The 57,671-nt window shown below is 61.3% G+C and carries 45 protein-coding genes (2 of these 45 cut by a window edge); 28 read left to right on the forward strand and 17 right to left on the reverse strand.

Annotation, left to right across the window (positions count from 1 at the left end; all coding sequences use genetic code 11):
- The 5 genes from H7B90_RS08885 to H7B90_RS08905 all read left to right on the forward strand — a co-directional run.
- A protein-coding gene (locus H7B90_RS08885; RefSeq protein WP_185135506.1) for an alpha/beta hydrolase crosses the window boundary here: on the forward strand, positions 1–1,352 show its 3' portion. 949 nt of this gene lie to the left of the window's left edge; 1,352 of the gene's 2,301 nt are visible here — the last part of the coding sequence; the start codon falls outside the window, past its left edge; it ends in the stop codon at positions 1,350–1,352.
- A gap of 229 nt (positions 1,353–1,581) precedes the next feature.
- Positions 1,582–2,229, forward strand: a complete 648-nt coding sequence (locus H7B90_RS08890; RefSeq protein WP_185135507.1) for a nitroreductase family protein — start codon at positions 1,582–1,584, stop codon at positions 2,227–2,229.
- Between the two features lie 197 nt (positions 2,230–2,426).
- Complete coding sequence (locus H7B90_RS08895; protein ID WP_185135508.1) at positions 2,427–2,789, forward strand: response regulator; 363 nt, start codon at positions 2,427–2,429, stop codon at positions 2,787–2,789.
- A 223-nt stretch (positions 2,790–3,012) separates the two neighbouring features.
- Positions 3,013–6,030, forward strand: coding sequence for a hybrid sensor histidine kinase/response regulator (locus tag H7B90_RS08900; RefSeq protein ID WP_185135509.1), 3,018 nt, complete (start codon positions 3,013–3,015; stop codon positions 6,028–6,030).
- 15 nt (positions 6,031–6,045) lie between these two features.
- Positions 6,046–7,335, forward strand: coding sequence for a response regulator (locus tag H7B90_RS08905; RefSeq protein ID WP_185135510.1), 1,290 nt, complete (start codon positions 6,046–6,048; stop codon positions 7,333–7,335).
- A gap of 10 nt (positions 7,336–7,345) precedes the next feature.
- Here H7B90_RS08905 and H7B90_RS08910 read toward each other — a convergent pair whose 3' ends face one another.
- Positions 7,346–9,505, reverse strand: a complete 2,160-nt coding sequence (locus H7B90_RS08910) for a YhgE/Pip domain-containing protein (protein ID WP_185135511.1) — start codon at positions 9,503–9,505, stop codon at positions 7,346–7,348.
- A 126-nt stretch (positions 9,506–9,631) separates the two neighbouring features.
- Here H7B90_RS08910 and H7B90_RS08915 point away from each other — a divergent pair, with 126 nt between their 5' ends.
- The 3 genes from H7B90_RS08915 (at position 9,632) to H7B90_RS08925 (ending at position 13,842) form a co-directional block, all read left to right on the forward strand.
- Complete coding sequence (locus H7B90_RS08915) at positions 9,632–11,659, forward strand: elongation factor G (protein WP_185135512.1); 2,028 nt, start codon at positions 9,632–9,634, stop codon at positions 11,657–11,659.
- A 25-nt stretch (positions 11,660–11,684) separates the two neighbouring features.
- Positions 11,685–12,719 (forward strand): Gfo/Idh/MocA family protein, encoded by a 1,035-nt coding sequence (locus tag H7B90_RS08920; protein WP_185135513.1) that lies wholly within the window; start codon positions 11,685–11,687, stop codon positions 12,717–12,719.
- Between the two features lie 184 nt (positions 12,720–12,903).
- Positions 12,904–13,842, forward strand: a complete 939-nt coding sequence (locus H7B90_RS08925; RefSeq protein WP_246578581.1) for an alpha/beta hydrolase — start codon at positions 12,904–12,906, stop codon at positions 13,840–13,842.
- Here H7B90_RS08925 and H7B90_RS08930 read toward each other — a convergent pair.
- The 5 genes from H7B90_RS08930 to H7B90_RS08950 all read right to left on the reverse strand — a co-directional run bounded on the left by H7B90_RS08930 (position 13,820) and on the right by H7B90_RS08950 (position 20,681).
- Positions 13,820–15,409: an ArnT family glycosyltransferase gene (locus tag H7B90_RS08930; RefSeq protein WP_185135514.1), complete on the reverse strand. Its 1,590-nt coding sequence runs from the start codon at positions 15,407–15,409 to the stop codon at positions 13,820–13,822. The genes H7B90_RS08925 and H7B90_RS08930 overlap by 23 nt on opposite strands.
- A gap of 14 nt (positions 15,410–15,423) precedes the next feature.
- On the reverse strand, positions 15,424–16,563 hold the full coding sequence (locus H7B90_RS08935; protein ID WP_185135515.1) for a glycosyltransferase: 1,140 nt from the start codon (positions 16,561–16,563) through the stop codon (positions 15,424–15,426).
- 59 nt (positions 16,564–16,622) lie between these two features.
- On the reverse strand, positions 16,623–18,938 hold the full coding sequence (locus H7B90_RS08940) for a cyclic di-GMP-binding domain-containing protein, MshE-related (RefSeq protein WP_185135516.1): 2,316 nt from the start codon (positions 18,936–18,938) through the stop codon (positions 16,623–16,625).
- Positions 18,935–19,195 (reverse strand): hypothetical protein, encoded by a 261-nt coding sequence (locus tag H7B90_RS08945; RefSeq protein ID WP_185135517.1) that lies wholly within the window; start codon positions 19,193–19,195, stop codon positions 18,935–18,937. Before H7B90_RS08945 ends, H7B90_RS08940 begins: the two co-directional genes overlap by 4 nt.
- Before the next feature lie 448 nt (positions 19,196–19,643).
- Entirely contained in the window at positions 19,644–20,681 is a 1,038-nt protein-coding gene (locus H7B90_RS08950; protein WP_185135518.1) for a hypothetical protein, read from the reverse strand.
- Between the two features lie 123 nt (positions 20,682–20,804).
- On the opposite strand from H7B90_RS08950, the gene H7B90_RS08955 reads away from it, so the two are divergent.
- From H7B90_RS08955 to H7B90_RS08995, 9 genes are read left to right on the forward strand one after another with little or no spacing between them, the layout of a single operon-like run.
- Complete coding sequence (locus tag H7B90_RS08955) at positions 20,805–22,073, forward strand: NAD-dependent epimerase/dehydratase family protein (protein WP_185135519.1); 1,269 nt, start codon at positions 20,805–20,807, stop codon at positions 22,071–22,073.
- A 40-nt stretch (positions 22,074–22,113) separates the two neighbouring features.
- The gene (locus tag H7B90_RS08960) at positions 22,114–22,986 is read left to right on the forward strand and encodes a GAF domain-containing protein (RefSeq protein ID WP_185135520.1); all 873 of its coding nucleotides are present in this window, start codon (positions 22,114–22,116) and stop codon (positions 22,984–22,986) included.
- Positions 22,979–23,872: a hypothetical protein gene (locus H7B90_RS08965; RefSeq protein WP_185135521.1), complete on the forward strand. Its 894-nt coding sequence runs from the start codon at positions 22,979–22,981 to the stop codon at positions 23,870–23,872. The genes H7B90_RS08960 and H7B90_RS08965 overlap by 8 nt, the downstream gene beginning before the upstream one ends.
- A gap of 3 nt (positions 23,873–23,875) precedes the next feature.
- Positions 23,876–25,717, forward strand: coding sequence for a DUF2194 domain-containing protein (locus H7B90_RS08970; RefSeq protein WP_185135522.1), 1,842 nt, complete (start codon positions 23,876–23,878; stop codon positions 25,715–25,717).
- Positions 25,714–27,153, forward strand: coding sequence for a GT4 family glycosyltransferase PelF (gene pelF / locus H7B90_RS08975; protein WP_185135523.1), 1,440 nt, complete (start codon positions 25,714–25,716; stop codon positions 27,151–27,153). Before H7B90_RS08970 ends, pelF begins: the two co-directional genes overlap by 4 nt.
- The gene (pelG, locus tag H7B90_RS08980) at positions 27,141–28,526 is read left to right on the forward strand and encodes an exopolysaccharide Pel transporter PelG (protein WP_185135524.1); all 1,386 of its coding nucleotides are present in this window, start codon (positions 27,141–27,143) and stop codon (positions 28,524–28,526) included. Before pelF ends, pelG begins: the two co-directional genes overlap by 13 nt.
- A gap of 19 nt (positions 28,527–28,545) precedes the next feature.
- Positions 28,546–30,279, forward strand: a complete 1,734-nt coding sequence (locus H7B90_RS08985; protein ID WP_185135525.1) for a CotH kinase family protein — start codon at positions 28,546–28,548, stop codon at positions 30,277–30,279.
- A 15-nt stretch (positions 30,280–30,294) separates the two neighbouring features.
- Complete coding sequence (locus tag H7B90_RS08990) at positions 30,295–31,002, forward strand: polyphosphate polymerase domain-containing protein (RefSeq protein WP_185135526.1); 708 nt, start codon at positions 30,295–30,297, stop codon at positions 31,000–31,002.
- Between the two features lie 57 nt (positions 31,003–31,059).
- Positions 31,060–31,740 (forward strand): DUF4956 domain-containing protein, encoded by a 681-nt coding sequence (locus H7B90_RS08995; RefSeq protein WP_185135527.1) that lies wholly within the window; start codon positions 31,060–31,062, stop codon positions 31,738–31,740.
- Positions 31,741–31,822: 82 nt separating this feature from the next.
- Here the strand turns inward: H7B90_RS08995 and H7B90_RS09000 are convergent, their stop codons facing one another.
- Positions 31,823–31,981, reverse strand: a complete 159-nt coding sequence (locus H7B90_RS09000) for a hypothetical protein (protein WP_185135528.1) — start codon at positions 31,979–31,981, stop codon at positions 31,823–31,825.
- Between the two features lie 167 nt (positions 31,982–32,148).
- On the opposite strand from H7B90_RS09000, the gene H7B90_RS09005 reads away from it, so the two are divergent.
- Together H7B90_RS09005 and H7B90_RS09010 are read left to right on the forward strand one after the other, a co-directional pair.
- Positions 32,149–32,598, forward strand: coding sequence for a MarR family winged helix-turn-helix transcriptional regulator (locus H7B90_RS09005; protein WP_246578580.1), 450 nt, complete (start codon positions 32,149–32,151; stop codon positions 32,596–32,598).
- Between the two features lie 28 nt (positions 32,599–32,626).
- Positions 32,627–35,848 carry an MMPL family transporter gene (locus tag H7B90_RS09010; RefSeq protein ID WP_185135529.1) on the forward strand — a complete coding sequence of 1,074 codons (3,222 nt, stop codon included), beginning with the start codon at positions 32,627–32,629 and terminating at the stop codon, positions 35,846–35,848.
- A gap of 73 nt (positions 35,849–35,921) precedes the next feature.
- Here the strand turns inward: H7B90_RS09010 and H7B90_RS09015 are convergent, their stop codons facing one another.
- The 3 genes from H7B90_RS09015 to fumC all read right to left on the reverse strand — a co-directional run bounded on the left by H7B90_RS09015 (position 35,922) and on the right by fumC (position 39,645).
- On the reverse strand, positions 35,922–37,205 hold the full coding sequence (locus H7B90_RS09015) for a CynX/NimT family MFS transporter (protein WP_185135530.1): 1,284 nt from the start codon (positions 37,203–37,205) through the stop codon (positions 35,922–35,924).
- 34 nt (positions 37,206–37,239) lie between these two features.
- The gene (locus tag H7B90_RS09020; RefSeq protein ID WP_185135531.1) at positions 37,240–37,914 is read right to left on the reverse strand and encodes a FadR/GntR family transcriptional regulator; all 675 of its coding nucleotides are present in this window, start codon (positions 37,912–37,914) and stop codon (positions 37,240–37,242) included.
- A 345-nt stretch (positions 37,915–38,259) separates the two neighbouring features.
- Complete coding sequence (gene fumC / locus H7B90_RS09025) at positions 38,260–39,645, reverse strand: class II fumarate hydratase (RefSeq protein ID WP_185135532.1); 1,386 nt, start codon at positions 39,643–39,645, stop codon at positions 38,260–38,262.
- 216 nt (positions 39,646–39,861) lie between these two features.
- Here fumC and H7B90_RS09030 point away from each other — a divergent pair, with 216 nt between their 5' ends.
- Positions 39,862–41,163, forward strand: coding sequence for an outer membrane protein assembly factor BamB family protein (locus H7B90_RS09030; RefSeq protein WP_185135533.1), 1,302 nt, complete (start codon positions 39,862–39,864; stop codon positions 41,161–41,163).
- 227 nt (positions 41,164–41,390) lie between these two features.
- Here H7B90_RS09030 and H7B90_RS09035 read toward each other — a convergent pair whose 3' ends face one another.
- Genes H7B90_RS09035 through H7B90_RS09045 form a run of 3 tightly spaced genes read right to left on the reverse strand, consistent with a single transcriptional unit; the run spans position 41,391 to position 45,359 of the window.
- Positions 41,391–43,184, reverse strand: a complete 1,794-nt coding sequence (locus tag H7B90_RS09035; RefSeq protein WP_185135534.1) for an ABC transporter ATP-binding protein — start codon at positions 43,182–43,184, stop codon at positions 41,391–41,393.
- Positions 43,177–44,919 carry an ABC transporter ATP-binding protein gene (locus tag H7B90_RS09040; RefSeq protein ID WP_221481971.1) on the reverse strand — a complete coding sequence of 581 codons (1,743 nt, stop codon included), beginning with the start codon at positions 44,917–44,919 and terminating at the stop codon, positions 43,177–43,179. Before H7B90_RS09040 ends, H7B90_RS09035 begins: the two co-directional genes overlap by 8 nt.
- A gap of 35 nt (positions 44,920–44,954) precedes the next feature.
- Positions 44,955–45,359: a MarR family winged helix-turn-helix transcriptional regulator gene (locus H7B90_RS09045; RefSeq protein WP_185135579.1), complete on the reverse strand. Its 405-nt coding sequence runs from the start codon at positions 45,357–45,359 to the stop codon at positions 44,955–44,957.
- Positions 45,360–45,612: 253 nt separating this feature from the next.
- On the opposite strand from H7B90_RS09045, the gene H7B90_RS09050 reads away from it, so the two are divergent.
- Together H7B90_RS09050 and H7B90_RS09055 are read left to right on the forward strand one after the other, a co-directional pair.
- Complete coding sequence (locus tag H7B90_RS09050; RefSeq protein WP_185135535.1) at positions 45,613–46,614, forward strand: aldose 1-epimerase; 1,002 nt, start codon at positions 45,613–45,615, stop codon at positions 46,612–46,614.
- A 123-nt stretch (positions 46,615–46,737) separates the two neighbouring features.
- Positions 46,738–48,750, forward strand: coding sequence for a Na+/H+ antiporter (locus H7B90_RS09055; protein WP_185135536.1), 2,013 nt, complete (start codon positions 46,738–46,740; stop codon positions 48,748–48,750).
- Between the two features lie 141 nt (positions 48,751–48,891).
- Here H7B90_RS09055 and H7B90_RS09060 read toward each other — a convergent pair whose 3' ends face one another.
- Positions 48,892–49,584: a type 1 glutamine amidotransferase gene (locus H7B90_RS09060; RefSeq protein WP_185135537.1), complete on the reverse strand. Its 693-nt coding sequence runs from the start codon at positions 49,582–49,584 to the stop codon at positions 48,892–48,894.
- Positions 49,585–49,885: 301 nt separating this feature from the next.
- Positions 49,886–51,499 carry an MFS transporter gene (locus H7B90_RS09065; RefSeq protein ID WP_185135538.1) on the reverse strand — a complete coding sequence of 538 codons (1,614 nt, stop codon included), beginning with the start codon at positions 51,497–51,499 and terminating at the stop codon, positions 49,886–49,888.
- 158 nt (positions 51,500–51,657) lie between these two features.
- Here H7B90_RS09065 and H7B90_RS09070 point away from each other — a divergent pair, with 158 nt between their 5' ends.
- Entirely contained in the window at positions 51,658–52,545 is an 888-nt protein-coding gene (locus tag H7B90_RS09070) for a LysR family transcriptional regulator (RefSeq protein WP_185135539.1), read from the forward strand.
- Positions 52,546–52,688: 143 nt separating this feature from the next.
- Here H7B90_RS09070 and H7B90_RS09075 read toward each other — a convergent pair whose 3' ends face one another.
- Positions 52,689–52,844, reverse strand: coding sequence for a DUF1540 domain-containing protein (locus tag H7B90_RS09075; protein ID WP_185135580.1), 156 nt, complete (start codon positions 52,842–52,844; stop codon positions 52,689–52,691).
- 146 nt (positions 52,845–52,990) lie between these two features.
- On the opposite strand from H7B90_RS09075, the gene purT reads away from it, so the two are divergent.
- The 5 genes from purT (at position 52,991) to H7B90_RS09100 (ending at position 57,001) form a co-directional block, all read left to right on the forward strand.
- On the forward strand, positions 52,991–54,151 hold the full coding sequence (gene purT, locus H7B90_RS09080) for a phosphoribosylglycinamide formyltransferase 2 (RefSeq protein ID WP_185135540.1): 1,161 nt from the start codon (positions 52,991–52,993) through the stop codon (positions 54,149–54,151).
- A 79-nt stretch (positions 54,152–54,230) separates the two neighbouring features.
- On the forward strand, positions 54,231–54,650 hold the full coding sequence (locus H7B90_RS09085) for an Rrf2 family transcriptional regulator (RefSeq protein WP_185135541.1): 420 nt from the start codon (positions 54,231–54,233) through the stop codon (positions 54,648–54,650).
- A 1,156-nt stretch (positions 54,651–55,806) separates the two neighbouring features.
- The gene (locus tag H7B90_RS33360) at positions 55,807–56,112 is read left to right on the forward strand and encodes a DUF4183 domain-containing protein (RefSeq protein WP_221481972.1); all 306 of its coding nucleotides are present in this window, start codon (positions 55,807–55,809) and stop codon (positions 56,110–56,112) included.
- A 72-nt stretch (positions 56,113–56,184) separates the two neighbouring features.
- Positions 56,185–56,469 (forward strand): DUF4183 domain-containing protein, encoded by a 285-nt coding sequence (locus tag H7B90_RS09095; protein ID WP_185135543.1) that lies wholly within the window; start codon positions 56,185–56,187, stop codon positions 56,467–56,469.
- A gap of 151 nt (positions 56,470–56,620) precedes the next feature.
- Positions 56,621–57,001: a winged helix-turn-helix transcriptional regulator gene (locus H7B90_RS09100; RefSeq protein WP_185135544.1), complete on the forward strand. Its 381-nt coding sequence runs from the start codon at positions 56,621–56,623 to the stop codon at positions 56,999–57,001.
- A 48-nt stretch (positions 57,002–57,049) separates the two neighbouring features.
- Here the strand turns inward: H7B90_RS09100 and H7B90_RS09105 are convergent, their stop codons facing one another.
- A protein-coding gene (locus H7B90_RS09105; protein ID WP_185135545.1) for a response regulator crosses the window boundary here: on the reverse strand, positions 57,050–57,671 show its 3' portion. The gene runs 497 nt beyond the window's last position; only the last 622 of its 1,119 coding nucleotides appear in the window; its start codon lies off the right edge, out of view; the stop codon is at positions 57,050–57,052.

Consider the following 57,671-nt stretch of genomic DNA (forward strand, 5'->3'; position numbering starts at 1 on the left):
GGTATGCCGCCGTCTCCGTGGACGAGAACTTCCTCAACTATTCGGTCTGGTCGGGTATCCCGGACCAGGACATGAAGGTCCGGGCATGGATGCTGCTGAAGCATATCGGGCAGATTCGGGAGTATGCCGAGGACGCCTCGACCCCGTTCTACGGCCGGATCGACTTCGGCCGCGTCGCCTTGCTCGGCCATTCCAGAGGCGGGCAGGCGGTCGCCATGGCGGCGGACCCCGACGAGTGGTTCGCGGCGGACGAAGGGCTTCCGGACAGGAGCGCCTACAAGATTCGGGCGGTCATCGCGATCGCTCCGACCGATACCGCCGTCGACAACAAGAGGGCCTCGCTGCGGGACGTCTCCTACCTGACGCTTCAAGGAGCCAGCGACGCGGACGTCAGCACCTTCGACGGGGAGCGGCAGTACGCGCGGACGTCCTTCCCGTCTTCCGCGGCGGGCTTCAAGGCCTCGCTCTACATCGCCGAAGCCAACCACGGCCAGTTCAATACGGACTGGGGGGACCGGGACGAAGCGCTTCCGACGGGGCTGTTCCTGAAGAAGCCGGGGCTGAGCGGCGAGGAGCAGCGGCAGATCGCCAAAGCGTACGTGTCGGCGTTCCTCGAAGCGACTCTCCGCGACCGTCAGGCTTATAAGACGCTGTTCCGCGATTACCGGGCCGGGCTCGGCTTCTTGCCGGACGGACGGTATTACGGCCGGTTCGAGAGCGCGAGGTTCCTTCCGATTGCGAGGTACGAGGAAGGGACGGACGACCCGTCGATCGTCTCCCCCTCCATAACGGCCGAAGCCGCAGGGATGGCCGAATGGGCGAACGAAGAAGCGCTCGACCGGGAGCGGAGGGGCAAGGGCAACCGCGGCGTCGTCCTGCGGTGGGGGAAGGCGGGCGGCTCGTATTCGCTGCGGACTTCCGCGGCGTTCCCGGTGCCCCGAACGGAGTCGGACCCTGCCGGAAGCGAGGGGGTTCTGGCGTTCTCCATGGCGGACTTGAGCTGGGAGCTCGAGAGCCGGGAGGAAGACGAGGAAGCCGCGCCCCGGGTTGCCGTCGTCCTCGAGGATGCCGGCGGCCGAACGGCCCGCGTTCCTCTCAGCGAGGTGATGCCCGTCGTGCCCGCGCCTCGGACGACGTTCACTTGGCTCGGCTGGCTCGAAGAGACGCTGGAGGACGGGAAGTTCAAGGAAGAGATCGAACCGGCCTTCCAGACCTACGAAATTCCGCTGAGCCTCTTCCGGAAGGCGGAGCCCGGCTTGGAGCCCGGCCGGATCGTCCGGGCGACGTTCGAATTCGGCGGCGACGGGGAAGAAGGCAAGGTCATGCTGGACGACATCGGAATGACGGAATGAACGCCCCAAGCCGCGGGCAAGCTAAATTCGCCGCGGCTCCCCGTATGGGCGCCGCCCGATGTTGACAGCGACGATCTTCGGTTTTATACTGTGCTTATCATCGCACAGTTAGTTGCGAAACGATTCTGTGAGAATGATGCTGCGTGAATGATCATCCAGAGTTCTAGCTTATACTGTGCTATTTTAATCTACAGATTATGCAAGCCAAATTATTGGAGGGCGAGAAACCATGTCAACCGCATCGATTCAAACGAAGGAATACGGCACCGTCGTTCGCGAACGTCATTCCGTTCGTCATTACGATTCTTCCGTCAAGATCTCTAAGGAGGAGCTGACGGAGCTTCTGGCGGAAGCCTCGCTGGCTCCATCGAGCAGCAACACGCAGTCCTGGAGGTTCCTCGTCATTGACGACGAAGCGGCGAAGCAGAAGCTGCTTCCGATTGCGAACAACCAGAACCAAGTCGTCGAAGCCGCGGCCACGATCGTCGTTCTGGGAGATCTGGACGGGTACAAGGAGATCGGCCGCATTAACGACATCGCCGTCCAAGCCGGCTATATGCCGGAAGACTTCGCGAAGCAGTTCACGGAGAACAGCCTGCGGCTGTACTCCAGCTTGCCGCCCGAGAAGCTGAAGAGCATCGTTCAGATCGACGGCGGGCTGGTCAGCATGCAAATCATGCTGGGCGCCAAGGCGAGAGGCTACGACACCGTGCCGATGGGCGGCTTCAACCCCGCGAAACTGATCGAGGAATTCAAGATCCCGTCCAACCTGGTGCCGGTCATGCTCATCGCCGTGGGCAAGGCGGCTACGCCGGGACGGCTGACGGCGCGTCTTCCGATCGAAGACGTCACCTTCTGGAACGGCTTCGACAAGTAAGAGCCGATCGCCAATCGCTTGCGGCCCCTCCGGGGACGCGAGTTCATATACATCGAAGACGGAACGAGCAGGCCGGCCTGCCGTTCCGTCTTTTCTTTTGCCGGCGGAATCCGTTTCAGAAGTTGTTAAGAACGATCAGGCATAATGGGAATCGTCGAACGGATCGGCGCAATACGCGAAGCGAGGCGAATAGCGTTATGTCAGGCAGAATCATGGTCGTGGACGATACGACCTTCATGCGCAATATTCTCAAGGACTTCTTCCATTCCAACGGCTACGAGGTCGTGGCGGAAGCGGCGAACGGGGCCGAGGCGATCAACCTGTACCGGCGCCATCGGCCCGATCTGATCACAATGGACCTAACGCTGCCGGTCGTGAACGGCTTGCAGGCGCTTAAGGAGATCAAAGCCTTCGATCCTCAGGCCAAGGTCATCATCTGCTCCGCCATGAGCCATCAGCAGATGGTCATACAGGCGATCCAGGCCGGCGCGAAGGACTTCATGGTCAAGCCGATTCTGAAGGAGCGCCTCATCGAGACGGTCGGAGCCCTCCTCGCTTGAAGCGGAGCGAGGCCGAGAGAAGACGCGGCTCGTCTGCGATTCCGCGAGACTACCGGGCGATGCCGTTCCCGTTTACAATAGAGACGACAGGATGACAGCTTGCGACAGCTTATCAGGATACGAGACAGGAACGGACCATACTGGACATCGGGCGCGGTGATCGAATCTGCTTAGAGCCATTCAATCCATAGATCGTTACCTTCTTCTGCTCGCGGCCGCGACGTTGCTCTTTCTCGGAGCGATGCAGCTGCTCGCCGGCCGGTCGGAGAAGGAGTTCCCCCGGGCCGTCCGCGGCGCGCTCGACTTGTCCTCCTGGGACTTCCACCGGGACGGGAAGGCCGAGCTGAACGGCGAGTGGGAGTTCTATCCGAACCGGCTGCTCGCTCCGGAGGATTTCCGCGGCGGCGCCGCGCCCGAAGCCGGGCGATATATTCAAGTGCCCTCGAAGTGGAACGGCGAAGGCATGGGAGCCTGGGGGGCGGGGACGTACCGGCTCAAGGTCCGCCTGAACCCGACCGAGGAGCTGCTGGCCATCCAGAAGACGATCGTCCGCTTCTCGGACAAGCTGTTCGTGAACGGCGAGCTGGTCGGCCAAGCGGGAGAACCCGGCCTGAGCCGAAGCGAGTACCGTCCGGGCAATTACCCCTACACCGTCTCGTTCAAGGGAGCCCCGAGCGGCGAGATGGAGATCGTCCTCCAAGCCGCGAACTTCGAATATCGTTCGGGCGGCATCGTGGTCCCGATCCGCTTGGGCTTAAGCAAGGAGCTTCTGCTGACCAAGCAGGCCCAGATCGCCCTGGAATGGGCCGGGGTTATCGTGATGTCCGTGTTCGCGCTGGTCTATATCTCCTTGTATCTGTTGTTCAACCGCTACAGCGGGTTCATGATCTACGGCCTGTTCTTCCTCTTCTTCGCGATCACGGTATTCTTCAACGGAGAGAGGACGTTCATGCAGCTGTTCCCGGACGTGCCGTTCGAAGTGACTTGGAAAATCAAAGATTTCTCGATGTTCATCATCTATCCGATCCTGTGCGTCTACGTCTACCAGCAAGTCCGGACCCGGGGGTCCCGGCGGCTCATCCTCATCAGCGGCTCCCTGATGGCGGCCTACTCCGTCTGCATTCTCGTCCTGCCCTATCGCGTATACGCCTTGGCGATGGGAGAGATCTTCGCGGCGATCCCGCTCGAGTTCGTCCTGCTGGTCGGGCTGCTCGTGCGAGCTTACCTGAAGGGCGACTACGACGTCTTCGGCAAAAGAGAGCTGCAGCTGCTCATCGCTTCGTTCCTGTCGATTACGCTGTTTCTCGTCAATACGTTCCTGTACAACGACTTCGACTTCGTCTCCCAGGCCTTGTCGGATCTTCTCGTTATCGTCTTCATCATGCTGTCGGTCATGACGCTCGTGAACCGCTATTTCCAGACGTACCGTTCCATGGAGGACCTGACGCGGAAGCTGCAGGCCGCCGACCAGATGAAGGACGAATTCCTCCTGCGGGCTTCGCACGAGCTGAATACCCCTCTGCACGGCATTCTCAACCTCTCGCAGGCGGCGATCGACGAATCCGCGCGGACGTCCGCGTCCAGACGCATCCAGGAGAAGCTGCGCCTCATTCGCAACACGGCTTACCGGATGGCCAACATCGTCGGCGACGTGGTCGACCTGACGAAGCTGAAGGACGGCCGGCTGGACTTGGCCTTGGCTCGTGTCGACGCGCGGACGTGCGCGTCCGTGCTGTTCGAGGTCTACGGCTTCCTCGCCAAGGAGAAGGAGATCGCTCTTCTGAACCGGATCGGCGACGAAGCCCGGTACGTCCGGACGGACCAGAAGCGGTTCATGCAGGTGCTCACGAATCTGTTCGACCAGGTCGTCCGGCACACGGAACGGGGCGACGTCTCGATTGTAAGCCGCCGAACGGAGGAGGACGAGATCGTTCTTCGGATCGAGGCGAACGGCCAGCCGAGAGAGCCGGGGGCGGATTCCCCGTCCGATCCGGTCGTCTTCGGCATCGGCTTGTCCGTCGCCAAGGAGCTGATTCAACGGATGGGAGGCTCCCTGGAATGGAGCGATCCTGCCGCCGGCGCGGGAATGAGCTTCGAGCTGGCGCTGCCGGCTTGGCCGGAAGCGCCGGCGGCAGAGGAGCCGCTCCGGCAGGCGGAGGAGGCCCGGCGTCAGACGGCGGCGGGCCAGGAGCCGGGGGCCGGAGCAGGGGCCGGAACCGGGGCCGATCCCGACATCGGCGCGTATTCGCTTCTCGTCGTGGGCGATCCGAGCGGCCTCGAGCTGGCGGTGAACTTGCTCGCCATCGAAGGGTATCGGGTCGCGACGGCCCGCTCCGCGGCGGAAGCGCTGCGAATCGTCAGCGCGCCCGACAGCCGGCCCGACCTCGTTCTGATCGACGTCATGCTGCACGGGGAAGGGGGCTTCGAGGTCGGCCGCCGGATCCGGCAGACGCATTCGCCGATCGATCTGCCGATCGTCTACCTGACGGCTCGCACGACGCCGGCGGACATCGAGGCGGCGCTGGCGGCCGGGGGCAGCGACTTCATCGCCAAGCCGCTCGACGCCGGCGAAGTCCGCGTCCGCATCAGCGCGCTGCTGGCCATGAAGCGGCTGGCCAAGGAGGCCGCGGCGAGCGAGATGGCCTTCCTGCAGTCGCAGATCAAGCCGCACTTCCTGTACAACGCGCTCGGCACGATCATGTCGCTCTGCTATACGGACGGGCCGAGAGCCGGAGAGCTGCTGGCCGTTCTCAGCCGCTATCTGCGGATTATTTTCCACCCGAACCATTCCGAGGAGACCGTGCCGCTGCACAAGGAGATGGAGCTCGTGCAAGCCTACGCGGACATCGAGCAGGCCCGCTTCGGGAGCCGGCTGCGGCTGCGGTTCGAAGTGGACGAGCGGCTGCTGGACATCCCGGTCATGCCGCTCACGATCCAGCCGCTCGTGGAGAACGCCATCCGCCACGGGGTCGCCCGGAAGGTGGACGGAGGAACGGTGCGGCTTGCGATCGCGCGGGAGAACGAGTACGCCCGCATCGAGGTCGAGGACGACGGAGTCGGCATGAGCGCCGAACAGGCGAAGGAGCTGCTGGAAGCGGGCGGCAACCGCGAGGGAGTCGGATTCGCGAACATCATGAAGAGAGTTTTGCATCGGACGGGCCGACTGCCGCAGCTGGAGAGCGTCCCCGGCCAAGGGACCAAGGTGACGATTTGGCTGCCGCTGTCCGATACATACCGATAAGACGGAGGTGCGCGGATGATACGGGCTTTTCTGGTGGACGACGAAGAGCATGCGCTGAACATATTGAACATTCTGCTTGCCCGCACGGGAGAGGTCGAGGTTGTCGGAACGGCGAGCAACGGCTACGACGCGCTGGACAGCTTGCGGACGCTCCGGCCCGACGTCGTGTTCCTGGACATCGAGATGCCCGGAATGAGCGGCGTGGAGCTGGCCGAGTCGATCGAAGGGGAGCATCTGGACGCGCAGGTCGTGTTCGTGACGGCCTACGACCGCTACGCGATCTCTGCGTTCGAGCAGGAGGCGCTGGATTACCTTCTTAAGCCTCTCGAGATGGACAGGCTGACGAAGACGGTTCTGAGGATCAAGAAGGAGAAGCAGAAGCGGCTCTCCGCGGCATCGGCGGCTTCGTCGGCATCGGCAGCCTCGGCGGCAGCATCGGCAACCTCGCCTTCAGGGATTACCGGGCCTTCAGGGATTACCGGGGGTTCAGGGGCTTCAGAAGCCTCGGAGGCTTCAGGGGAGTCTCCCGGCCGGGAAGGCTCGGGGCCGCCGCCCGTGCTGAACGTTCGGCTCATGGGAGGCGTGTCGGCTACGATCGGGGAAGAGAGGCTGAAGTGGCGCACGGGCAAGGAGAAGGAGCTGTTCGCCCTGCTCGCGCTGCGCGGCCGGGAGAGGCTGCATCGCGACGCCATTCTGGACGCCCTGTGGCCGGACGAGCATTACCAGAAAGCCAAGGTCTATCTGCATACGTGCGTCAGCTTCCTGCGCAAGGACTTGAGACAGCTCGGATTCCCCGATGCGCTGAAGTACGAAGGGGAGAAGTACTACCTGCAGCCGGACCTGTTCCGGACCGACTTCGGGGCTCTGCTGGAAGCCATTCAAGAGGCGAGGACGCCGGGCTCCGGAGACCGAACGGAGGAGTTGGAGCGGGCGATCTCGCTCTACGGAGGGCCGCTGTTCAAGGAAGAGGACTATCCTTGGGCGGACGACGAGGCCCACCACCTGGAGCAGACCGTCGGCGAGCTGAGGACGGAGCTGTCCAAGCGGTACGAGCAGCGGGGCGATTACGCGAGAATGATCGAATCCGCGCAGAAGCAGCTGTCCCGCTCCCCGTACGACGAGGAGTCGTACCGGTTGCTGATGAAGGGCTATTCCGCCGTGGGCAAGCACGACGAAGTGTTCCGCGTCTATCGGCAGATGCTCGGCCGGCTGAACGAGCTGGAGATCGAGCCCTCGGAGATGACGAAGCGGCTGTTCGCGGAGATTCAAGCTCCGCGGGGGTTCGGCTCTGGCGGCAACGGCTAACGGCTAATGGCTAATGGATGAGGCGGCTGCTCTTCGCCTTGGCCACGAAGCCGGCCGCGACCCGGTTGATGGTGCCTTTGAGCGCCAGCCCGACGACGAGAGCGCCCCACGCGAAGACGAGCAGGCGCAGGAAGTCGCCACGGACGACGTCCCATAGAATGCCGCCGACCGCTTCGCGCATCATCCCGATGCCGTACGTGAACGGCAGGAACGGGTGGATCGCCTGGAAGAAGGGAGGCGTCAGCTGGATCGGGAACGTGCCGCCGGCGCCGGCCAGTTGGAGGACGAGCAGGACGATCGCCATCGCCTTGCCGACGTTGCCGAAGACGGAGACGAGCGTGTACACCATCAGCATGAAGACCGTGCTCAGCAGCAGGCCGAACAGGACGAACCAGCCCTTCTCCAGGACGTACGCGCGCAGAATATAGATGTCCCCGAGCGTGACGAGCAGCGATTGAAGGAGGGAGATCGCGACGAACGTGAACAGCCTCCCGAAGTACACCTCGTAGCTCGCGTAGGAGGTCCCGGGTTCGTGGACTTCCGCCGAGAGCAGGGAGACGAGCAGAAGGGCCCCGACCCACAAGGACAACGTGGTAAAAAAAGGGGACATCGCCGATCCGTAGCCCGGGATCGGGAACAGCTCGTTCTCCTTCAGCCGGACGGGCGCGGCGAAAAACTCGCTCTCCCGCTGGGCGTTCGTCTTCAGCAGGGAGATCAATTCGCGCAGGCTGCTCTCCTTCTCGAACGATCGGATGCGCCCGGCCAGCTCCTTGATCTTCGCTTCGGCCGCGGGCAGCTCGGCCCGGATCGCCTGAAGCTCCTTCGTCCCGACGGCCAGAGCCTGGGAGGCGCGGGAGAGAAGGCTCTGCACGTCCGGCAGGCTCTTGACGGCGGCGCTCAGGACGGACTGGGCGTCTCCGACCGCGGAGGCCGCCTTGGCGATCGCCTCGTCGACGCGGGGCGCGACGTCGGAATCGAACCCGCCGATCAGCTTGTCGAGGCGAGAGGCCGTCTCCTTGGACAAGGCGTCCAGCCGATCGGCGAGAGCGGCTGCGGGAGCCTCCCCCTTGTCCAGCGCGGCCCGAATCTGGCGCAGAAGCGCGGCCTGGCTCTTCAGCCCGCTCTCGATCCGGCCCAGCTCGGCAATCGGCGCGCTCAGCCGGCCGCCGCCGGCCATCGAATCGAGCCGGCGGAAGACGTCGGCGATCCGCCCGGCGACGGCCGCCGCCGTATCGAGGCGGGCCGCCGCGGCGTCCGCGGCCTTCCGCGTCTCCTGCGGGTCGTACGCGTCCGAGCCCGCGCCGCGCAGAAGCCCCGTCACGTCCGCCGCCGCGCCGGCGGCCTGGCGCAGCAGGATCAGGTCCTGCTTCAGCTGGGGAGCCATCTCCTGCAGCGCGGTCCGGCTCGTCTTAAGGACGTCTCCGACCTTGCCGGCCAACTCCGTTCCCTCCTTCGCCAGTCTGGCGACCTCCGGAATCCGGCCTTTGGCCGCGCCGACGATCCGGTTCAGCTTGGCGGCGTCCTGCTGCGCCGTATTCGCCGCGGACCGGATCTCCGGGAAGCGCTGCTCCAATTCGAAGATAAGCGACCGCAGCTTCTCGATCTCCGGCAAGTTCCGCTCCAGCTCCGTCCCCACCTGGTTGAACAGCTTGAAGATAATCCCGTTCGCCGTCTGCACGAACCGGCTGCCGATCTCCTCGACGATTCCGCTCGCTCCGCTCGACGCGATCTTGGGCGCGATCGCATTGATTTTCTCGTTCACGTAATAATCGATCTCCGCCTGGCGGGGCACGTCCTCCAGCACCGTCGCGAGCCGGGCCGAGAATTCGGCCGGAATAAGGATGGCGGCGTAGTAGCCGCCCCGCTCCACGCCGCGCATCGCGTCCGCTTCGTCCGTGAAAACCCAGCCGATCTTGGGGTTCTCCTTCAGGGCGGTTACGATCTCCTTGCCCGCGTTGATGGGCGTACCTCTCAACGTCGTTCCGGCGTCTTGGTTCACGACGGCGACGGGCAGGCTGCCGGTCTGGGCGTACGGGTCCCAGGAGGCGCCTATGTTGAACCACGCGTATAGCGACGGGAGGACGATTAGCCCGGCGACGATGACGGCGGCGGCCGGGTTCGTCGCGAGGCGGCGAAGGTCCCGGGCGAAGATGGCGGCGATGGCGGACAAGGGAGTTCCTCCTCTCTATGTCCCTTAGTATCCCAGCGCGATGGCGGAATCATGCCGCCGAGGAAGTTGACTCCAAGGATAAGGCGCTTACAATGGACAATAGGCACAACAAGAGGGGAATCCGGCATGAACGAGACGAACGTACCAAGCGGACGGAACGGAACGAAGCGGGGGCTGCGGAACATCGGGATCTTCGCCCACGTGGACGCCGGGAAGACGACGACGACCGAACAAATTCTGTATCGCAGCGGGAAAATCCGGACGCCGGGCAGCGTCGATGACGGAACGGCGCAGACGGACTGGCTGGACGTGGAGAGGGAGCGCGGCATCTCCGTCCGGGCGGCGGTGACGCGGTTCGAGTGGCGGGGCGTCGGCGTCAATCTCGTCGATACGCCGGGCCACGTCGACTTCCTGTCGGAGGTCGAGCGATCGCTTCGCGTCATGGACGGCGCGGTTCTGATCGTGTCGGCAGCGGAAGGCGTGCAGGCGCAGACGGAAGTCGTCTGGCACGCGCTCCGGGAGATGGGCATTCCCGCCCTGATCTACGTGAACAAGATGGACCGGATCGGCGCGGACGCCATGGGGACGCTCGGGCAGATCCGCAAGGTTCTGTCCCCGGCGGCCGTCCCGATTCAGGCTCCGATCGGAGCGGAAGCGGAGTTCGCCGGCGCGGCGGACTTGCTGCCGGCATTCCCGGTATTGTCGGCGGCCCCGCATGCCGAGCCCTACCTGCGATTACTTCAAGAAGCGGTCGCGGAGCGCGACGAGAAGCTGCTGGAGAAGTATCTCGAAGAGGGGGGACTCGGCGCGGAAGAGGTGGACGCCTCCGTTCGCGCCGGCGCCGCGCGATCCGAGCTGTTCCCGGTGCTGTTCGGAGCTTCGGGGAAGGGGCTCGGCGTCGAGCGGCTGATGGACGCGATGGTCGAGCTGCTGCCCGCGCCGGCGGGGGATCCGGACGCCCCGGTGTCCGGCGTCGTGTTCAAGCTCGAGCGGGATCCGGCCATGGGCCGGATCGCGTACGTGCGGCTGTACGACGGGACGATCCGCAATCGCGACTCGGTGCGCAACGACTCCCGCGACCTCGTCGACAAGGTGACGCAGATCCGCAAGGTCGAAGGCCGCAAGTCGGAGGACGTCGGAGTTCTGGAGGCGGGCGACATCGCCGCCGTCTACGGTCTGAGCCGAGCGCGGATCGGGGACATACTCGGCTCGCCCGACGGCGTTCCCGGCGAGCGGCGTCTCGCCGTGCCGCTGCTGACGGTGCAGGTGCACTGGGGCAGCGAGGCCGAGTACCCGGCCGTCGTCGCCGCGTTCCAGGAGCTGGCGGACGAGGATCCTCTGCTCGACCTGCAGTGGCTGCAGGACGAGCGGGAGCTTCATCTGAAGGTAATGGGGCCGATCCAGATGGAGGTGCTGACGCACGTTCTGCGGAGCCGGTTCGGGCTGGCCGTGACGTTCGGAGCGCCCTCCGTCATTTACAAGGAGACGCTGGCCGGCTCCGGCGAAGGCTATATCGCCTATACGATGCCGAAGCCGTGCTGGGCCATCCTGCGCTTCCGGATGGAGCCGGGAGAGCGGGGGAGCGGACTGCGCTATTCGTCCGTCGTCCGGCCGGAGAATCTGCTGGAGAGCTATCAGAACGAGGTCGCCCGCCGGGTGCCGGAGGCGCTGCAGCAGGGGCTGCGCGGCTGGGAGGTCACCGACCTGAAGGTGACTCTGGTCGAAGGCGAGCACCATGTGTGGCACACGCATCCGCTGGACTTCGTCGTCGCGACGCCGATGGGCATCATGAACGGGCTCGACCGGATCGGGACGAAGCTGCTGGAGCCGATCCTGCGCTTCAAGCTCTCCGTTCCGGAGGAATTCGGCGGGAAGCTGATGAACGAGCTGATCGCCATGCGCGGCGAGTTCGATTCGCCGGTTCCGGCGAACGGACGCATGGAGATCGAGGGCACGCTGCCGGTCGCGACGTCCCTCGACTTCCCGTCGCGCCTCGGCTCGATGACGAAGGGGCGGGGGATTCTCGCGACCTTCTTCGAAGGGTACCGGGAGTGCCCGCCCGACGTGGACGCGCAGCGCCCGCGCCGCGGAGTCAACCCGCTGGACCAAGCCAAATACATTCTGGCCACCCGCAACGCTCTATCGGCGGGCTGAGGCCAAGAGACGGAGGAGTCTGACGATGACGGAGACATCCAAGATTAGAATTCGCATCTCAAACAAATTGCGCTGGGGAATTCTCGGCTGCGCGAACATCGCGGTGGAGGCGGTCATGCCCGCCATCGCAGCCTCGGAGCTGAACGTGCTCGAGGCCGTCGCGAGCCGGGACGTAGCCAAGGGCCGCGCCGTCGCGGAGCGGTTCGGCATCGCCAAGGCGTACGGAAGCTACGAGGAGCTGCTTCGGGATCCGGACATCGACGCCGTCTACATTCCGCTGCCGAACCACCTGCACAAGGAATGGACGATCAAGGCGGCGGAGGCGGGCAAGCACGTCCTGTGCGAGAAGCCGATCGCGCTGAACGCGCGCGAAGCGGAAGAGATGGCGGAGGCTTGCGCCCGAGCCGGCGTCGTGCTGGCGGAGGCGTTCATGTACCGCCATCACCCCCGCATCGATACGATCCTCGGCCTCGTTCGCGGCGGCGAGATCGGGGAGCTGCGGGCGATTCGCGGCTCGTTCACCTTCAACAACGCCGAAGATCATGCGAACATCCGGCTTCGGCCCGAATGGGGCGGCGGCTCCTTGTACGACGTGGGCGTCTACCCGCTTACCGCCGCCAGGCTCATTACGGGAAGCGAGCCGGAGGCGGTCACCGTCCACGCGCTTTTCTCGCCGGAGCACGGGAACGTCGACATGATGGCCTCCGGCCTCGTCGAATTCGCGGGAGGGGTCTCGCTCGCCTTCGACTGCGGCATGTGGGCCGATTACCGCAACACGCTCGAGATCGTCGGCACGAAGGGGCGCATCGAGGTGCCCGAATCGTTCAAGCCGGAGCCGGGCACGCCCGACTGCATCGTCTACGCGAACGGCCAGCGCCGGGTGATCGAACCGTCGCCGGTGAACCAATATTCGCTGCAGGCGGACGACTTCGCCCGCGCCGTCTTCGGCGAGACGCCGCAGCGCTTCGCTCCGGACGATGCGGTGAAGAACATGCGCCTGGTAGAAGCATGCCTGCTGTCGGCGCGCGAGCGGCGGAGAGTGACGCTGGGGAACCAGTAGCGTCAGCGAAATAGAAGCCTGTTAACGGCCGGTGCCCGAGTGGGGTGCCGGCCGTTCTGTCTACGAATGGGGAAAACGGGCTTGGCTTCCGAAGAGCGCTCCGTCCAGGCTGAATGCCAAGGCCGAGGCAAGGGTTAAACTACGGGAAGACGGCCAAACCGTCATGGCTGGAGGGGGAGAAGAGATGCCGAAGGGATGGATGATCCTATCGGTCGGAGCCGTCGCAATGACCGCGCTGCTTCTGCTGTTCTGCTGGCAGCTGTACAAGCTGGCGATCCATCGCAATCGCAAAACGTTCCTTGCGAGCGATCCCAATATGCCGAAAGTGGAGGAGGAAGAAGCGGTGCGGGAGATTCGGGAGTGGTATCGCTCGCAGCCGTTCGAGGAAGTGAGCCTTCGCTCCCACGATGGTTTGACGCTGCGCGGCGACTATCTGGAAGCGGATAAACCGACCGAACAGGCGGTTATTCTGGCGCACGGTTACTCCGGCCACCGGGGAGATATGGCAGCTTTCGCCCGCTTTTACCACGAGCTTGGCTTTCGCGTCCTCCTGCCGGACAGCCGAGGTCATGGGCGCAGCGACGGGCACTACATCGGCTTCGGCTGGCATGACCGCAAGGATTACGTGCAATGGATCGACTACCTCGCGGGCCGTATCGGCCCCGAAGCGAGAATCGTGCTCCATGGCGTCTCCATGGGGGGAGGTACCGTCCTGATGACGAGCGGGGAACCTCTCCCGAAGCAGGTAAAGTGCATCATCTCGGATTGCGCCTACAGCTCGGTGGCGGACATTCTAAAGTACCAGCTCAAGCAGATGTTCAAGCTGCCCGCGTTCCCGCTCATCCCCATTACGAGCCTGATCTGCAAGTGGCGCGCCGGCTTCTACTTCGGGGAGGCGTCGGTCGTGCGGCAAGTGAGCCGGGCGAAGAAGCCGATCCTTCTCATTCACGGAGACCGGGACACATATGTTCCGACTTCTATGTTGAACGATCTCTTCGGCGCCATTCGCGGCGAGAAGGAACGTCTTATCGTCTCCGGGGCTCAGCACGGCACGTCGTTCCTCGTCGATCCGAACGGTTATCAAAGGGTCGTCAGGAGCTTTATCGAGAGGTTTGGGGACTGAAGGATTTATCGCTGTCGACGGCTTCGAACAGCTTCCACCGGTCCCCGAACACTGCAGCGACTGTCCAGCCGGACATGCCTTGACGGAATAAAGCCGGATATTGAATGTTTATGGCGTTCAACTGATCCAGGCCAGAGGGGTCAGGGACGAGCATATATTTTATTCCATATGCGGCTGGATCTTTGAGCGCTTGCTTGAAATCCCTGTCCGAAGTGACGACCATCTGTTTTTGCTTAGTGCTGCTAACGACGATCTCGGCTGCTCCGAATGAATCGAGCAGCACCAAAGAGTCGGGATTAGCCGTCAGAATATCATCCAAGCTAGTAGCAATGGCTCGGCTTAGCTTCATTTCTTCGTAGAGAGAATCTTCTTGAAAATGCAGCATGGAATATTCCTCTGGTGCCATCCTCGGATTATTCATTGCCTTGTAGGATAAGATTCCCGATGCGGCAATCGCCGCGCACATCAGAATGGCGAAGGCGTGACGCAATCGAGGGCGAACGACGTGCCATTCGCGACCGAGCCAAATGACGACAATCGGCAGAGGGTAGAAGAAAAACCGCAGCCACCCGTATGAAATTCCTTGGTATAGCATGTAAAACTGCAGCGTCGGTATCGAGACGATAAGAGCCCCCAAGATAAGAACATCTTTGCGGAATAGACGCCAGCTTAACAGTCGAAATAATATAACGACCGCAAGCGGAGCCAGGAAAGGAACGGATTGCTTGACGACAAAAAAGATGACTTCTTTAACGTTATGTTTAATTCCGAGGAAGAACTCGTTTAAATTGACAGACTGTCCTACGTTCGAGTAGTTCGAGTTCAAGAAGTAAAACGCATTGCCCATAATGGTATAGTTAAACCACAGCCACATTAGCACGGCGAATAACATCGGCAAGATAAGCAAAATAAGAGTCGCTTCGAAGCGCGAGTACCCTCGTCGTAAGCCTTCGTTTGGACGGAGCTGCACGAGAAGGCAGCCGAATAAAACGGCGGCGGCGAATGGTATGGCCTCATAGCGGGTGAGGAATGCAAGACAAAGGGAAAAGCCGATCACGATAGCCGAAGTCATATTCTGTTCGTCCATCCACTCGATAAGATATCGAATGGATAAAAGGATAAACAGGGCAAAGATGCTCTCGCTCATTCCGTTGGAGCCGAACACGTAAATAAAAGGATGAAAAGCGTATAACAACGTCCACAACACTCGATAAGCTAACGGCACGTTCTTGGAGCGAAGGGCCCCGTAGATGACCGCCGCTCCGAATCCGTTGAACAGGGCGGTAACGATCATTCCCGAGATTCCATCCGCAGCCAAGGAAGGCCACCATTTCCAAAATGCTAGTATCGGTAGCTGCAGAAAGCTGGGCAAAGGATTCCACACGAATCCGATGGCGCCTAGATGTGGATCCCGCGTATGCAAGACATAGAAAGCATTGGCCGTCCGGCTGATCGCATCCGTATAGACGAAATGGTTATTCAGCGCCCAGTACCAGATGGCCGGGGCTTCGGCTGCGGCAAGCAAGATGACTAGCAGCCACGTAGCTGAAAACTTTATTTTCCTCATTCGATACATCCTTGTCATCCAACCCGTTCGACGACGTTCGATTTATGATCGTCCGCAGGGTGTTTGGCTTCCGATCCCGAAGAACCGCTCGTTCTGAAGGTCCAAATGCTGTTCATGGCGAAATTCCAGCCGGTCGACACGACGATACCGGTAAGCCCCGAGAATAAGTAATGAAAATCCAACAATCGGTGGGAGCCGTCGACGACAAGAGTGGATACTCCAAGGCCGCCTAAGCTGACGATAGAGAATTTAAGCATTCGGTACCAGAGCGAATCGGTTTTGGCATGCTTCCAAGTAAAGGTGTTATTCCAGGTGAAATTATTGATGGTAGCGACCAAGGTGGCGATAATGAAGGAATAAGCGATGGGCAAGCCTGCAGTGACCAGAAGGACGTAACAAGTGCTGTTCACGATTACGCCGCTCAAACCGACGGCGCAAAATTTCCAAAATCTCAAATCCGGCTCACTGTTTCCGACTAACCGAATGAGATGGCGGACGTAATTGGCTTGCTCCTTCCAATTAAATTTGGAGCTGCCAAGATCCCGCGCTTCGAACGAATAGGGGATCTCCACCACCTTGTTATACTCGGAACGGGCCAAAATCTCCAGGAGGATTTTCCAGCCAATAGGGTTTAACTCCTTGCTGAACGCGGCCTGTCTCCGAACGGCGAAATAGCCGCTGGTCGGATCGGTTATCGACCGTACCTTGCGAAGGGACATACGCGCCATCATTCGCGCCGTCCAGGAGACGAGCTTCCGCCAAACGTTTAGCCCGCCGTCGCTTCCTCCTGGAATGAATCGGGACGGAACGATGATATCGGCCCCTTCCAGACGAATGGCCTCAATGACTCTCGGCAGGCTCTCGGGAGGGTGCTGCATGTCCGCGTCCATGACGATAAACCAATCGCCCTGAGCTATTGCGAATCCTTCTAGAATAGCCGTGCTGAGCCCCGAACCGTTGTCACGGTGCAGATAACGGATGCGGCTGTCGGATCGGGCCAATCCTTCCAACCGCCGGACGGTCTCGTCGTCGCTGTCGTCAACGAACATAATCTCATAAGAGACGGTATCCGGCATCGAGCGCAAGATCCTCTCCGACAACAGTTCTACATTGACACCCTCGTTACGGCTTGGAACGATGATACTGATATCCATCTTATCCCCTCGCTTTGTTCACATGAACGGCTAGAATCGAATGGCTGGCGACGAGCGAATCACCCTTCCAAACCGGGGGCAGCGTCATCGAAGTGGGAAGTGGTATCCAAGCCGTGCGTCGTTTTCTCCCAATAGAACGGTTTGACGATCAATTGCCATGCCGCTTTGTAGGCGGCAATACTCATCATCACCCAATAAAGAGGGGTAATGAGAGCGTATTTGACCAACGAATACGGAATCCAATTTTCCTGCTTCTTCTCCATGTCCTTGATGACCCAGTAGACCCCGGCGATGTTGCTGTATACGAAAAAGAAGTTGCCTATCAGGAACTCAACCGCGGCCATATAGTAGATCGGACCCGGAAAAAATTGCGGAATAAATTCCATGTGCCAGCCGTACCAAAGCACGATCATCAGCCAGAAGAAGGGGTTCAACAAAGGAAGGGCGGGCGTGGCGAGCACCATGACCTGGAATCCGAAAAAACCTTTGGGCCCGATCTCCTTCCATAGACGGATCGGATTGCGCATATGGACAAGCCAAGTCTGCATGTATCCCTTGATCCAGCGGGATCGCTGGCGTATCCAGTTCCCGAATCGGCTATTGGCTTCTTCCCAAGTGCGTGAATCGACGATGGCCGTCTTGTATCCCGCCTTGTACAATCGAATGCCCAAGTCGGCATCTTCGGTAACGTTGAACGGATCCCAGGCGTTCAGTTCCTTCAGAACGGACAGCTTAAAATGATTGGACGTCCCGCCAAGCGGGATTGGAACGTCCAGCCTCATGATCCCTGGAAGTAAAAGTTCGAACCAGATGCTGTATTCCTGAGTAAACCAACGGGTAAGCAAGTTCTGGGTACTGTTGAAATAGTTAAGCTTAGCTTGAATACAGGCATAATCCTCCGGACAGCTCTTGAACGTCGCGTAAACTTTTTTTAATTGGTCGGGATCGGGGAGATCCTCTGCGTCGTAGATTACCACGTATTCCCCTCGCGCCCGAATGAGCCCGTAGTTGCAGGCTTTCGGCTTGGTTTTAGGCAGGCTGTCGGGTACGACCAGAACCGTATAGTAAGCAGGGAGCTTCATGGTCCGAAGAACTTCCCGCATCTCGATGTCGTCCTCTTCGATCAAGAGCCTAACGTCTAATTTTGCTTTCGGGTAATCCAATCGTTCCAAATTGCGAATGAGCTTCGGCAACACTTGCGCTTCCTTGTACATGGGAACAAGGATCGTATACACCGGAAGCTCCCTTTCATCGATAGCCGAAAGTTCCTCCGGCGTGAAACGGTATTGGGCCCCTTTGCTGGAACCTAACATGACGATCCAGAATTTAAAGACCGTCATGGCGAAATAGAACATCTGAACGAGCACGTTGACGAAAAGGGCCGTCTTCCAAAAGTCGAACAGGAGCCCCGCGATCAAGAATAACAGCATCAACGCGGCAACCGCGATCTGGGCGCGGGTGAATGTCGTCTGGGCGGAATTGTGCGGCTGCTCGATAGCCAGCTTGGAGGTGCTCTCGTGCATCATCTCGTCGCCGTACACCTGGGCCCAGAACTTCTCCATCTCGCTGTGCGTCGCAAGCACCTGCTCGATGGGCATCTCGAGCATTCGCTCCAGCTCGCTTCTTCGCTCGTCGCTTAGCGGCGCGTTCACGGCCGCCAGATAGCGGTTGGAGTATTGGTGCACGATGACGACTCCGTATTCCCTGGCGATCTTCTCGGGAAGCTTGACCTGGGTGTCCAAGCTCAGCTCCGTTCCGATCCGGCCGATGTTGTTCTGAGTGGCAATCGCCCGATACAGCTGTTCGGGCTCGAGCATCTGCAGCGATAGGAGCACGTCGCCGAGCATGCCGCCGCTCTGCTTCTGGAATTCGAGCGCCTTGCCCAACTGCTCCGAGGTGATATACTTCATCTCGACCAGCAGATCGCCGAGCCGCCCCTTCTGTGAAGAAGGCTGCAAATATGGCTTCAATTGCTCGGCAGTCACGAAGCCGAGATCGATCATAATGTCGCCGAGCCGCCCGCCGAATTGCTTCTGCCTCGCGATTACCGTGTCCAATTGGGCCTTCGTCAGCAGTCCTTCGGCGACGAGACGGTCGCCCATCCGCCCGCTTCGTGCGGGGGCGGTCGTTTCGGACGGGACGGGAAGGACGTCTTGGGGAGCGTTCTCCAGCTCGCGGCTCCGCTTATGGGACTCTTCGATCTGCCGTTCGAGCTCTTGGGCTTCGTTGTCGAGACGCAGCAGGACGAAAGACTGCTCCGCGCGGCTCCTCTCGAGCCTTGCCCGGGCATCGTCGGCATGTTTCTTCAGCTCTTGGAGTCGCTTGTTGCCTTTGCCGATAGGGATTCCGTTGATTTGAAGTCGAAGCCTGCTCATTGAACGACCTGTCCTTCGATCAAGCTTCGTTCGGTCTCCCGGGCGATCCTAAGCTCTTCGCGAAGCTTGGCGTTGCGGGCGACTTTGGCCCGGTATTCCTCGGCGAACAGGCGGTCTTCCTCTATTCTCGCCGCTTCCAGCGACTCGATAAGCGATTGAAGCTCGCTGATCCGACTCTCGAAGTCGGACGCGCGATAGCCGATGATCGATCGCCATCCGCCGTTCTTCCGGCTGCGATAGGATCGGCTGGTTCTCATTGCAGATCGACCTCCATGTCGGATGGTTGCTTAAGCTTTAACAGAATGAGACGCCGAAACCAAAGTAGATTAAAGGGCGGCTACTTTGCACGTTCAGTTCGGGGCGGTTAGGCATCAAGGTTGAATTTGGTTATTTAGCACTATAAAGATACAAAAGTTTACTGAAAAAAAACTGAACAGAGCTGGACGAAGAGAAAGTTTTTTCTTCGTTATCGGGTGGATAGGCCTAAAAAATACAGGATTTACTTTTTTAATATAGACCGAAAGAACTATAATCGAGTATAAAGGAAAATCGCCCGTCTTGGAATGGAAAGAGGTTCGGAGAAGGGAAACGAAATCATAGTCCGCTATACTTATTCAGAAATTGTTCAGCGGTATCTGTTACGCTGGTGCACATTGCGTCGTAAAGAAGCCGAACTTGGTGAAGTTCGGCTTGTCGGACCGGATATTAGCTAGTAATCTCCAATTGTTCGGGGAATCGGTAGTACTGGTCTCCTTGGACGGAGTGAAGCCTGAAGCCGGCTCTCGCGAAATCCCGGTTCTCGTATTTAGCCGTATAGGCGACGTCCCGGGTGTAGAAGTCCGAATAGTTCTTGCTGTAAGGGAACCGACGGACGAGATCGTGGTAGGGCTTGGCGGACGAGTAATAGATAGGCGATACCCCGTAGGCGTCCAAGGAGAAGACGCCTGCGGCCGCTTCGTTCATACGGAAGAACTTGCGGAGGGCATCGCTCGAGAATTGTTCGTAATCCGCACTGCTGACGCTCATCAAACGAATGCCAAGGTGCATGCGGTAGTAGAGCGCCTTGTCCATCTTGGTCCGGAATCGCGAAGAGAAGGCGCTCGGGCTATTCGCCTTGGTGATGTCGGTGGGAAGCAGGAAGCTCTCCAGCAGGTAGATGTCCCTTCCATCCATCGCCGTCTTAAGAGACTTGGAATTATGAGCCGGGTCGTAGGCGCTGCTTAACACGTCGTCGGGATTCCAGGCGTTTACGAACGCCACCATATTCTTGTCGTGAATATAGCGTACGATCTCGTTAAACCGGATTCTCGTTCCGCCGTAATCGTAGCCCGCATCGTCCAAGAAGATCCCGTCGGCTCCCATGTCGAGCCATAGATCGGTTCGCCTCTTCAACTCCTTCATCGGGTACTTGATCTTCGTATAATCCAGATCGATATACCCGTAGAATTGTACGTTCGGGGAGATCCCGCGAACTTTGCGCATAACTTCGGCGGTAGAGTCGTGGTGCCCGTCGGAAGGCAGCTCCAGTCCCTCGCCGAACACGATATGATCGTATTGCGCGAAGAGGTCCGCGGCTTGATCTGCGTTCCATAGCCCGTTCACGCCCTCGGGAGTTCCGTAATAGATTAGCAGCTTGTTGCCGCCAGCGGAGGCGATCTCCGCCGAAGCCTGTCCGACAGGCAGAGCGGCTGCGGCAAGCCAGAGGGAGAGCAGGCAGAGTATTGCGCTCTTTCGGTTCATCATGGTGACTCCTCCGATCGTAAGTTCTAAGAAGTTATTATGCCTATTATAGGCGCAACGATTATCGGAAGCTATTCGCAAAAAGAACGAGATTCTGTTGAAATTCGTCCAAACGGGGTGCCTGAAGTGAAAGTGCTTATTACAGGGGGCTATGGGTTCATAGGTTCGACCATAGCCGAACGGTTCCATAAGGAAGGCCATGATATCTATGTGATCGACGACTTGTCTACCGGACGGAAGGAGCACCTGACCGTTCCCCACAAGGCTTATTTGATGGATGTGGCCGATCCTTCCTGCGATGAAGTATTCGCCAGCGTAGCCTTCGACGTCGTCATTCACCTCGCGGCCCAAGTCGATGTCGCCACTTCTATGAGGGAACCCGTCGCGGATACGAGGACGAACGTCCTCGGATTGGTCAATATCCTGAACTGCGCGGCGAAGCACGGCGTCAAGAAGCTGATCTTCGCTTCCTCCGCCGCCGTGTACGGGAACGCCGAGCGAATTCCCGTCAAGGAGGAGGACGCGGGCCAGACCCAGTCCGTCTACGGGCTGAACAAATGGCTCGGGGAATTGTATTGCGGCCGATGGGGCGATTATTATGGGTTGAAGACGCTCTGCTTCCGATTCGCCAACGTGTACGGCCCCAAGCAGGGGAATGGGGGCGAGGGAGGCGTCGTGTCGATTTTCCTGGAGGCGGCGTTGCGGGGAGAGCCTATTCAAGTATTCGGGGACGGGACGCAGACGAGGGACTTCATCTATGTCGGAGACATCGCCGATGCAGTGCTGCGCGGCGCGACGAGTGACGCTTCCGGAGTCATGAACTTATCGACCGGCAGGGAGACCTCCATTAACGAACTTATCGGCATCGTAAGGGAGTTTCATCCGATCCCGGAGCCGGAATACCGAGATCCGCGTCCAGGCGATATCGGCCGATCGTGTCTGGACAACGAGACGGCCAAGAAGACGCTCGATTGGGTGCCGCTCTTTACGGTCAGGGAAGGGCTGGAGATCACCTACGAATGGGCGGCGTCCCGCTCCGCCCGGCAGGCTCTCGCCGCCGAACGCAAACCGCGCCGCAGCTGGCACAAGAGAGTTCGTAAGCTGCGAGGGTACGCGGAGAATATAATCCTTTTGGGAATTCTAGTTGCGTACATGACCGCAAGTCCCTATTCGGTTCCGGGAACGGGGGCTGGATCTGTTTCTAGTCTATATTTTGCTGATGGGGCTTTTCTATGGAACCCGGCAGTCCGTGCCCGCGACCGTCGGAGTCATTGCCTACTTGTTCGTCCGGAATTTGGCGGACGGTTGGTACTGGGGGAACGTCATTACGGATACTCAATTCCTGTTTCAATCTTCGATTTATTTGTTCTTCGGCCTGGCAGTCGGATTCGTTAAGGACCGATATACTCGCGAGAAGCTGACGCATACGGGGGAAATGGCGATCGAGAGAGCGCGGTATGAGTTCTTGAAGGATATCTATCAGGATACGCGCACAGTTAAGGATACGCTTCAGAAGCAGGTGCTGACAAGCAAGGACAGCCTTGGAAGGCTGCATTCGATTGTTGCCGAGCTGGAGAGTCTGGAGCCCGAGCACATCGTGATGAAGTCCGTCAACGTGCTGGAGGAGCTGATGGAATCGCGCCGAGTCGCGATCTATGCCGTTGCCGCGAATTCGAGCTACATCCGTCTTGTCGCTCAGTCCTCGGACGAATCGTTTAGCATGCCAAGGTCGATGAATTTGGCCGATTCGCCTTCCATCGCCCGCGTCGTCGAATCTGGCAACGTGTTCGTCAACAAGGCGCTCGCCGCGGGCGATCCGGCTATGGCGGCGCCCGTCGTCAGCAACGATCAGACGATCGCCGTCGTTCTTCTGCAGGAGCAACCGTTCGAGAAGTTCACGCTTTATTACGAGAATTTGTTCCGGATCGCCGTCAGTCTCATCTCTCGGGCTTTGTCCCGCTCGTTCCGGTTCGTCGAGGCGACGCGCAGCGAACGATTCGTCGACGATACGGTTATTCTGCAGGAGGCGCCGTTCCTGGAAGTCTTGCAGAGCAAGAAGGCCGCGAAAGATCGAAGACAGACCGAATTCGTCCTGTTGGAGCTGGAGAATGCCGGGCAGGAACTAAGCATGCTTGCCCCTAAGCTGTCCGGAGCCCTTCGAAGCACCGATTACATCGGTCTGAGAGGAGAGAAGGTCGTGATTCTGCTCTCCAGTACCGGCCAAGACGAAGTCCGATTCGCAGTGGCCCGGTTGGAGAAGAGCGGCTTCAAGACCCGTATCCTCCAGGAGGAAGAGATTTATGCTTGACGCCGCGCTGCTTCTAATCGCTCATTATGCTGCCGCGGCCATCTTCCTCGCTTATGCCCGATGGCGCGGCAGAGGCATTCACGGCGTTCTGTACGGGCTTCTTCTGGGATTGCCCGTCGCCGGCCTCGTTCTCGGCGCGGCAGTCTTACTCTCTTCGCGACGGCGACCGGACGCCGGCGAGGGTCGGTTCGCGGATGTGATCGAGATGCAGAGCGGCGGCAGCGAGATGCTCCATCCCGTAGACGTCGAGAAGGAGACCGACACGATTCCGATCGAAGACGCGCTTGGCGTGAACGATCATCGCGTAAGAAGGGAAGTCGTTCTCTCCGCTTTGAAGATGGACTCGTTGGACATGGTTCCGCTGCTAGCCAAAGCGGCGCAGAACGAAGATACGGAGACGTCCCACTATGCCGTCGCGGCCGTTATGGAGATGAAGCGGAAGATGGTGGCGCAGCTTCAGAAGAGCGCGGTCGCCTTCGAGAGATATCCGGAGGACTGGGAGACCGCGGCCAAGGCCGCCGCCGTTCTGAAGAGCTATCTGGGATCCAGCCTGATGGATGCCCGTATGGAGAGGACCTATCGAAGGCTGCAAATCGACGTGCTCGACCGTCTGATCGAGCTGGACAGTCCGAACGAGGAGCATTACGCGGCCAAGATCGAGGGGGAGATGCTGTTAGAGAGATTCGACAAGGCCCGCGAAGCATGCGAGTTGTATCTGAAGCGGTTCCCCGACTCCGAACAGGCCTACTATCTCCAGTTGAAGCTCTGGTACGAGACGCGCTCGTCTACTCAGTTCGCCTCGACAATGGAGGCGCTGAAGAGGTCGAGAATCACAGTCTCCCATCGGACCCTGAATTTGATTCGGTATTGGAATGCAGGTGTGTAACGAATGATTAGATCAAAGCCTTTGACCATCATGCTGGTCTTCCTGAGCGTGGTGACGGTGATCACCATGCTGCTTCAAATATCTAGATCGGACTTCTTCCTCATCTCCAAGAGGGATGCTGCGGATCTCGTTCGTCCGTCCCGGTTGACCAAGGAGAATGCCCTGCCCGAGGATAGGCTGAAGGCGCTCGATCAGGAGCGCTATTTGATTTTATACAACCCGAACGAGGAGTTCAGTCGCAAAATCAAGGTAAATGCGGAAACTCTGCTGGCGGGGATGAAGAAGGGAGTGCGGTCCCAGTCCGTCTCCGAGCCTCTCGATTCCGACTATAAGCCGGCCGCGATTATCGTGACCGTGCAAAGTTACTCTAGCATCGCCGATATGGACGCCTTGATCCGGTACGTGGAACAAGGCGGCCGTGTCATGCTGGCCGCCGTTCCCGAAGTCGACAACGGGTTTTATCGATTATATCGCAAGCTTGGCATTCTGGATTCGGGAAGCTATGTGGACGCCCAGAGCATCCGATTCAGGCGGAACATCCTCATCGGATACGGGGACGCGGAGTTCAACGGAGAGAGCTTGCAGAATTCGCTGCTGTCGGTCAAGCTGGACGAGCGGGCCGAAGTACTGGCGGAGACGGATGAGGGCTCTCCGCTCATCTGGCAGACGGCATACGGGGACGGCGAGTTCCTCGTATTCAACGGAACGATGCTTCAGGATAAGATCAGCCGGGGGCTTATCGCGGGCTGTCTGGGCACCTTACTGCCGGACTTCATATATCCGATCTACAACTCCAAAAGCGTCTATATCGACGACTTCCCCGCACCGCCGCCGTCTTTGCTGAACGACAAAATTTACGGACAGTATCAAATGGGCGTCGGCCAGTATTACAGTCAGATCTGGTGGCCCGACATGATTCGGTTCGCCAAGCGTCATCACCTGCGTTATACGGCTCTGCTGATCGTCAATTACGGGGACAGGGTGAAGCCTCCCTTCGATTGGAGAGAGGATAGCGACGCCGAGAATTTCGCGCGATACAGCAAGGAGATCTTGAAGCAGGGCGGCGAGATCGGCGTGCACGGGTACAATCACCAGTCGTTGACGACGGATAAGAGGATCGCCGACGCCTACGGTTATCTTCGTTGGCCGGACGAAGACGCCATGGCCGCCTCTCTTCGAGCGGTACTGGAATTCGAGCGCAGCGTTCTGCCGAACTACAAGCTGCGGACTTACGTTCCTCCCTCCAACGCGATGGATTCAAGTGCACGTTCCGTTCTTAAGCGGGAGTTGCCGGATCTGACCAACATCTCTTCGTTGTTCTTGGAGGATGCAGAGAGGATTACATACGGGCAGGAGTACGGGATAGGGGAGGACGGAGTCGTCGATCTTCCCCGGGTAACGTCCGGCTTCTCTCCGGACATTTATGAGCAATGGTCGGCCGCGAATATCGTTACGGCGTACGGGTCGTTCTCCCACTTCGTTCATCCGGACGACAGCTATGACCCAGAGCGCAGCTACGGGCTGACCTGGGAGCAGCTGAGCAAGCGGTTCGAGGAATTCCTGGCCGATATCGACAAGCGGTACCCTTGGCTGACGCCGACGACCGCTTCGGAGGCGAGCAACGCCGTTGAGCGCTTATCGATCAGCTCCCCTGTCATCGTGAGAGAACATGACGGTCTAAGCGGCTACATAAACTCGTTCACCGGGCCGCAGGAATTCATTCTTCGCACTGACAAGAAGATAGCGGAGGCTTCCGGCTGCCAGTGGTCGAACATTGACAGCGGGGTCTATCTCATCAAGGCGCAGCGCCCCGTTTTTAAAGTGAAATGGAGGGAAACGGAATGAGGATCTGTATGGTGGCCGAAGGCTCGTATCCCTATATCACGGGCGGGGTGTCCAGTTGGATTCACTCTCTGATTCAGTCCATGCCTCAGCATGAGTTCGTTATCTACGCCATCGGCGCGGAAGAGAAGAACCGCGGCAAGTTCAAGTACGAGCTGCCCCCGAACGTAGTTGAAGTTAAGGAATCGTTCCTTGACGTGTTCATGCGAGAAGAGGATATATGGGGCAAGTCTTACCGGCTCACGCCCGAGGAAAGGCAGTCGATCCAGTCGCTGATCGCTGGCACCGGCACCGACTGGAACACGCTCTTCAAACTTCTCCGCGACGAGAGATGGGAAAGCTCGACGGAGTTTCTGATGAGCCGGGACTACTTCGATGCGCTTAGCGAACTGAGCCGGGAACGTTATTCGCAGCTCCCGTTCCGGGAGTTGTTCTGGACGGTCCGCTCCATGCTGCTCCCGCTGATGCAGCTTCTTCGCGAGCCAATCCCGGAGGCGGATCTCTACCATACGGCCTCGACGGGTTATGCCGGCATCATTGCCAGCTTCGGCAAAACGCTGTACGGACGAAAGATGCTGTTGACCGAACACGGCATCTACTCCCGCGAACGGGAGGAAGAGATCATCAAGGCCGAGTGGGTGCAAGGCTACTTCAAAGACCTCTGGATCCAATTTTTCTACGGCTTATCGCGATGCGCTTACGATTACGCCGACCGGGTCATTACGCTGTTTAACCGGAACCGGGAGATCGCCATCGAGCTCGGCTGTCCGGAGGACAAGATCTCGATCGTCCCGAACGGCGTCAAGCTGGGCGATTATGCCGCCCTGCCGGGCCGTTCCAAGGGAGAGGAGGATTCGCGTCTGCATATCGGGGCGGTCGTGCGAATCGTTCCGATCAAGGATATCAAGACGATGCTCGGAAGCTTCGCGATCGTTAAGCGGGAGATCCCGGAAGCCGTCTTCACAATCATGGGGCCTACGGACGAAGATACGGAATATTACGAGGAATGTCTGGAGATGGTCGAACTGCTCGGCTTGAAGGATGTGGAGTTCACTGGCTCCGTCAACGTAAAAGAGTACCTGGGCAAGATGGACATTATCGCTTTGACGAGCATTAGCGAAGGGCAGCCACTGTCCGTGCTCGAGGCGATGGCGGCTGGCAAGCCGTGCGTAACGACGGACGTGGGGAGCTGCCGCGAACTGCTGCAGGGGCGCGACGATGGCATCGGGCCTTCCGGGCTGGTCGCTCCCGTCATGAACGAGGAAGAGATCGCCGCCAACCTGACGGCGCTCGGCCGGAATCGGAAGATGCGCGAGGAGATGGGCCGCAACGGGCGTCTGCGAATCGAGCGGGAATACACGCACGACAGCTTCATCGCCCGTTACGAGAACCTGTACCGTTCGCTCGCGAGAGGAGGGGGAGCTCCATGGCAGGAATAGGATTTCAACTGAAAACCCTGTTCGGCCGCGAAGGCATTATGCATCGAATGAAGGCGGTCGCATACGCTTCGCTAGTCACGGTTGGACCGATGATCTGCTGCATGGTCGGCATGATCGCCATTTATCTTCTGATGGCGTTCGCCGATACTCCTTATCTGGAGCGCCAGCTGTTCCAATCGGGTTCGTCCTACGCCTTCGCCTTCTCGTTCATGCTGACGTCGCCAATCTCTCTTTTCACGACGCGCTCCGTCTCCGACCGGTTATATACGGGCCAATACCGATCCCTGCTTCCTTCCTTCTACGGCAGCTTGCAGATCGCATTGGCCGCAGCGGCGGTACCGGCACTCGTCTTCCTGTTCCTTGCTCCGCTGTCCCTTGGAGCCAAGGTCGCCTTGATCGTGATGTATATGGCGCTGTGCGTCATCTGGATGGAAGTCGTCTACATCTCGGCTATGAAGGCCTACCGCAATGTCGCGCTCGCCTTCCTAATTGGCGTCTCCTTGGCGGTAGGCCTTGTATGGCTGCTGATCCGCGGGGGCAGCCATTCGGTCGCTTATCTGTTCGCGGCCATGGCGGCCGGCTTCACAGTAACGGCCGGACTTCTGCTGGTTCAGATCGAGCGGTTCTTTCGCCTGACCGAGGACACGTCCCGGGTTTACGAATTCCTAAGAGACTTGCGCCGTCATCCTTCCTTGCTCGGCACCGGCCTCTTTACGGGCTTGTGCATGTTCGAGCATCAGATAGCCCAGTGGATCGCCAACGGCCAATGGATCGGGGGGAGCTTCCGAGTCTCTCCCCTGTATGACGTTGCCGTTTACTTCGCGGTGCTCTCCGTCCTTCCGACGCTGATCTGGTTCGTCGTATCGGTAGAGACGACCTTCTATCCGAAGTACAGGCAATATTACGATTTGGTACTTACGAACGGAACGATCGGCGAGATCGACAAGGCTCGCCGCGAGCTGGAGAAGGTGCTCTTCTCGGAGTTAGCCAAGCTCATGGGAATGCAGCTGGCCTTCTCCATCTTCGCCGTTGCAGCGGGCATCAAGTTCCTGCCTTACATCGGGTTCACAAGCCTGCAGATCGATACCTACAATATTCTCGTTATGTCGTTCTATGTCTATGTCATGACGAGCATTATCTTGCTGCTGCTTCTCTACTTCGACGACCGCCGGGGAGCCCTGGCCGTGTCGGCCGTATTCCTGGTGTTGAACCTGGTCTCATCGGTTCTGTTAAGCGCCGACAAATATCAGGGCTTGTCGTTGTTCGCCGGTTCGTTCCCATCTCTGCTCGCCGCTCTGGGACGACTGTTGTACCGCACGAAGCGGCTTCATTACATTACCTTCAGCGCGCAACCGCTCGTCGTTCGCCAATAAGGATACGGGAGAGTCGATTATGAGAACCGATGGAAGGGTGTTCCGCCGTGCTCGGATCGCCGTCTTGTTCGCCGCTGTCGCCGCCTTGCTGGGTGCTTGCAGCATAGAAGAAGACGAAGGCTCGATTGCGGAACCCGCGAATAACCAATCGCCGCACTTAGCCGAGGCGACCTACTCCGCCGGACTGAAGGAGAACCGGATCGTCTACGACAAAGACAAGCCGGATTCGCTCGTCAACCTATATATCACGCTGACCGAGGATAACAAGACTGCCGAGAAGCCGATGAGTTGGGCCGAGTTAAACCGGATTACCTACACTCAACCGGAAGGCAATCCCGAGATGAGCGTCATCCTCCAGGAAGGGGATGAGAATGGGCCCAAGCCCGGCATGTTCGGCTATGGAGAACCGTACCCTAACGGCAAGATCACGCTTCGGGGCAAGTCCACACTACGGGCTAGCCAGAAGTCGTACAAAATCAAGCTGCTGGACAATGCGGGCCGATGGAACGATCAGGAGACGATCAACCTCATTAAACACTCCTTCGATTTTAGCCGCATACGCAACCGGCTCAGCTTTGATTATTTCAAGCAGATTCCGAACTTTACCAGTCTGCGGACGCAGTTCGTCCACCTGTACGTCAAGGATCTAAGCGGCAGCGGAACGTCGGATAAATTCGAAGACTATGGCTTGTACGAGCAGATCGAACAGCCGAACAAATCGTTCTTGCGCACGCACGGCCTCGATCCGTACGGTCAGTTATACAAGGCGTCCAGCTTCGAGTTTTTCCGCTACCCGGAACAGTTGAAGCTCGCGACCGATCCCGACTACGATAAGGCAGCGTTCGAATCGGTACTGGAGATCAAGGGCTCGAACGATCACGCGAAGCTGTTGGAGATGCTCGACGCGTTGAACGACAACTCTCGGGACATCGACGACGTGCTCGACCGATACTTCGATCGGGACAACTTCATGACATGGATGGCGGTCAACATCCTGATGGACAACATGGATACGCATGCCCAGAACTTCATGCTGTATTCGCCGATGAATTCGAACAAATGGTACTTCCTCCCATGGGATTATGACGGCGCTTGGGGCTACTACGAGCAATGGCCGGACCGGCCGTCGAGCCGTCGGGAGTGGATGGTCGGCCTTCAGAACTACTGGGGCAGCGTTTTGCAGAAGAAGGTGTTCAAGAATCCGAAGAACGTGGAGGCCTTGACCGCCAAGATCGAGGAACTGAGCAAGATCGTCAATGCCGACCAGTCCCGGCAAATGATCGAAGGCTACCGAACTGTCGTGGAGCCGTTCATTCGCAGCATGCCTGACATTCAATACCTTGGCGGGCCGGTCTCTGGCTACGAAGCGGAATTGGAGCGAATCATCGAATTGCCGGAGGTCAACAAGAAAAAGTATCTCGACAGCCTCCAGAAGCCGATGGCATTCTTCCTGGGAGATCCGAAGAAAACGAACGACGGCTATGCGTTTAACTGGGACATCTCCTACGACCTGCAAGGCGACGAGTTGCATTACACGTTCGAGTTGGCCAAGAATCCGTTGTTCTCGAACCCGATCGTCAAGCTGAACGGCTTAAGCGAGCCTACCGTAACGGTGAACAAGCCTCTTAAGGGTCATTACTTCTGGAGAGTTAGAGTGACGGACTCTCGGGGCAACGAGATGTCGGCTTTCGATCAATACGTCGACGAGGACGACACGGAATACAACGGCGTCAGGGATTTCTACACGCAGTAAGGAAGGCGGGCGGATATGCAATTCGCTGGAAAGAAGCTCCGGCATGAGCACAAATATTATATCTCGATGAACGAATACGAAGGCCTGCGTCGGCGGATCCGCCCTCTTCTGGCGATGGATCGCAACTCGATCGGCGAGGAAGGCTACCACATTCGCAGCCTTTATTTCGACGACGCCCACGAGAGGTCTCTCTTCGATAAAAACAACGGGTACTTCCATCGGAAGAAGTACCGGATTCGCATCTACAACATAAGCGACAAGATCATCAAGCTCGAGCGGAAAAGCAAGTACAACGAATACGTCGCCAAAGAATCGGCCTCTCTGAGCCGGACTCAGGTCGATAACCTCTTGAAAGGGGAATACGACTCGCTCCGGGAGATCGGCAGCCCGGTGGCGGAGGATTTCTATTGGGACCTGCGCGCCGGGAAGATGAGACCGTCCGTCATTGTCGATTATTGGCGGGAGGCTTATATCGAGCCCTTCTCAGATACGAGAATCACGTTCGACAAGGAACTCTCGGCCGGATTGCACGAGTTCGATTTGTTCGACGACAAGGTTTCGACCTGGTACGCTTTGAACGAGCCGAAGATGATCCTGGAGGTCAAATATAATCATTATCTTCCGGGGTCCGTCGCCGGGCTGCTTCAGATGAGCGCGCATCAGCGTTCGACGATATCCAAGTACGTGCTCTGCAAAGAAAGGCAGAAGGTATTTCTGAGTTAGAGGGGCGGCCGGGGACCGGCGTCCAGCCGGACCGGCATCGGGAGGAGAAGCGTAAGGATGAATACCGAATTTAATTTTAACGACATTATCAAAAAGAGCGTCCTTAACCTCGAGGCGTTCCGAAGCTTGTCCTATGTGGACTTGCTGTGGGGACTGCTCATCGCTCTGCTTGTGGGCTTGTTCATTTATTGGGTGTACCGCAAGTGCTATCGGGGCGTCGTGTACAGCCACAACTACAATATGACGTTCGTGCTTATGACGATCATTACCGCCCTTATCATTATGACGATCAGTACCAATATCGTGCTCTCGCTCGGGATGGTCGGGGCGCTCAGTATTGTGCGCTTCCGCACGGCGGTCAAGGATCCGATGGATATCGTCTATATGTTCTGGGCGATCTCAGCGGGCATCGCGGCGGGAGCGAAGATCTACCCGGTGGCGGTGGGAGGATCGCTCGTCGTGGGCGCCGTGATCTGGTGGCTGTCCCGCCGCAAGGAGAACGGCCTGCCGTACCTGCTCATCGTTCATTACGACGAGAAGGCCGAGGATGAGGTCAAACGGCGGATTCGCAAAATCCATTCGGTGCTGAAGTCTAAAACGATCAAGAAGTCCGGCATCGAGCTGACGGTCGAGATCAAGATGCAAGGAGATAATCTGTCGCTCATGAACGAGCTGTCGGCCGTCGATGGCGTTCAAGACGTCGTCGTCGTAAGCTATAACGGCGATTACGCGCAATAATTTTATTCGTCGGGCCCGCATGGCGGGCCTGACTGCATTTACTGGGAAGGTCGGCCGAATGGGGGATGCCCGTATCGGCGGGTTAGCTATCCGAAGCCGCGGATTCGTTCCGTTCTGCCTGCTCGTAGGCGATCAGCGTAATCGGATGGCCGCTGGAATTGCGCAGGCGCTCCTCCAATTGCCGGATTTGCTGAACGTCTTCTTGGCGCAGCTCCGCGAAGGCATAGTCGTTAGTCGACATATATCCATTCTCCTTGGATGTGATCTGTAGTTGTAGCATATGGATTGTTGGGAAGAGTTATGAGGGGCTGCGGTTTATGTCATCTAGGCGTTTGACGGGGACTTCTCTTTTATGTTAAAGTTCACGTGTAGAACAATTCGTAAGACAAACCATTCGAGGATGATACTATGTTGGACGCCAAAGCGCTAAGCCAAATTATCGACCGCTACAAGTCGGCGATGTTCACGGTCAACCGCAGGCTCAACGCCATGATGCGCGAGGAGATGCCGGCGGACCTGACGCTCGACCAATTTTCGACCATTCAGTACATCCGGGCCCGGGGGCAATGCACGTCCTCGGAGCTGGCCGACGCCTTCTGCGTGGGGAAGAGCTCGATCACGGCGATCATCAACCGGCTGTTCGACAAGCGGCTGATCCGGCGCCTTCCGGACGAGAAGGACCGCAGGGTGACGTATCTGGAGCTGACGGACGAAGGGGAGCGGATCGCCATCGAGCTCGACGCCAAGATCGAGAGCCTGCTGGAGCGGTACATCGCGCACTTCGACGAGCAGGAGGCCGCCCAGTTCATCGAGACCTACGAGAAGCTGGCGCGCGTTCTCGTGCAGCCGGAAGAGTAAGGCACAGGGAGAGGGGAGAGAGACCGTCATGAAGCAAGTGGTAAAAGCCCGATGGCTCGTTCTGGCCGTCTGGATCGCGGCCGTCGCCGCGCTGATTCTGACCGCGCCGAACATGCAGGAGCTCGTTCGGGAGAAGGGGCAGATCTCCGTGCCGGACGGGTATCCGTCGACGATCGCGGCCGAGCTGCAGGATCAGATGAGCGCGCAGGATGCGAGCGGCTCGTCGGGGGCGTCGACCATTCTCGCGTTCCATTCGGACAGTCCGCTGACGGACGAACAGCTGAATGAAGTAAAGGGCGGCGTCGAAGCGCTGAAGAAGCGGTCTTCCGAGCTCGGCATCGTCTCGGTGAATACGCACTTCGATACGCCGGAGCTGGCTAGCCAGATGGTGTCGAAGGACGGGAAGACGGTGCTCGTGCTGCTGGGCGTCGATCTGGAGGGCAAGGCGGCGTCGGAAGTCGCCGACTCCCTGTACGCGGCCCTTGACGGCGTGCCCGTGGATCACTATTACACCGGCAACTGGATCATTCAGGAGGACGTCGTCGCGAGCTCCGAGGAAGGGCTGGCGAAGACGGAATGGATCACCGTCGTCTTCATCCTGGCGATTCTGTTCGTCGTCTTCCGTTCGGCGATCGCGCCGTTCATTCCGCTGCTGACGGTCGGAATCAGCTATATCGCTTCTCAGTCGGTCGTCGCTTACCTGGTCAAGTACGTCGATTTTCCGCTGTCGAACTTCACCCAGATCTTCATGGTCGCCGTCATGTTCGGCATCGGCACCGATTATTGCATCCTGCTGATCAGCCGGTTCAAGGAAGAGCTCTCCCACAACGGGGGGGACAAGATCCAGGCGATCCTCTCCACGTACCGGACGGCGGGCAAGACCGTTCTCGTGTCCGGGCTCGCCGTACTCGTGGGCTTCGCGTCCATCGGCTTCTCCACGTTCGGCCTGTACCGCTCCGCGGTGGCCGTGGCGGTCGGCGTGGCCGTGCTGCTGATCGCGCTCGTCACGCTGGTGCCGTTCTTCCTGGCGACGCTGGGGCAAGCGATCTTCTGGCCGGCGAAGGGGTCGCTGGAGCACAAGCCGAGCCGCCTGTGGGGAACGGCGGGCCGCTTCTCGCTGCGGCGGCCGCTCGTCGCGCTGGCGATTCTCGCGGTCGTCATCGTGCCGTTCCTGAGCATCTACAAGGGCTCCATCTCCTTCAATTCTCTCGACGAGATCGGAGAGAAGTACGATTCGGTCAAAGGATTTAACCTGATCGCGGACAGCTTCGGCCCGGGCGAGACGCTTCCGACGACGGTCGTCATGAAGACCGACAAGAAGCTGGACGATTCCGCGGGTCTCGCGATGATCGAGCAGGTGACCCGCGAGCTGTCGAAGGTGGACGGAGTGAAGGCCGTTCGCAGCGCGACGAGGCCGACCGGAGAAGCGCTCGAAGACTTCCAGGTCTCGAAGCAGGTCGATACGCTGGACGGCGGTCTCGGCCAAGGCAGCGACGGCATCGAGCAGGTGGCCAGCGGCTTGTCCGACGCGAGCAAGGCGCTGGCGGACAACGCCTCGAAGCTGAGCGGGGCGGCCGCGGGCGCGGATGAGCTCGTGGACGGGACGCAGCAGCTCAAGCAAGGCATCGTCCAGCTCGGCGACGGCCTGAAGCGGATCGAGCGGGGGCTTCGCGACGGCACGGCCGGCGCGGGAGAGCTGCGCGAAGGGCTGGCGCAGGCGAAGGCGAGCGCCGACAAGCTGGCGGCGGCCGGCAAGGAGCTGCAGAAGAACTACGAGAGCCTGGGCGCCGGGCTCGAAGGGCTGACGACGGCGTACGGCGACCTCGCCTCGAAGCAGAAGGCTCTCTCCCAGAGCATGGGCGACTTGAGCCGGAGCTTGGGGGCTCTCGGAGACAAGTATCCGGAGCTGAAGGAAGACGCCGACTATGTACGCACGAAGGAGACCTTGTCGCAGCTCGCGGCCAGCTCCGGCCAGATCGCCGGCGGCATGGACCAGCTGAACGGGCAGCTGGCGGGAGCCAGCGGCGGGCTGAAGCAGGCGAACGCCGGCTTGAAGCAGGCCGCCGAAGGGCAGGCGCAGCTGGCGCAAGGGCTTCAGGCGCTGGCGGACGGCATTACCGATCTCCAGTCGGGGCTGAAGCAGGCGGCGGACGGCCAAGGGCAGATCGTCGGGAAGCTCCCGTCGCTGACGGGAGGCTTCGACAAGCTGACCGAAGGGCAGAAGCAGCTGGGAGACGGCTTCGCGCAGCTGAACGGGCAATTGGGCGAGCTGACCAGCGGCCTGAACAAGAGCGTGGACGGCCTGACTCAGGTGACGGGCGGCTTGAAGTCGGCGCAGGACTACTTGGGCGAGCTGTCCTCGGCGCCGGATAAGCAGCTGAGCGGCTGGTTCATTCCGGAATCGGCGATTCAGGGGAAGGACTTCCAGACGGCTTTGGACGTCTACCTGTCCCCGGACCGGAAGATCGTCAAGTTCGACGTGATTTTCGACGGCAACCCGTATGACCTCGGCACGCTCGAGAAGACCGACGACCTGACCGCGGCCGTCGAGAGGGCCTTGGCGGGAACGGGCTACGAGCAGGCGCAATATGCGGTAGGGGGCGTCAGCAGCATCAACAACGACCTGCACCGGATCTCGTCCGAGGACTATTCCCGAACGGTTATGCTCATGCTGATCGGCATCGGCCTGATTCTGATCGTCCTGTTCCGTTCGGTCGTCATTCCGATCTATCTCATTCTGTCGCTGCTGGCGACGTACTACACCTCGCTCGCGGTCACGGAGCTCGTCTTCGTCCGGATGCTGGGCATCTCGGGAACGAGCTGGTCGGTGCCGTTCTTCGGCTTCGTCATTCTGATCGCGCTGGGCGTCGACTACAGCATCTTCCTGATGGACCGGTTCAAGGAATACCGGCACCTGTCCCCGAAGGAAGCGATTCTTAAAGCGATGGAGAACATGGGCACCGTCATCCTGTCGGCGGCGGTCATCCTGGGCGGCACCTTCGCGGCGATGCTGCCTTCGGGAGTGATGTCCCTGCTGCAGATCGCGACCATCGTTCTGTGCGGCCTGTTCCTGTACGCGCTGATCGTTCTGCCGCTGTTCATTCCGGTCATGGTCCGGACGTTCGGCGAAGCCAACTGGTGGCCGTTCATGGGGCGCCGGGAGGGCGACGGGCCGGCGGCGTCCGGATACGCGGAGCCTGCGGGCGCGGGCGGCGGCAAGCGCGCCGCTCACGCCGGGGACGGCGTATAAGCGGGACAAAGAGACACCCCCTTCGGGATTCGTTCCCGAGGGGGGTGTTTTGCGCGGCGGGCGCATGGGGGGGTTATCTCCTGGCGCCGGCAGCGGCGAGAGGCGGCTTGGCCGGTTCGTCCGCGATCGTCCGGGCGCTTCCCGCCCCAAGCCCGGCGACGAGCTTGCCGACGACGATCGCCGTCATGACGATAAGCGGCCAAGTCCAGCCATGGGTGGAGTCGTGCAGGTAGCCGATCAGGGCCGGGCCGATGCAAGCGATGAGATAACCGATAGACTGCGCCATTCCGGACAGCTCGGCCGACTGCCGCACGCCGGTCGTCCGCAGCGAGAAGAACAGCACGGACAGGCTGAAGGCCGAGCCCATCGAGATGCCGAGCAGGACGATCCAGACCGCGGCCAGCGCGGCGGTGCCTCCTGCGAATAACAAGCCGGCGTAGGAGACGAACAGAATGGCGCACAATACCGCGACGATCGGTCTCTGGCTTCTCAGGCGGGCGGCCAGAATCGGAGTCGCGAAGGAAGCGGGCACGCTCACGATCTGCATGAGCGACAGGAACCAGCCGGCCGTCTCGTAAGAGAGGCCGCGGTCGTGCAGAATCTCGGGCAGCCACGAGACGTTGGCGTAGAACAGGAACGATTGCAATCCCATATAGAACGAGACTTGCCAAGCGAGAGAAGACCGCCGCAGGCCGGAGGCTCTTCGTCCGGCGGCAGGCTTCGGAGCCGAAGCCGAAGCCGAAGTCGAAGCCGAAGTCTCGTCGGCCGTCCGGAGCAGCTGCGGCAGCCAGACGACGGCGGCGACGGCGGACAGCGCCGCCCAGAAGCCGAGCGAGCCGCGCCAGCCAAGCCCTGCCGCTTCGGCGAGCGGAATGCTCAGGCCGGAGGCGATGCCGGCCCACAGGTTCATCGAGACGGAATAGATGCCCGTCATCATGCCCAGCTTGTGCGGGAAGTCCCGCTTGATCAGGGTCGGCAGCAGCACGTTGCCGAGAGCGATCGCCATGCCGATGAGCGCGGTGCCGGCGAACAGCGCAGCCACGTAGGGCAGCGATCGAAGAACGACTCCGAGCAGGATGACGGCCGTGCCGACGAATAGCGTCGCTTCGATGCCGATCCGGCGGGCGATTCGCGGGGCGATTGGCGATACGAGCCCGAAGGCGATGAGCGTGATCGTCGTCAGCAGCCCGGCCGCGCTTCCCGAGATGCCGGTGCTCTCGCGGATCGCCCCGACGAGCGGGCCGACCGCCGTGATGGGGGCTCTCAGATTGGCGGCGATCAAGAAGATGCCGGCGACGAGCAGGGCGGTGCTTGCGAGGGCGGGACGCGGGTTCTTGCTGCGATTCTTGGCGTTCATTTTTTGGGGTATCCCTTCTATGATGAATTTGCGGTTATCGGGATCCGATCCACTCGCTGGAGAGCCGTATATGCTCCCGGACGGCTTCGGCCGCCGCATCGGCGTCGCGCGCCAGGATATGGCCGATCAGATCGCCGTGGATGCGGTCGTGCTTGGCCAGCTCCTCCTTCTCGGCGGACATGATGCGAATCGAGTCCCTCAGCGCTTCCGTCAGGTGGTCGTACAGCTCCACGTACAGGCTGTTGTAGGTAACCCGGATAATCTCCTTGTGGAGATTCAGATCGGCTTGGATAATAGCCTCTTCGTCCGTAGCGGCGCGGAATTCGTCCAGCCGGCGGCGGAGCCGGTCCGCATCCTCCTCCGTATGGCGCTCGGCGGCGAGGCGGGCGGCCTCCTGTTCCAGGGCGCGGCGCACCTCTATCGTCTCCATCAGGCCGGATTTGCCGAGGCGCCGCTGCAGGGCGCCGCCGAGCCCGCTGGCCGAGCTGACGTACGTTCCGTCTCCCTGCCGCGCTTCGAGCATGCCGGCGTGGATGAGCGACTTGACCGCTTCGCGCACGGTATTGCGGCTGACGCCCAGCTGCTTCACGAGTTCGGGCTCGGGCGGGATCCGCTGGCCGACGGGCCAGGCGCCCGATTGAATAAGCCCGTCCAGCTGCTCGACGATCTGGTCGGTCAGCGTCGTTCGCTTCGCTTGCTTGAGATCCATGGGCAACCTCTTTTCTAAACATAGGATGATTGGAACATTATAGCGCGGGATGGGGAAAGAGGCAACCCTCGGCGTTGGTTAACTAGCTTGCCAACGGCGGAAGGGGGGCGGCGGGAAAACGGGGCAGTGGGCGAAAGAGACTCCGTGGCTGAGGCAAATTAGCGGGAATGCGGGGAGTGGGCAAAAGTGACTCAGCAGTCGAGTCAATTGGCGGGAATGCGGGGGCGCGGCGGTCGCCCCGACCCTTTCCGCGTACGCGAAGAGCCCCCTGCCCATCGGCGGGCGGGGGGGCTCTTGGCGCGTGCCTTCATGCGTGTACCTGCATGCGCGGGCCTCGACGCGAACTCAGTTCTGGCCGATCATGTTCTCCGGCCGGACGTACCGGTCGAATTGCTCCTCGGTCAGCAGGCCGGTGGCGAGCGCCGCTTCCTTCAGCGACAGCCCCTCCTTGTGGGCCAGCTTCGCGATCTTCGCCGCGTTCTCGTAGCCGATGTGCGGGTTCAGCGCGGTGACGAGCATGAGCGACTGCTCGAGGTTGCGCTTGATGACGCGTTCGTTCGGCTCGATGCCGACGGCGCAATGGTCGTTGAACGAGCGAATGGCGTCGGCCAGCAGCCGCACGGACTGCAGGAAGTTGTGCAGAATGACGGGCTTGAACACGTTCAGCTCGAAGTTCCCTTGGCTGGCCGCGAAGCCGATGACCGCGTCGTTGCCCATCACCTGGCAGGCGACCATCGTCAGCGCCTCGGACTGGGTCGGGTTCACCTTGCCCGGCATGATCGAGCTGCCGGGCTCGTTCTCCGGGATCGTGATCTCGCCGATCCCGCTCCGGGGGCCGCTGGCGAGCCAGCGGACGTCGTTGGCGATCTTCATCAGATCGGCCGCCAGAGCCTTCAGAGCCCCGTGCGCGTACACCATCTGGTCGTGGCTCGTCAGAGCGTGGAACTTGTTCGACGACGAGACGAACGTTTTGCCGGTGTCCTGGCTGAGCGCCTCGGCGACCTTATCGCCGAACGACGGATGGGCGTTGATGCCCGTCCCGACCGCGGTGCCGCCGATGGCCAGCTCGGAGAGCGACTTGGCGCTCTCCCAGATCATCAGGCCGGAGCGGTCCAGCATCGCGCGCCAGCCGCTGATCTCCTGCCCGAGCGACAGCGGCGTCGCGTCCTGCAGATGGGTCCGGCCGATTTTGACGATATGCCGGAAGGCCTCCATCTTTTCCCGGAACGTCTCCTTCAAGAGGTCCAGGGCCGGGAGAAGCCGGTCCTCGATGGCGATGGTGGCGGCGATGTGCATGGCGGTCGGAAAAGTATCGTTGGAGCTCTGCGACTTGTTGACGTCGTCGTTCGGATGCACCCGCAGCGCGCTGCCCTGCTTCTCCAGAATCTGATTGGCCCGCCGCGCGATGACCTCGTTGACGTTCATGTTCGATTGCGTGCCGCTGCCCGTCTGCCAGACGACGAGCGGGAAGTGGTCGTCCCAGCGTCCGTCGAACACCTCTTCGGCCGCCTCGATGATCGCGTCGGCCTTCTCCGCTTCCAGCGTTCCGAGCTCGCGGTTCGTCGCGGCCGCGGCTTTCTTGAGCAGGGCGAACGCGCGAATGACTTCCATCGGCATCCGCTCCGAGCCGATCCGGAAATGCTGGCGGCTCCGCTCCGTCTGCGCCCCCCACATCGCTTCCGCGGGGACTTGGATCTCCCCCATCGTATCGCGTTCTGTACGAAATTCCATGTCGCCTAGCCTCCTAAGCATCGTTTGAGTAGAGCAGCACGAACCGTCTCCCTATTGGATTCTTACCCTTCCAGGTTGTTTTATTGCGCCTTCGGGAAGCGATATTCCGGTATTTGTAAAAAATAATAAGGAAAACGAAGAGAATAGGCAACTTGCCGGGCCGTTCGACCGTCCATAGAGCGTAGAATCGCCATGGAATGAGGAGGAGTAACGACGATGCGCAAATGGATGAAGCCGGCGGCGGCCGCGCTGCTGGCGGGCTCGCTCGGGTTAGCGGCTTCGCAAGCCGTCTTGGCGGATACGAATGCCGGCTACAGCCGGTCTACGGCTTACAGCTACGCGAATCCGGCGAAGGCCGCGCAGCCTCGCTGGACCGCGGATCTGGGCCGGCCGCAGACGGACCTTATCCCGGACCGCGTGACGGTGGCGGGGGACCGGGTCGTCGCGTCGAAGGCCGGGGCCGTGGTCGCGCTTAACCTGCAGACGGGCAAGACGCTGTGGACGTTCAAGACCGGTTCGAAAGGGTCCGTCGCCCTGTTGGCCGAAGGGGATTCGGTCTACTTCGCTTCGGAGAGCGGGCAGATCGTCAAGCTGAACGCCAAGACGGGGAAGAAGGCGTGGAGCTACAAGCTCCCGACCCCCGGCCTTCCGCGGCTCGCGGCCGACGCGGGCAGCCTGTACGCGATAGCGGGCAAGCTGATCGCCCTCGACGCGGCGTCGGGCAAGGTCAAATGGACGAATTCGTCCGTCGCGGCTTACGGCGAGTTAAGACTTCAAGGCGATCTGATTCTGATGCCGACGTTCGAATCGGGGGCGATCACCGTCGAGACCGAATACGCGATCGACCGCAAAACCGGCAAAAGCCTATGGAAGCTGAGCGGCAGCCATCGGTATTTGGGATCCGTCAAGGGACGTTTCTATTACCTCGACACGTGGCCTCGGAACGACACGACGGAGTACGTCGCCTCCATCGACGTCGTCGATCCGGCTACGGGCAAAATCGTGGAGACGAAATCCTATTTGCCGGTCGACCCGAACAAGGATCCCTTGATCCAGGCTCCGCGGCAAGTCGTCCTCGACGGAGAGGAATTGTACATTCAAGACGCAGACGGCCTTATTCACCGGCTCAAACCGGGAGATGCCGGCACGGCGTCCAAAGGCCAGGTGTTGTCCGATTCGGGAGACTGGATCGCGGGACCTTACGCCGGGCGGTTGTTTTTCCAAAACGACGACGGTCTCGGGGTGACGGCGCGCAAGATATTCGACGGCACGACGGTGTACTACGAAGGAATGGATAATCCCGTCAGCCGGCTGGATCTGATCGGCTCGGGCCTGTACGTCGCGCAGACGGACGGCAAGGTGATCGCGGCGAACGCGAAGACGGGGAAGGCGCAGTTCCGGTTCCAGACGTCCTCGCGGGCGTTCGGTCCGTTCAAGGTGGCCGGCAAGACGCTGCTAGTCCAATCCGAGGAGAAGCTGTACGCGTTCAACGTTCCGGCTTCGCTGCTGACGAAGTAAGAAGAGACGGTCTCGGCGGGGAAAAGAGGAAGGCAAAGGCGCCGCGCTCAAGGCTGACGCGCGACCAAACGTCCGTCGGCTTGGCCGATGACGAAGGAGGGCTGTCCCTAGGGTCGAATAGACCCGGGGGACAGCCCTTCTTGCCGCCAAAGAGTAGTCTTATCAGGTTCATAGCCGCCAGCAGCGCCGACCTCTACAAGCCGCGCATCCCGCTTGCCCGCCGCCCCTCAAATCGCCTCGTTGGCGAACTGCGTGCGGTACAGCCGTTCGTAGAAGCCGCGGCGCGCGAGAAGCTCCTCGTGCGTGCCGCGCTCGACGATCTCGCCGCCGTCGACGACGAGAATCTGGTCGGCGCTGCGGATCGTGTTCAGCCGGTGGGCGATGACGAAGCTGGTGCGTCCCTTCATCAAAGCCGCCATCGCCTGCTGAATGTGCATCTCCGTGCGCGTGTCGACGCTGCTCGTCGCCTCGTCGAGAATGAGAATGGCCGGGTTCGCCAGAATGGCCCGCGCGATCGTGAGCAGCTGGCGCTGGCCTTGGCTCAGGTTGCCGCCGTCCGCCGCGAGCCGGGTGTCGTAGCCTTGCGGCAGCTTGCGCACGAAGGCGTGCACGTTCGCCAGCTTGGCGGCGGCGACGACCTCCTCGTCGGTCGCGTCCAGCCGGCCGTAGCGGATGTTCTCGCGGATCGTGTCCGAGAACGTGTACGCGTCCTGCAGCACGATGCCAAGGCGCCCGCGCAAGCCGTCCTTGTCGAGCTCGCGGATGTCCGTGCCGTCGATGCGGATGGTCCCTTGCCCCGGCTCGAGGTCGTAGAAGCGGGTCAGCAGGTTGATGACGGTCGTCTTGCCGGCGCCGGTCGGCCCGACGAGCGCGATGACGTCGCCGGGCTTCGCGGCGAACGTCACGTTGCGCAGCACCGGCTTATCCGGCCGATAGCCGAACGAGACGTCCGAGAACGCGACATGCCCCGCGATCTCGCCGACTTCGATGCCGCCGCGGCCGTCGTACTCCGTCTCGGCGTCGAGAATCTCGAACACCCGCTCGGCGCCGGCCACGCCCGCCTGAATGGCGTTGTACTGGTTCGCCAGATCGTTCACGGGCCCGCTGAACATCCGCGAATAGTTGAGGAAGCTGACGATGACGCCGACCGACGTCCAACCGCGGATGGCCATCCAGCCGCCGGCCGCGGCGATCAGGATGAAGTTGAGGTGGCCCATGACGTTCATGACGGGGCCGACGTAGCCGGACAGCGTCTGGGCTAGAGTGCCCGCCTGCTTCAGGCTCTCGTTCATCTCCGAGAACTGCTCGATCGCCTTGCGCTCCCGCCTGAGCGTCTTCACGACCTTCTGGCCGGAGAGCGTCTCCTCGATGAAGCCGTTCAGGGCCCCGAGGCGCCGCTGCTGCTCGGAGAAATGCCGCTTCGTCCGCGAAGAGATGGCCCGGGTCGCCAGCATGACGAGCGGGATGGTGACGAGGCTGACCAGCGTCAGCCAGACGTTAAGCGCCAGCATCATCGCGAGCGAGCCGACCAGCGTCACCGCGCTCGTCAGAATCTGGACGAAGCTCTGGTTCAGCGTCGTCGCCACGTTCTCGATGTCGTTGGTCGTGCGGCTCATCAGCTCCCCGTGCGTCCGGGAGTCGAAGAAGCGGACCGGAAGCTTCTGAAGATGGGCGAACAGGTCCGCGCGCATGTCGCGCACCGTCCGCTGGGAGACGCCGGCCATGACGTGGGCTTGAACCCAGGAGGCGAAGCCCCCGAACAGATAGATCCCGCCCAGAAGCAAGCACAAGCGAAGAAGCCCGTCGCGATCCTGCGGCAAAATGAAATCGTCGATGGCGGTACCCAGCAAATAGGGGGCCAGAAGGCCGAAGCCCGTTCCGACGAGGGCCAGGGCGACGACGGCGATCAGCCCTCCCCTCTGGCGGCTCAGGTAGGCCCAGATGCGGGCGACGGTCGCCCCGGCGCGGCGGGCCCGCTGCTTCGGCACGGGCACTCCGCGAGGCGGACTCGGATTAAGCATGGGCGGTCTCCTCCTCTCCGAGCTGGGATGCGTAGATGTCGCGGTACACGGCGCTGCCGGCCATCAGCTCGGCATGGGTGCCGTCGGCGACGATTCGCCCGTCCTCCAGCACGAGTATGCGGTCCGCGTCGGCGACGGAGGAGATCCGCTGGGCGATGATCAGGCAGGTGCACCCGGCCAGCCGCTCCTTCAAGGCGGCGCGGATGCGGGCTTCGGTCCGCAGGTCGACGGCGCTCGTGCTGTCGTCGAGAATGAGGATGTCCGGCCGCGCCAGGAGCGCCCGCGCGATGGAGAGGCGCTGCTTCTGGCCGCCCGACAGCGTCACGCCCCGCTGGCCGATCGCCGTGTCGTACCCTTCCGGAAAAGAAAGAATGAACTCGTGAGCCTCGGCCGCCCTCGCGGCCGACTCCACTTCCTCCTGCGTCGCCTCCGGCTTGCCGTAGCGGATGTTGTCGCGGATCGTCCCGCTGAACAGAACGGCCTGCTGCAGGACGATGCCGACATGGCCGCGCAGCCGCTCGGACGGAATGTTGCGGATATCGGTTCCGTCCAGCAGAATCCTTCCCGCGTCGGGGTCGTACAGCCGCGGAATCAGGTTGACGAGCGTGCTTTTGCCGGCGCCCGTCGCCCCCAGAATGCCGATCGTCCGCCCCGGCTCCGCGACGAAGCTGACGTCCTGCAGCACCGGCTCTTCGCCTCCCGCCCCGTAGCCGAACGAGACGCGGTCGAACTCGAGCCGGCCCGAGCGGATCTGGCGGCCCGAGCCTTCCGCTTCCGCCGGCTCCCGAAGATCCGGCGTCGTCCGCAGCACCTCGTTGATCCGGTCGGCCGACGCCTTCGCGCGCGAGATGTTCGCGAGCGTGTTGGCCAGCGACACCATGGAGTTAAGCGCTTGCGCCGCGTACGTGAGAAAGGCCGCGAGGCTGCCGATCGCGAGCTCCCCCTTCCACGTCTGCCCGCCGCCGTACCAGAGGATGCAGACGATGCTGGCGTTCAGGATGATCGTCGTGATCGGGGAGTTGATCGCGAGCAGGCGGGCGGCCTTCAGCCCGACCCGGTAGTTGTCCTCGTTCGCCCGCCCGAAGCGGCCGCGCTCGAACGCGGCCCGCACGAACGCCTTCACGACGCGGACGCCGCCCAGGTTCTCCTGCAGCACGGAGTTGACGCGGTCGAGCTTCGCCTGCAGCTCCCGGTAGAGCGGAACGGACTTGCGGAGCAGCGCGTACGTCAGCGCGAACAAGACCGGAATCGCGACCGCGAACAGCAGCGACAGGCGCGGGCTGATGAGCAGCGCCATGACGATGCTGCCCGCGAACAGGAACGAGCTCCGGATCAGCATCCGCAGCGCGGTATGGATCAGAGTCTGCACCTGGACGACGTCGCCGGTCAGGCGCGTGACGAGAGAGCCGCCGGGGAACCGGTCCAAGTCGCGGAACGCGAACGTCTGCACCTTGCGGAACAGTGCGTCCCTCAGATCGGTCGCGAAGCCCATCGAAGCCCGGATCGCGTAATACGTGCAGCCCATGCCGCCGAGCAGGCCGAGGACGGCGGCGCCGATCATGAGCGCTCCGGTCAGCCCGACGCGGGAGAGGTCCCCCTTCATGACGCCGTCGTTGACGATAGCCGCCATCAGCCTCGGCTGCAGCAGGTCCATCATCACCTCGAGGATCATGAGCAGCGGAGCGGCGAGCGTCGCGGCGCGATAAGGCTTAAGATAAGAGAGCAAGGATCGCAACGGTACCACCTCGATTATTTTAGCTGGCTAACGATTCAATCCGGCTTCCATTCGCTCAGGTTGTCGTGCATCTGAAGCACGAACCGGCGCAGCAGCAGCCGCTCCTCCGGCAGGAAGCCCTCGAAGCAGCGGGCCTCCACCTCTTCGATCGCCCGCATGACCGCTTCGGCGGCGATTCGGCCTTTGTCGGTCAAGTACACCCTCGTCACGCGCTGGTCGCGGTCGTCCGGAGCCCGGGAGACGAGACCCGTCTTCTCCATCCGGCCGAGCATGACCGTCAGCGTCGCAGGCTTCACGAGCATGCCGGCGGCGAGCTCGCGCTGGCTCTGCCCGTCCTGCTGCGAGAGTCTCATGAGCAGGGGCGGCTGACCGGGGTAGACGTCGTAGTCCCGGATGAGCCGGTCCACGTGGGAGCGGTGAAGCTTCAGCACGTGCCGCATGAGCCGGGTCAGCTTCTCGTTGGAAGAGAACAAGGATGGCAGCCTCCGTTCGAAGGTTAAAATTAGCTAGCTAACTAAAAATATAGACGGCTCGGCGAGAGGTGTCAAAGGATTTCCGCGGGGGAGAGGGCGGGCCGAAGGGCGAGGGCCGCTACTTTCCCGCTACTCCTGCCCGCCTTCGGTGTGTTATGCTAGGAGGTAGATGTACGTACAAGTCATGAACTCATGATTTCGCACTTATGAGGAGGACGTTATGGCGACGAATAAGGCTTACGAGGGCACTTATCATGGAGAGCAAGCCGTCTGGCTTCAAGCCGGACCTTATGAGGCGGCCGTTCTGCCGCAGATCGGGGCGAACCTGATCGCGTTCCGCGACACGCGGCGGGGCTACGCGATTCTGCGCGAGCCGGGCGCGGACGGAATGGAAGCGTTCAAGGCGAATCCGGGCGTGCACGGCATCCCCGTGCTGTTCCCGCCGAACCGCTATGATGCCGGCAAATTCCCGTGGGAAGGCACGACCTATCAATTCCCGGTGAACGAGACGGCGAGAGGCAACCACCTGCACGGCTTCGCGCATACGACGCCGTGGAAGGTCGACCGCTTCGGCGCCGACGAGCTCGAGAGCCGCGTCACGCTGTCGCTGACGGTCGCGGAAGGGCATCCGGTGTACGAGTACCTGCCGTTCGAGTTCACGCTGAAGCTTCAATACACCTTGAGCGAAGACGGGCTGCACCAGCGGGTTACCGTGCGCAACGACGGGGAGAAGCGGCTTCCGTGCCTGCTGGCGTTCCATACGGCCGTGAACGCGCCGTTCGCCCCCGGCAGCGGGAACGACGACGTCCGCTTCAAGCTGACGATCGGCGAGCGCTGGGAGATGGGCGCGGACGACCGGATGCTTCCGACCGGGCGCTTCCAGCCGCTCAGCGAAGGCGAGAAGAAGATGATCGAGGGCACGCAGTCCCCGTTCTTCGAACCGATGGACAATCACTACACGTCCCGGCCGCAGAACGGGCGGAACTACATGGAGCTGACCGATACGCGCGCGGGCGTCAAGCTCGTGTACGACGTCGGCGTCGGCTACAAGCAGTGGATGATCTGGAACAGCGGCGCCCAGGGCGGCTTCTTCTGTCCGGAGCCGCAGGTGAACCTGGTCAACGCCCCGAACGTCGATCTTCCGGCGGAGGATATCGGGCTGATCGGGCTGGAGAAGGGCGAGATCTGGGAAGAGACGAGCCGGCTGTATCTGATCGGATAAGGCGGGAAGACGGGGAGCGGGGTTCGCGGGCCGGAAGGCCGGGCGGCTCCGCTTCTTTATTTTTGGCGCGATTTGGGAGAAAATGAACACCTAGGACAATAAACGGAGAGGACCTAACGCGTCATGGAGTTATTTCTCGTCATTCTCGTTTTGCTGGCGCTGATCGGCGTCTCGAACGTGCTGAACCGGATCGTGCCGGCCGTTCCGGTGCCCTTGTTCCAGGTGGCGCTAGGCGCCTTGCTGACTCTCGGGCCGTTCGGCGTCCACCTGGAGCTGGAGCCCGAGCTGTTCTTCGTTCTGTTCGTGGCCCCGCTGCTGTTCAACGACGGAAGGAGGATGCCGCGGGACGAGCTGTGGAAGCTGCGGGGCTCGATCCTGCTGCTGGCGGTCGGGCTCGTCTTCGCGACGGTGCTCGCGGGCGGCTACGGCATTCACGCGATGATTCCGTCCATCCCGCTGTCCGCCGCCTTCGCCCTCGCCGCGATTCTGTCCCCGACGGACGCCGTCGCCGTAAGCGCCTTGTCGGGCCGGATCAACCTGCCCAAGGGAATCATCCGGCTGCTCGAGGGCGAGGCGCTCATGAACGACGCGTCCGGCCTCGTCGCCTTCAAGTTCGCCGTGGCGGCGACGGTCACGGGCGTGTTCTCGCTGCCGCACGCGACCGTGAGCTTCGTGCTGATCGCGGTCGGAGGCTTGCTCAGCGGGGTCGTCCTCTCGTTCCTGGTCATCCTGCTGCGGACGTTCCTCCGCCGCCTCGGCATCGAGGACGCGACGATGCACATGCTCATCCAGATTCTGACCCCGTTCGTCATCTACATGGTGTCCGAGGAGATCGGCGTCTCCGGCATTCTCGCCGTCGTCGCCGGCGGCATCTTCCACGCGGTCGCCAAGGACCGGATGGAGCCTTATGCGACGAAGCTGCAGGTCGTCTCGGCGAGCACGTGGTCCGTCATACTGTTCATCCTGAACGGCCTCGTGTTCCTTATTCTCGGCCTGCAAATCCCGGGCGCGGCGTCGGTTATCTTCCGCGATCCGAACTTCGACAACTACCAGGTCATCGGTTACATCGCGATTATCACCGTCAGTCTATACGCGCTGCGGTTCGCATGGGTGTACCTGTTCTCCGCGCTCGACCCCAAGGAGAGAACGAATCGGCGGAAGCTGAAGGATTCGGTGCTGACGGCGCTGTCCGGCGTCCGGGGCGCGGTTACGCTCGCGGGCGCGTTCTCCATTCCTCTGTTCCTGGAGGACGGGAGTCCTTTTCCCCAGCGGGATTTGATTATTTTCCTGTCGGCCGGGGTGATCTTGTTCACGCTTCTGACGGCGAGCATCGCGCTCCCCCTGCTGTCCAGGCGCTCCGGCGCCGCGCGGGAAGGGGACAAGCATCTGTCCGAGAACGAGGCCCAGATCCGGATCGTCGAGAAGGCGATGCGCGGTCTCAAGGAGGAGGCGAACGAGGAGAACAAGGAGGCCGTGATGTCCGTCCTCGGCGACTACAACCGCAAGCTGCAGCAGATCCGGACGCAGCCGGGGTTCAAGGAGCGCAAGGCCTGGCGCTCGGACTTCGGCCGGCTGTGGGCGGCGGGGCTGAAGGCGGAGCGGGAGGAGATGGAGCGGCAGCTCGAGGCCGGGAAGATCTCTCCGGAGACGGCTCGCCGGTTCGAGGCGGCGCTGGGCCGCATGGAATCGCTTCTGGTCAGCGGACGGTTCCGGTTCCTCGCGACTTCGTTGAGGCTGGCGTTCAAGCGGCTGTGGAAAAGGGCGACGGGCCGCGGCCGCAAAGCCTGGTCTCTTGAAGAGGTGAAGGAGCTGAAGAGGCTGAAGCTCGATACGTCGAAGGCGGCGATCGTTCGGCTGCGGGAAGAGACGGGCGGCGCGAACAAGGAGGCGGCCCTTCCGATCATCATGCACTACCAGGACGCGATCGAGCGGCTCCGGGACAGCATGGCGTCCCCGCAGCGGCAGGAGAAGTTCGCGCAGATGAAGAGGGAAGTGGAGCTGAAGGCGATCCAGCTGGAGAGGGACGCGCTTCAGGAGATGTACGCGGCCGGCGAGGTGACGCTCGGGATGGTGAACAGCCTGCGCTTCTTCATCAACACGATGGAAGCGACGGTGACGGAGGACCAGATCGAGTAGGGGAGGCGCCGCTGTCCGGCATTATTGCCAAGTACCGCCCCCTTCCGGCGCTCTCAGCCTCGACAGACAGCCCCATCGCCGTCCGAAGACGGCGCGGGGCTGTTTTGCCGTCCGCAATGTGGTTAATGCCTGAAGGCCGCTTTAACGCATCGAACGTTCGAAATTATCCAAAATGCCGCGAAGCATGGCGTGCGAATCCGCCGTCCGTCCGAGCTGTTCGCGGATGGCGTCGGCGCTCTGGACGTACGGGGCGTCCGTCAGCTCGTCCGACCATCGCGTCAGCATCTCCCCGATGCAGGCCGGCGTCGTCTCCAGGTGGAACTGGACTCCAAGCACGTACGGGCCGTAGGCGAAGGCTTGGTTCGCGCAAGCCTCCGAGGTGGCCAGCGGGACGGCGCCGGGCGGCAGCTCGAACGCGTCTCCGTGCCATTGGTAGGAGTGGAATTCCTCCGGGAGCCCCTCAAGGAGGGGGTGCCGCTCATGGGTTCGCCGCACCGGGTGGAAGCCGATCTCCTTCCGGCTGCTCCGGTACACCCGGCCGCCGAGCACTTCCGCGAGCAGCTGGCCTCCGAGGCAGATGCCGAGCACGCTTTTGCCCGCGATGGCCGCGTTGCGGATGAACCGCTTCTCCCGGACGAGCCAGGGGTTCCCGCTCTCGTCGTACACGCTCATCGGTCCGCCGAGGATGACGAGCAGATCGAAGGAGTCGATGTCAGGCAATGTTCCTTCGACGGAGGGATCGATCATCGCGACGGAGTGGCCCTTCCGTCGAGCCCATTCCGCGATCGCGCTCTCGTCGTCGAAGGAGAAATGCTTCAGCAGCACAAGCTTCATGCGCTCTTCCCCCCAGAATGGCTGTCCGTCCGGCGTCGCCGTCCGTTCTCAGCGCACGGTGTTGGTCAATCTGTTGGTCATTTTATCTGCAATTCCGGATTGCGTCAACATATGTGACATAAAGGATCGCGGAACGCCCGTGTTTCGTAGCGAGAGGTGAATAAACCTGACTTGGCAGGGGGCGGAATAGAAGGAAGAGCCTCCGCAGAGGGAGGCCCGCCGATGTCTTCTATTCATGTCCTCCTATTCATGACTTCATGTCGTTCGGAGCCAGTCTCCCCGTTCGATCCAGAAGACAGACTCAAGCACCCGGCGAGGAATCGGACGGGACGGCGGAAGGTGGACGCGGCTCTTCCGGCTCCCGGGCGCTTGCGCCCGCCTTCCTCCCGGCGGATAAGCGGAACAGCAGCAGGGAAGCGGCGGCTCCGAGCACGCTTAAGGCGGCGGATAGCGCCATCGTCGCGTGCATTCCTTCCGCGAACAGGCGGGCCCCCTCGCGGGCGACGAGCTCGCGAACGTCGCCGGGCGCGGAGTTCAGCAGTTCCCCGCCGATCGCTCCGCTCCGCCACGCCTCGAGCAGCCGCTCCTTCGCTTCGCCGGCCAGCGGCAGCTTGGCGAGCGCGCCGGGAGCGGCTCCTTCGATCTGGGACGACAGGACCGTTCCCGCCAAGGCGACGCCGAAGATCGCGCTCACCTGCCGGGTCGTGCTGACGATGCCGGAGGCGGCCCCGGCCCTCTCTGGCGTCACGGCTCCCATAACGGCGTTCGTGGCGGAGGTGCCGGCCATCGAGATGCCGAACCCGAGCAGGACGAGCGCCCAGGCGAAAGAGAGATAGGAATCGCCGGGATCGGGCAGCGTCAGTCCGGCGAGAGCTGCCGCGATCGCGACGAGGCTGGCCGGAATGACGAGGCGCGGAGCCAGCTTCGCGGACCAGGAGCTGCCCAGGAACGAGAAGACCATGATGCTCGCCGTGAGCGAGAGGAAGCGAACGCCCGTCTCGACCGGCGACAGTCCTTCCGCGCTCTGCCAGAACATCGTGAGTTGGAACAAGATGGCGTAGAGCCCCAGGAAGCCGAGGAAGTTGACGATCGCCGCCGCCGTCACCACCGGGTTGCGGAACAGCCGCAGCGGGAACATCGGCTGCTTCGCCCGGAGCTCCCAGACCAGGAACGCGACAAGCGCGACGCCGGAAGCGGCGAGCGAGCCGGCAATCTCCGGGGAGCCCCAGCCGCGCGAATGCCCTTCGATTAGCGCGAAGGCCAGCAGTCCGATGAAGGCGAGGAAGCCGATCTGTCCCGGCGCGTCGAGCTTGCGGGCCTGCCGGGGCGCGGCCGGAGCCTTCGCGGCGAGCAAGAGGGCGGCGACGACGATCCCTACCGGCACGTTGATCCAGAAGATGCTCTCCCAGCCGTAAGCCTCGACGAGCCAGCCTCCGAGCACGGGGCCGGCCGCCAGCGCCAACCCGCCGACGGAAGCCCAGATGCCGATCGCCTTGGCCCGTTCGGCCGGCTCCGGGTACATGCCGCGGATCATGGCCAGCGACACGGGGATGAGAATGGCGCCGAACGCGCCCTGCACGGCCCTGCCGGCCAGCAGCCATTCGATGCTGCCCGAGAGGGCGCAGACGGCCGAGCAGGCGGTGAAGCCGATCAGCCCGGTCAGGAACAGAGGGCGGTGGCCGACGGAGTCGCCGACCGTTCCGGCCGCCATCTGAAGGCAGCCGAAGGCGAGGACATAGGCGTCGACGACCCACTGCAAGCCCCGAAGCCCGGTTCCGAGGCTCGATTGGATGTCGGGCAGCGCGACGTTGACGATGGTCCCGTCCAGATACACGACGAACAGCCCGAGCGTGATCAGGAGCAGATGGAGGCCTCGCCGGCGGGAGGCCAAGGCGGGATGAACGGCAGAGTTCAAACGAATTCCTCCTTCGATTCGGATGTGCCGGGCCGGGCGATGCCGGCCGGTTCCGTCGAACTCATTGTAGAATTTGACAATGCATAACGTCTAATTTATTGTTTTCATATATATCATGCACGAGATTAATCAATTATTAGGAAAAGGGTGGGAGCGTTATGGAGCTGAACCAGTTGGAGTACTTCCTGACGGTGGCGAGATTGCAGCATGTGACCCGCGCGGCGGAGGCTCTGTCGATTACGCAGCCCGCGCTCAGCCATTCGATCGCCAAGCTCGAGGAGGAGCTCGGGGTGCAGCTGTTCGAGCGAAGCGGCCGCAACGTTCAATTGAACCGTTATGGCGAGCTGTTCGCGAGGCGGGTGGAGCGGGTCGTGCAGGAGATCGACAAGGGCAAGCAGGAGATCGAGGAGCTGACGAACCCCGAATCCGGCGTCGTGTCGCTGGCCTTCCTGAACGTCCTCGGCACCCGGCTCATCCCTAGCCTGGTCAAGGAGTTCAAGCGGGAACGCCCGAACGTCCGCTTCGAGCTCCAGCAAGGAACGGGGACGTTCATCCGGAGCCAGCTGGAGACGGGGGCGTGCGATCTGATCATCACGTCGGCCTGTTCCGGAGACGTCTCGGGCGCCTGGACGCCTTTCCATACCTACAGGCTCGACGTCGTCGTGCCCAAGGGGCATGCATGGAGCGGGAGGAAGGAGGTCGAGCTGAGGGAGCTGGCGGAAGAACCGTATATCGGGCTCAAAAACCAGTGCGGCCTCAAAACGTCCATCGAGGAGATGCTGGAGAAGGCGGACGTGGCGCCGCATGCGCTATACGAAGCGGAGGATCTGCCGACGGTGGCCGGGTTCGTCTCGGCCGGGCTGGGCGTCTCTCTGCTGCCGCGGGCCGAAGGACTGGCGCTGGAAGGCGTATGCTGGGTTCCGCTTCGGGATCCCGGCAACGAGTTCGAGGTCGGCATCGAATGGAAGGAGAAGCGCTACTTGTCCCCGGCGGCCAAGGCGTTCCGCGAATTCGTCGCGGGAAGGCGCTTCGCGTCCGTCGTCTGAGGAGAGAATTTTTGCCGCGTGCATGATAATTGTTCTCAATAGCGGGCATAATGCAGGAAGAAGCGGCATGGGGAAAAAAGAGAGAAAGAAAAAGAACGGCTCTGCGGCGAGCCGTTCCCGAAGCCTGCTTTTTTCCCCTGCGGTCAGATCTTCGGTTCGAACGTCTTGCAGTCGGTCTCCTCCGAGTTGCGGGCTTCCGTCCCCCGGTTGTTGACCACGTAGATCGAAGTGGCGGCGCACTTGTTGCCCGTCGCCCAATACTTGCACGAATTCACTTCGCACAGCACGTCCTTGGCCATCGCGTTCACCTCCCTCCCTCTCCTTAGAATGGGTGAATCGCCGGCCGTTCATACGTCGCGCCCGCACCGGAACGCCGTTTCGGTGCTTGTCGCCGTTCGTGTATAATGGAGCCTATACAAGAAGATCGAAATAGACGGAGGCGGACATGTTCCAGACGAAGAAGCTCATGCTGCTCGGTTCGGGAGAATTGGGCAAGGAAGTCGTCATCGAAGCGCAGAGACTCGGGGTCGAGACCGTCGCGGTCGACCGCTACGAAGGAGCTCCGGCCATGCACGTGGCCGATCGCAGCTACGTGATCGACATGCTCGACAGACAGGCCCTGCGGGAGCTCGTCGAGAAGGAGAAGCCGGACCTCATCGTGCCGGAGATCGAGGCGATCGCGACCGCCGAGCTCGTGAAGCTGGAAGAGGAAGGCTTCCGCGTCATCCCGACCGCCCGCGCGGCGCGGCTGACGATGGACCGCGAGGGCATCCGCCGGCTCGCGGCCGAGACGCTCGGGCTTCCGACGGCGAAGTACCGGTTCGCGGACACGTACGGGCAGTTCGCGGACGCCGCGCGGGAGATGGGCTTCCCCTGCGTCGTGAAGCCGCTTATGAGCTCCTCCGGCAAAGGCCAGAGCGTCTGCCGGTCGGAGGAGGAGCTGCCGAGGAGCTGGCAGATCGCGATGGAAGGCGGCCGGGTGCAGCAGGGGCGCGTCATCGTCGAGGAATTCATCCGCTTCGAGTCCGAGATTACGCTGCTCACCGTCCGTTCCGTTCACGGCACGCAATTCTGCCCGCCGATCGGGCACATTCAGAAGGACGGCGACTATATCGAGTCGTGGCAGCCTCACGCGATGACGGAAGCTCAGCTCGAAGAAGCGAAGCGGATCGCACGCGTCATTACGGACGAGCTGGGCGGGGCCGGTCTCTTCGGCGTCGAGCTGTTCCTCTCCGGCGACAAGGTATACTTCAGCGAAGTGTCGCCGCGTCCTCACGATACGGGGCTCGTCACGCTCGCCAGCCAGAACCTGTCGGAGTTCGCCCTCCACGTCCGGGCGATTCTCGGCCTGCCGATCCCGGAGATCAAGCTCGTGTCGCCCGGAGCGAGCCGCCCGCTCAAGGCGGACGCCGAATGGTCGTCCTACCGGCTGCTCGGCGCGGAAGAGGCGCTGGCTCTTCCGGACGCGCAGCTGCGCGTCTTCGGCAAGCCGGTGACCAAGCCGGGGCGCCGGATGGCCGTCGCGCTTGCCGCGGCCGACACCGTGGAAGAGGCGCGCCGCGTCGCCGCGGAGGCTCTCTCCAAGCTGAAGCTGGAGGGTGAGTGACGAAGGATTCGGTTCGTTGACAACCGAAGAAGGCGTGTTCAATAATAGGAGAACACCGAAGACGAAGGAGGCGCCGACGATGGCGATCAACACCAAATTGTCCGTCGCGGCTCACATTCTATCGCTGATCGGGATGAATCCCGACGAGCGGTTGACCTCCGAGATCATCGCCGGAAGCGTCAATACGAACCCGGTCGTCATTCGCCGGATTATGGGGATGCTCAGCCGGGCCGGCCTCGTCCGCACGAGCCCCGGCGTGCCGGGAGCGGTCTTGGCCCGCGGCCTTGGCGAGATTACGCTGCTCGACGTCTACCGTGCCGTGCAGGCGGACGAAGAGCTGTTCGCGATCCACGACAATCCGAACCCGGACTGCCCGGTGGGGCGGAACATTCAAGGCGCGCTCGACACGGCGTTCTCGCGGGCGCAGAGGGCGATGGAAGCGGAGCTCGGCGAAGTGACGATGGAACAAGTCGGCCTGGAGATCGCGCGAGGCTGCTAGCCGCCGATGACGGCATCGAGATGGACGATATAGAGCGTTCGGAACGTACGGAGAGTCCGGTTAGCGGCTCCGGGTTCCGGACGCTTTTTTTCACATGCAGGCCGTTCGAAGTTTCTTCGATGACTGGCTAACTCACGTACAGGTGTGTTATCCGGTCTTAGAGTGGCTAACGAATCGAGGAGACGCTATTTGGCCCCAAATAGAAGATTTTCTATTCTAACGAATCGTATAGACTCTATTTCGCGCTGGAAGCCCATTTTTCACCCGAGCGGCCCCAAATAAGATCGCTGGGATTCGTTAGAGTTTTCAAAATGGGCTTTTGAAGCTATATAGCGACTCTGGAGTTCGTTAGAGAACCTCCATCCCCCTAGTCTGTTAACGAAAGGGTCTTTTGCAGTGTTTTGTTGAACGCAGGTAGTCAACCGTCCACTCTTCCGCTGTGCGAATGACATATGAATAGGGCAGATGCAGCGTCGAGGACGAAGGAGGGGCGGGCTGGATGAAGGATTCGGGGAACGGGACCTCGGCTCCGCGGAGACGACGCAAGCCGCCGCGCCGAAGAGGCGGAACGGCGCGGAAGCGCCGCTCTTCCGGGCGCGCCGCGCTTCGCCGGCGGAGGAACGGCCGCCCGAGAAGCGCCTGCGCGCCCGCGAAGCGGCGGGTCGCGGCGGGCCGCCGACCTTCGGGACGTCCCGGCCCGCCTGGACCTCCCGGGCCGCCCGGGCCGCCCGGACCTCCGGGCCCGATGGGGCCTCCCGGGTTCCCGGGGGCGTACGGCGAAGCCGGTCCCGGAGGCATGCGGGGGCGCGAAGAGGGGCGGGAGTATCAAGGTCCTCCAGGTCCGGCGGGTCCGGAAGGGGCCCGAGGAGCTCTAGGGTTTCCCTTCTCTTCGGGATCTCAGGGCTCGCAAGGCGAGCCCGGTTCCCAAGGTCCGCAAGGCGCACAAGGCCCGCAAGGCGTACAAGGCTCGCAAGGCCCGGAAGGTCCGCAAGGTCCTCAAGGCCAGCCGGGCCTCCCGGGGGCGCAAGGCATCCCCGGATCTCAAGGCGCTCCGGGACCGCAAGGTCCTCAAGGTGTTCAAGGTCTTGAAGGCCCTGAAGGCCCTAAAGGCCCTGAAGGTCCCCAAGGGCCGCCGGGCACGGTCTTCGTCCCCGGCGTGATCGTCACCCCGGCCGTGAACCGCTACTTCTACGTCCCCGAGTCCGACCTGGACCTCTCCGCTCCGGTCGCGATTCCGGCCGCCTTGTTCACGACCGACGAAGGAGCTCCGGCCGCGAGCTTCGAGGGACTGGGCCCGAACGGGTACCGGGACTTGTACATCAACGGCATTCTGCAGCCCGGCGGCCTATACGGAGTCGAGCCGGAAGCTCTTACGATCGATGCCGGGGGCGGCGCGGTTTATGCCGGCACTCCCATTATACTGGCCGTGGTCCGGTGGACCGCCGAGGTCGTTCCTTCGTAATTTTTGCAGATAAGCCCTCTCGGGTGCGGGGATCGGTGAATCTACTGATTCCAGAGAGAGGGGGTGACCATTATGCCTATCGTGCAACCCTATATCAACGGCAGGAGATTCGCCGCCACCATGGGCGCAGGGACGGGCACCGGAGCTACGTTCGCGATCGCGGCCACGGCGTTCACCACCGATGCCGGCATTGCCGCGACCGCTTTTCCGGCGGCGTACGCCTACTACAATTTTTACATTAACGGAATCCTGCAGACGGGCGACACGTCGACCGTTACGACGACGACTCTCACGATCCCCGGAGGAGACGCCCTCGATCCCGGAACGACGATCATCGTCGAGTTCATCGTCACCTGAACTAGAGTCGTACAAGCTAGCCGGTGCCTGAGAGCCGGCTTTTTTCTTGACGGGAACCGGTAAGCGTTCGAGCCGCCCTTTCAGAAATTGTTCAGCGTTGCATGATAGAAATAGAGGGGAAGTAAAAGGCAGTAAAATCGTGGAGGGCATTATGGATACTCAAGTTAACCAGCCGGGGTTCGCCGGACTGCGGACGGGCGACTCCGTCGAGACGACCGTTCACATCGTAGGCGGGAAGTGGAAGGGCGTCATCCTCTACCATCTGATCGAAGGGGAGCTCCGGTTCAACCAGATCCGCAGGCGGATTCCGGGCATCACCCAGAGAATGCTGACCCTTCAGCTTCGCGATCTGGAGAAAAGCGGAGTGCTGGACCGGGTCGTCTACCAGGAGACTCCGCCCCGCGTCGGCTACCGCCTGAATGCGCTCGGGCGCACCTTGATTCCGCTTATCACGATGATGAAGGAGTGGGGAGACAGCTATCGCGGGCAGCTCTCGGCGGAGCCGATCCAACCGTCCGTCCTCGTCGAATGACGAAGCGCGCGGACCGAATCGCTTGCCTGCGCCTCTCGCGGCATTCGCTCAGGCCCGCTTCCAGCCGGAATACCAAGCTTGGATCTCCGCGGACGGTTCCGCGTCGTATTCCTCCCGCATCATCTCCCGCAGCCGTTGGTACTGCTGCTCCGCCAGGCTGCGCTCTCCCTGCCGGGCGTACAGCTTCATCAGGTGGGAATAAGTCTCTTCCGCGTAAGGCAGCCTCTGCTGAATGCGGAGATACCAGTCCGCCGCCAGCGCCTCCTTGCCCTTCCGCTCCATCTTCTTCGCGAACCGCATGGCATGATGGCGCCACAGATTGAGCAAGCGCTGCCTCTCGTTCTCCGCCCACAGATAACCGTGCTCTTCGAAGTAATCGCCCCGGTACAGATTGAGCCATTCCTCGTATTGCTCGTCCGATAGGCTCTCGAGCTCCTCTTCGTTCCGCAGCCGGTTCTCCCATTGTTCGACGTCGGAGGCGATTCCGCCGAGATCGAGCGAATAGCTGTTCCCGGCATTCGCGATCTTGACCGAGATGCCGGCCGCCTCGAGAGAGCGGCGCAGCTGATAGATCGTGGTGTACAGCTGCGTGTAAGCCTTCTTGAGCTCGACTTCCGGCCATAGGATCTCCACCAGCGTATCCTTGCGGACAAGCTGATCCTTCCGGAAC

This window comes from Cohnella xylanilytica, from assembly GCF_014212175.1.
GTDB lineage: Bacteria > Bacillota > Bacilli > Paenibacillales > Paenibacillaceae > Cohnella > Cohnella xylanilytica.

Coding starts and splice junctions, on each gene's coding strand:
- H7B90_RS09075 (WP_185135580.1), bottom strand. CDS start 52,844: ATGGCCAAGGACGTGCTGTGCGAAGTGAATTCGTGCAAGTATTGGGCG.
- H7B90_RS08930 (WP_185135514.1), bottom strand. CDS start 15,409: ATGAGGAAAATAAAGTTTTCAGCTACGTGGCTGCTAGTCATCTTGCTT.
- H7B90_RS08905 (WP_185135510.1), top strand. CDS start 6,046: ATGATACGGGCTTTTCTGGTGGACGACGAAGAGCATGCGCTGAACATA.
- fumC (WP_185135532.1), bottom strand. CDS start 39,645: ATGGAATTTCGTACAGAACGCGATACGATGGGGGAGATCCAAGTCCCC.
- H7B90_RS08985 (WP_185135525.1), top strand. CDS start 28,546: ATGAGAACCGATGGAAGGGTGTTCCGCCGTGCTCGGATCGCCGTCTTG.
- H7B90_RS08945 (WP_185135517.1), bottom strand. CDS start 19,195: ATGAGAACCAGCCGATCCTATCGCAGCCGGAAGAACGGCGGATGGCGA.
- H7B90_RS09015 (WP_185135530.1), bottom strand. CDS start 37,205: ATGAACGCCAAGAATCGCAGCAAGAACCCGCGTCCCGCCCTCGCAAGC.
- H7B90_RS08935 (WP_185135515.1), bottom strand. CDS start 16,563: ATGGATATCAGTATCATCGTTCCAAGCCGTAACGAGGGTGTCAATGTA.
- H7B90_RS09000 (WP_185135528.1), bottom strand. CDS start 31,981: ATGTCGACTAACGACTATGCCTTCGCGGAGCTGCGCCAAGAAGACGTT.
- H7B90_RS09100 (WP_185135544.1), top strand. CDS start 56,621: ATGGATACTCAAGTTAACCAGCCGGGGTTCGCCGGACTGCGGACGGGC.
- H7B90_RS09035 (WP_185135534.1), bottom strand. CDS start 43,184: ATGCTTAATCCGAGTCCGCCTCGCGGAGTGCCCGTGCCGAAGCAGCGG.
- H7B90_RS08920 (WP_185135513.1), top strand. CDS start 11,685: ATGACGGAGACATCCAAGATTAGAATTCGCATCTCAAACAAATTGCGC.
- H7B90_RS09010 (WP_185135529.1), top strand. CDS start 32,627: ATGAAGCAAGTGGTAAAAGCCCGATGGCTCGTTCTGGCCGTCTGGATC.
- H7B90_RS08995 (WP_185135527.1), top strand. CDS start 31,060: ATGAATACCGAATTTAATTTTAACGACATTATCAAAAAGAGCGTCCTT.
- H7B90_RS09060 (WP_185135537.1), bottom strand. CDS start 49,584: ATGAAGCTTGTGCTGCTGAAGCATTTCTCCTTCGACGACGAGAGCGCG.
- H7B90_RS09020 (WP_185135531.1), bottom strand. CDS start 37,914: ATGGATCTCAAGCAAGCGAAGCGAACGACGCTGACCGACCAGATCGTC.
- H7B90_RS08960 (WP_185135520.1), top strand. CDS start 22,114: ATGGCGATCGAGAGAGCGCGGTATGAGTTCTTGAAGGATATCTATCAG.
- H7B90_RS08950 (WP_185135518.1), bottom strand. CDS start 20,681: ATGATGAACCGAAAGAGCGCAATACTCTGCCTGCTCTCCCTCTGGCTT.
- H7B90_RS08940 (WP_185135516.1), bottom strand. CDS start 18,938: ATGAGCAGGCTTCGACTTCAAATCAACGGAATCCCTATCGGCAAAGGC.
- pelF (WP_185135523.1), top strand. CDS start 25,714: ATGAGGATCTGTATGGTGGCCGAAGGCTCGTATCCCTATATCACGGGC.
- H7B90_RS08925 (WP_246578581.1), top strand. CDS start 12,904: ATGCCGAAGGGATGGATGATCCTATCGGTCGGAGCCGTCGCAATGACC.
- H7B90_RS08895 (WP_185135508.1), top strand. CDS start 2,427: ATGTCAGGCAGAATCATGGTCGTGGACGATACGACCTTCATGCGCAAT.
- purT (WP_185135540.1), top strand. CDS start 52,991: ATGTTCCAGACGAAGAAGCTCATGCTGCTCGGTTCGGGAGAATTGGGC.
- H7B90_RS09045 (WP_185135579.1), bottom strand. CDS start 45,359: ATGCGGCACGTGCTGAAGCTTCACCGCTCCCACGTGGACCGGCTCATC.
- H7B90_RS09050 (WP_185135535.1), top strand. CDS start 45,613: ATGGCGACGAATAAGGCTTACGAGGGCACTTATCATGGAGAGCAAGCC.
- H7B90_RS09070 (WP_185135539.1), top strand. CDS start 51,658: ATGGAGCTGAACCAGTTGGAGTACTTCCTGACGGTGGCGAGATTGCAG.
- H7B90_RS08890 (WP_185135507.1), top strand. CDS start 1,582: ATGTCAACCGCATCGATTCAAACGAAGGAATACGGCACCGTCGTTCGC.
- H7B90_RS09005 (WP_246578580.1), top strand. CDS start 32,149: ATGTTGGACGCCAAAGCGCTAAGCCAAATTATCGACCGCTACAAGTCG.
- H7B90_RS09055 (WP_185135536.1), top strand. CDS start 46,738: ATGGAGTTATTTCTCGTCATTCTCGTTTTGCTGGCGCTGATCGGCGTC.
- H7B90_RS09095 (WP_185135543.1), top strand. CDS start 56,185: ATGCCTATCGTGCAACCCTATATCAACGGCAGGAGATTCGCCGCCACC.
- H7B90_RS08970 (WP_185135522.1), top strand. CDS start 23,876: ATGATTAGATCAAAGCCTTTGACCATCATGCTGGTCTTCCTGAGCGTG.
- H7B90_RS09030 (WP_185135533.1), top strand. CDS start 39,862: ATGCGCAAATGGATGAAGCCGGCGGCGGCCGCGCTGCTGGCGGGCTCG.
- H7B90_RS09085 (WP_185135541.1), top strand. CDS start 54,231: ATGGCGATCAACACCAAATTGTCCGTCGCGGCTCACATTCTATCGCTG.
- H7B90_RS08965 (WP_185135521.1), top strand. CDS start 22,979: ATGCTTGACGCCGCGCTGCTTCTAATCGCTCATTATGCTGCCGCGGCC.
- pelG (WP_185135524.1), top strand. CDS start 27,141: ATGGCAGGAATAGGATTTCAACTGAAAACCCTGTTCGGCCGCGAAGGC.
- H7B90_RS08915 (WP_185135512.1), top strand. CDS start 9,632: ATGAACGAGACGAACGTACCAAGCGGACGGAACGGAACGAAGCGGGGG.
- H7B90_RS08990 (WP_185135526.1), top strand. CDS start 30,295: ATGCAATTCGCTGGAAAGAAGCTCCGGCATGAGCACAAATATTATATC.